The organism is Rhodococcus sp. 05-2255-3B1 (assembly GCF_002258545.1).
GTDB lineage: Bacteria > Actinomycetota > Actinomycetes > Mycobacteriales > Mycobacteriaceae > Rhodococcoides.
Genome location: NZ_NOZC01000014.1, coordinates 1 through 55461, shown reverse-complemented (window position 1 = coordinate 55461; position 55461 = coordinate 1). Strand labels below are relative to the sequence as shown.

Here is a 55461-nt window from a genome sequence, read left to right as displayed (position 1 = left end):
CCCTGGCGAGGGTCGTCCTCTTTTCCGGGGTAGGTCGAAAACTGGTACAGCAGTACCGGTATTCATCCACAGGCCCGAATCTATCCACATTTCCCCAAGTCGCGCGCATCTCGAGCAGATTCTCACGCACGCTTGGCGCATGGAATCGGACTCGCGGCAGCGGACCACGCACCCGGCAGTAACGATGTCGATCGAACTTCGCGGACTGCGCGAGGACGTCTACCGAATCGCCGCGGCCGCGGATTGTGTTGTGGAAGAGCAGAACTTACTGGTCGGTATCGGCTCGACACGTTCGATGTGGGACCGTTGCGGAATTATTCTGGTCGACTTCGCGTCCGCAGAGACGGCACTGTCGACGGGATTTCCGAGACGCGCGGGCGTCATTCTGGTCACGGCCGCACCCCCGACGCTCGACGATTGGCGAATCGCCACATCGCTCGGTGCCGAGCATGTGATCGCCCTGCCGTGGGACGAGGACGCTCTCGTGCGGATACTCGGCGAACCCGCGTCGGCACCATCCGGAGACGGCGGCGTGATCGCTGTGGTCGGCGCTCGCGGTGGCGCGGGCGCATCCACTTTCGCGGCCGCACTCGGACTGTGCAGCAGCCGTTCGGGTCGACGTGCCCTCATGGTCGAGGGCGACCGGTACGGCAGCGGCCTGGACCTGCTGCTCGGTTGGGAGAACGCTCCAGGTCTGCGGTGGTCCGGCTTGGTCGTCGAGGGCGGCCGAGTCTCCGCCGACGCTCTGCACGGGGCCCTGCCCTCCCGCTCCGGAATGTCGGTGCTGGCACTGGGCCGAGGCGACGACCGAGGTGTCGGACTCTCTGCCGTCGCAGTGGCGGCTGTACTCGATGCAGGACGCGCAGCGGACGATCTCGTGGTGTGCGACGCCCCGCGTCATCCCAGCGACGTCTCCGACGCTCTGTATGCCGCGGCGGACCTCGTCACGCTGGTACTTCCGGCCGAACTGCGAGCCGTGACGTCGGCCGAGGCGGTGGCCGCGCACGTGGTGGATCGAAATGCCAATGTCGGACTGGTCGTTCGTGGGCCGGCTCCGGGTGGGCTGAGGGCCGACGACATCGCCGTCGCCCTCGGGCTTCCGCTGTTGACGTCGATGCGTGCCGAGCCTGCACTGGCCGAGCGCCTCGAACGAGGAGGTCTGGTGCTGGGCCGTCGTTCGCCGCTGGCCGCAGCAGCCGACGCCGTGCTCGATACGTTCGCGCACAAGCCCGGTGGGCAGCGGAGGGCGGCATGAGCGCCGTCGTCACCGCGGATCTGCTCGACCGCGTCCGCGATCGTTTGGCTGCGTCGGCCGACGCTCCGGTTCCCGCCACCGTCGCCGCAGCCATTCGAGCGGAAGCAGGCGGGGTCATCGGCGACACCGATATGCTTGCGGCGCTGAGGGTTCTGCAAACCGAGCTGACCGGCGCGGGGCCGTTGGAGCCGCTGCTGTCCGAACCGGGAGTGACCGACGTACTGGTCACTGCACCGGATCAAGTGTGGATCGATCGTGGGCGCGGACTCGAGCGCACCGGAGTTCGTTTCGTCGACGAGGCTGCCGTTCGCAGGCTCGCGCAACGGCTTGCCCTCTCGGCCGGCCGTCGTCTCGACGACGCGCAGCCCTGGGTCGACGGCCGACTGCCCGGCGTCGGGCAGGGAGCGTTCGGCGTCCGCTTGCACGCTGTGCTGGCACCGGTGGCGAGCGGAGGAACGTGCGTGTCGCTCCGGGTGCTGCGACCCGCGACGCAGGGACTCTCCGCTCTCCGTGCATCGGGAGCCGTGACCGAGGACGGGTACGAGCTGCTGCGTCGAATCGTGTTCGGTCGCTTGGCTTTTCTGGTCGTCGGCGGTACCGGGGCAGGGAAGACGACCCTTCTTGCTGCGCTGCTGGGCGAAGTGGATCCGTCCGAACGGATCGTCTGTGTCGAGGACGCGGCCGAGCTGGCACCGGCCCATCCGCACGTTGTTCGTCTCGTGGCCCGCGCACCCAACGTCGAAGGCGTCGGCGAGGTGTCGGTGCGGCAGCTGGTGCGTCAGGCCTTGCGAATGCGACCCGATCGTCTCGTGGTCGGTGAGGTGCGCGGGGCCGAGGTGATCGACCTGATGACGGCGCTCAACACAGGTCACGACGGCGGAGCCGGAACCATCCACGCGAACTCCCCGGCGGAGGTGCCCGCCCGGCTCGAAGCCCTTGCCGCACTGGGCGGAATGGGTCGAGACGCGCTGCACAGCCAACTTGCCGCGGCGGTTCAGGTGGTGTTGCACGTCCACCGCAGCGCCGACGGTACCCGACGACTACGTGAGATCGGAGTGGTCGACGTCGATCCCACCGGGCGTGTGCACATCGCTCCGGCCTGGTCGGTGGCTGCCGACGCGACGCCGGGTCGGGGTCGACTCCTCGAACTGCTCGATCGCCGCTGCGGTGACAACCGATGACGGCCGCGCTCGTGGCCCTTGCTGCAGCAGTCATACTGTGGCCGAGCAGTTTTCGTCGGTTGCCGCGGGAGGCGCGAACGGCGTCGAGCGCGCCGCGATGGCTGATGCCGACCGGCTGCGCTCTCGTCGTGGCAGGGACGGTGTGGTGGTTCGGCGGTTTCTGGGCCGTGAGCGCGGCGGCGGTGGCGGGTGGCACCGGATGGCGGCGTTATCGTCGGAGACTCGAACGCGATCGGCGGGCCGAGGAATTGAACTGGCTCGCAACCGGAGTCGAGGTGGTCATCGGCGAGCTCCGCGTCGGATCCCATCCCGCCACGGCCAGCGCGGTTGCGGCGGAGGAATGCGGCGGCATCGCGTCGACGGCACTGCGCGGCGCGGCGGCGCGGGCCCGGCTGGGCGGCAGGGCTGCCGACGGCATCGCTGCGTCCGATTCGTTGCTGGACGCGGAGCTGGCCCGATTGGCCGCAGCGTGGCGGGTGGCGGATGAGTACGGACTCGCGCTCGCCGAACTGCTCGATGCCACCCGTGAGGACATGCTGGGGCGTAGACGGTTTCGCGAACGAACGGACGCAGCGCTCGCCGGAGCCCGCGCCACCGCGCTGGTCCTGGCCGGTCTACCGATCCTCGGAGTCGCGCTCGGTCAGCTGATGGGAGCCAATCCACTGCAGATCCTGCTCGGCGGCGGGCTCGGCGGAATGCTGCTGCTCATCGGCACGGCCCTGGGCTGCGCGGGACTGCTGTGGACCGACGCGATCACCGGCAAGGTGACGACCTGATGTGGGCGACGGTGCTCTGTCTGGCATCGGCACTGATCACGCTGCCCACGGTCGCGAGCGGATTGCACAGGCTGGCACCCGACGGTCGTGCGAATGCCGACGCCGACGATGCGCCGGCCCCCGACCCGCTCGCGGTGGCCACGACCTTCGATCTGCTCGCAGCGTGCCTACGTTCGGGCCTTCCCGTGGCGACTGCCGCTGCGGCAGCGGCACATTCCGCTCCGATCTCGTTCGGTGTCGCGCTGCGCAAGGCCGCCGATCTGCTCGAACTCGGAGCCGACGCCACCACAGCGTGGGACGCCGTCGCGCAGGATCCGGAGACCGAGGCTCTGGCGAGGATGGCACGGCGATCTGCCCGAGCCGGGTCGTCCATGGCGTCGGCGATGACGGAACTCGCTGCGACCCAACGAACCCGGGCCGAAGACGCATCGGCTGCTGCCGCCGAGCGTGCCGGTGTGCTGATCAGCGGGCCGTTGGGGCTGTGCTTTCTGCCTGCCTTCATCTGCCTCGGCATCATCCCCGTGGTGATCGGACTGGCGGGCAACGTACTGGGCGGCGGTCTGCTGTGACCGCCGCGCACTCGAGTGTCCGATGCGGAGATGCTGCATCGGAGAACAGGGAGGGGAATCGAGATGATCGAGAATGCACTGCAGGAGTTGAAGACTCGAATCATGCTGTTCGGCGTGGAGGACGACGGCATGTCGACCGCGGAATACGCCATCGGCACCATCGCGGCCGCGGCGTTCGGGGCGGTGCTGTACACGGTGGTGACCGGCAACAGCATCGTGACGGCGTTGACGGGGATCATCGATCGAGCGTTGAACACTGCCGTCTGATCTTGGGCGATGATGACGGGGCCGTGACGGTGGAGGCGGCGTTCGCAATCGCGTCCATCGTCGCGGTGATCGTGGTGTGTATCGGGGCGATCGTGTCGGTGACGATGCACATCGGGTGCGTCGATGCCGCCAGAGAAGCTGCTCGGTTGGCGGCCAGAGGTGATGGTGCGCAGGCTGTCTCGGTGGGGCAACGGGTCGGGCCGGACGGTGCTCGGGTGACGGTGACCGAGGACGGTGAGTTCTTCGTCGCGCGGGTGGAGGTGGAGAGTCCGCTGCCGGGGTTGACATTGTCGGCTGAGGCGGTTGCCGCTGCGGAACCGGTTGCAGCGGAATGAGGCCCGCTTTCGGGAGGGTGCTACAAGACGACGAGGGCGGGGCGACGGTGTTGGCGGCGCTGGCGATGTCGGCGTTGATCGCCGTCGTTGTGATGGTGATTCATGTGGGCTCGGCGGTGGGTGCTCGTCATCAGGCGCAGTCGGCGGCCGATCTCGCTGCGCTGGCGGGTGCGGGGGCACTGGATCGTGGGGTGGCCGATGCGTGCGAGACGGCGCGGGGGTTGGCGGTGCGCATGGGTACCCAGTTGCGGGAGTGCACGATCGACGAGTGGGACGTGATCGTCACGGTGGGCCAACCGGTGTTCCTCGGTCGCTTCGGAATGTCCGACGCCATCGCCTCGGCGCGGGCGGGTCCGGGGTGACCGGACGTCCGCCGGGGACCCGTCCGGATCCGCCCTGGTTCGCAAACGCGCGCGCGTTTGTCAGGCGCGCCCGCCTTGGTTCGCAAACGCGCGCGCGTTTGTCAGGCGCGCCCGCCTTGGTTCGCAAACGCGCGCGCGTTTGTCAGGTGCGGGCGGAATCGCCCCGTTCGAGCCGGCTATTTCGCGCGCGCTCAGCGAATGCGCGCGAATTTGCGCCGAACCGGGACCTCCAACCCGGCCCCGACGGGCCCCACGGGCCTCGACGGTCCGACTTCAGCGGTCAGTGTGGAGTAACGGTGCGGGCCCCGGACTGCAGTGGGGCCAATCGAGTCAGTTGAGTGACGTGCTCCGGGGTGAGCTCGGCGATCGAATTGACCTGCAGCAGTTGCATGGTGCGCACGATGTCCTCGCGCAGGATCTCGATCATGCGGTCGACGCCCGCGCGACCTCCGGCCATCAGGCCGTACAGGTACGCCCGGCCGACGAGTGTGAACGACGCCCCCATCGCGATGGAGGCGACGATATCGGCACCGTGCATGATGCCCGTGTCGACGGCGACCTCGAAGTCGGAGCCGACTTCGCGCACGACCTGCGGCAGCAGGTGGAAGGGGACAGGAGCGCGATCGAGTTGTCGGCCTCCGTGGTTCGACAGGATGATGCCGTCGACTCCCAGTTCGGCGAGACGGGCCGAATCGGCCACCGACTGAACACCTTTGACGACCAGCTTGCCGGGCCAGATCTCCCGGATGACGTCGAGATCCTCGAACGAGATGGACGGATCCATCGCCGAATTGAGCAGCTCGCCGACCGTGCCGCCAGTGGAAGACAGTGACGCGAACTCGAGCTTGGCCGTGGTGAGGAAGTCCCACCACCACCATGGACGCGGAATGGCGTTGGCGATCGTCGACGCGGTCAACTGCGGCGGGATGGAGAACCCGTTGCGCTTGTCGCGCAGGCGAGCTCCTGCAACCGGTGTGTCGACCGTGAACAGCAGTGTGTCGAAGCCTGCCTTCGCGGCGCGTTCGACCAGCCCGAACGAGATGTCGCGGTCGCGCATGACGTAGAGCTGGAACCAGTTGCGCCCATTCGGGTTGGTGGCCTTGACGTCCTCGATCGACGTGGTGCCCAGGGTCGAGAGGCAGAACGGAATTCCAGCCGCTCCGGCTGCGGCAGACCCGGCGTACTCACCCTCGGTCTGCATCAGGCGGGTGAATCCCGTCGGCGCGATGCCGAACGGGAGCGCGGACGGCCCACCGAACACTGTCGTCGAGGTGTCGACGTGGGAGACGTCCCGCAGGATCGAGGGATGGAATTCGACGTCGCGGAAGGCCTGACGAGCTCGCGAGAGTGAGATCTCGGCGTCGGCGGCACCGTCGGTGTAGTCGAACGCCGCGCGCGGGGTGCGTCGACGGGCGATGGTGCGGAGATCGTCGATGGTGAGTGCCGCGCTCAGGCGTCGGCGGCGCAGGTTCAGATCAGGCTTCTTGAACGAGAGGACCTCGCGCAGGTCAGTAGCTTTGGGAATCTGCCGGGTGATGGGCATGTCATGGTCTCGATTCTGTGGGCGGATCTCCTCCCACCACACCACCCGAGGTCCCGGCAGCGACGCGCAGGGTGGTGCCCCGTCAGCTCCGCATCAGAGTGCGGAGCGCCGTGGCCATCGCGGGTTCGGTGTATCCACCGGTCCTGGCCACGAATGTGGTTCGACAGGTGATCACTTCGATTCCCGACCCGTCGGTGAGGGTGTTGCTGGTGACCATCACGTCGCTGCCCGAGGATTGTCGAAACGATTCCAGACACAGGTCGGAGTTGATCCGGTCGCCCACCTGCAACGGTCGTCGGAGCACGATCTGCTGATCGGTGTGCAGCACGTCGCTCACGGAGTAGCCGATCAGCAGGTGCTCGAACAGTTCGGGCAACAGCCGCGTGCCGATGACGCTGACGAACGTGACGGGGGCGATCAACGAGTCGTAGCCGAGAATGGCTGCGGCACGTTCGAGGTGATGCGATGGATGGTCGTCCTGGACGGACCGGGCGAACTCTCGAATCTGTTCACGCCCGATCTCGTAGTCCTGCGGCGGGAGATAGTGACAACCCACCTTTTCCACGATGGCCGGAACAGCCGCTGCATACCGGCCCGTCACGCGATCGGTCACAGGCATGTCGGACCTCCACAAGTCCTCCGGCTTTGTCGAGTCATCGACATTGGAACAGACTCAGAACTGACAGGTCGTCAGAGTTGCGCATATTTGCGAACGATCACAGTGGAGTCGGCGGTGTGCTGGAGATTCGCCAGGGCGCGCCCCGCCGCAGGTTCGCAAACGCGCGCGCTCTTGCCAGGTGCGCGCAGATCTGCCCCGATCCGGCAACAATTTTGCTCGCGTTCAGCGAATGCGCGCGCGTTTGCGGCCGAACTGGGGCGGCCGGCTCACCCCTCCCGAGTGATGGCCGACAACACCGCCGTCAACACTCGAACAGCTCCGTCTTTGTCCAGTGGATCGTTGCCGTTTCCGCATTTGGGTGATTGCACACACGAGGGACATCCGGTCTGACATTCGCACGAGACGATGGCGTCTTTCGTGGCGGTGAGCCAGTCTGCGATGGCGACGTGTCCTCGGTCGGCGAAGCCTGCTCCGCCGTCGTATCCGTCGTAGACGAACACCGTCGGCAGGCCGGTGTCGGGGTGCAGTGCCGTCGACACTCCGCCGATGTCCCAGCGATCGCAGGTCGCCACCAGTGGCAGCAATCCGATCGCGGCGTGTTCTGCGGCGTGCAGTGATCCGGGGAATCGTTCGTACGGAACTCCGCTGTGCTCGAGCAACTCCGGAGTGATGGTGTACATGACGGCTCGGGTGTCGAGAGTCTGTGCGGGCATGTCGAGTTCGATTGAATCGAGTACCTCGCCGGAGAGCAGGCGTCGCAGATATCCGACGACTTGATGTGTGACGTTCACCTGAACCAACGCGACGCGTACCTCGCCGTAGTCGACGGATTCGTGCACCGCGGTGATCGAGATGTCGGTGATCTCGCGCGCCGAGGTGTTCCATTCGGGCTGCTCGGTGTGCACCAGTGCGAGACCGGCATCGAGATCGAGTTCGTCGACGACGAAGGACTCGCCCTGGTGGATGTGGACGGCACCGGGGTGGGCGGTGGCGGGCGCTCTTCCCCCGTCGACTGTGCCGAGCATGCGGCCCGACTCGCCGTCGACGATGGCCACCTGCACCCCGGTGCCGCCGCGAATGTTGACCGCGCCGTGCGGCGAGAGTTGCTGTCCCTCGGGGGTGATGAACCACCCGTGCGGACGCTTGCGCACGTAGCCCTTCAGCTCGAGTTCCTCTAGCACCGATTCCGCGTTCAGCTCCTCGGCCTCGACGAGGGTGATCGGTAGTTCGACTGCAGCGCAGAGCAATTGCGGAGCCAGGATGTACGGGTTGGTGGGATCGGTGACGGTGGCCTCGACAGGCTTGTCCAGCAGGGCCGCCGGGTGATGCACCAGATACGTGTCGAGGGGATCGTCACGCGCCACCAGTACCAGCAACGAGCCTTCCCCGCGTCGTCCGGCTCGGCCGCCCTGCTGCCAGAACGACGCGACGGTGCCGGGAAAGCCGGCGACGATCACCGCGTCCAAACCGGCGATGTCCACGCCCAGTTCGAGCGCATTGGTGGTGGCCACGCCGAGCAGGGTGCCGTCGGACAGATCGGATTCGAGCTTGCGCCGGTCCTCGGCCAAATACCCTGCGCGATAGGCGGCGACGCGTCGTACCAACTGCGGATCGACGTCGGCGAGAATTCGCTGGGTACCCAGGGCGGTCACTTCGGCTCCGCGTCTGGACCGCACGAATGCCAGGGTTCGCGCGCCCTCCACCAACAGGTCGGCCATGATGCGCGACGCCTCGGCCCCGGCCGACTTGCGAACCGGCGCACCGTTCTCGCCGGTGATCTCCTCGAGCAGCGGCGGTTCCCACAATGCGACGGTGCGTGCTCCGTGCGGGGATCCGTCCTCGGTGATCTCCTCGCACGGCGCTCCGATGAGGCGACTGGCTGCTCGCCCCGGTTCGGACGTCGTCGCACTGGCCAGAACGAATACCGGCGATGCGCCGTACCGTGCGCACAGGCGTCGTAGCCGGCGTAGCACCAACGCGACGTTGGATCCGAAAACGCCTCGGTAGTAATGGCATTCGTCCACCACCACGTAGCGCAGATTGCGAAGGAACCGCGACCATCGCTCGTGCGAGCCGAGGATGCCGAGATGCAACATGTCGGGATTGGTGAAGATCCACCGCGCATTGGCGCGTGCCCACTGGCGAATCTCGATCGGCGTGTCACCGTCGTACGCGCTGGGGAACACTTCGGCGAGTTCGTCTGAGCACGAACGTAACTCGTCGGTGATCGAGATAGTGGTGCGTAGCTGGTCGGCACCGAGGGCCTTGGTGGGAGCCAGGTACAGCGCGGTCGCCCGGGCATCGGCGGACAGCGTCGTCAGAATCGGGAGTTGATATGCCAGCGATTTGCCCGACGCCGTGCTGGTCGAGAGCACCACGTGACTGCCTTCGGCCGCGAGAGTCGCCGCACGTGCCTGATGCGTCCACGGTTGTGTGATCCCACGAGAGGTGATCACCTGCACCACTTCCGGGCCGACCCACGACGGCCAGGAGGCGAACTGCGAGGCCCGTGCCGGCAGCTCCGCGACGTGGGTCAGCGGGCTCTTGTTCGCGGGCGAGCCCGCCAGCACCCGATCCAGCAACCGCTGCCCGTAAGTCTCTACATCCGCACCGCCCAGCGGATGCTTGTCGCTCACTGCCGGTCTCCATGCATTCGTTCGATCTACTGGCCACCCGTTCGAGCTCGACGCGACCTGGGGTCCTCATGCTATCGCGGACGCGAAACGGGCCGCTCGAGCCCTGGTGAGAGTGGTATTTCGCCCGTCCGGCGGTGTGTGCTCCCCCGACGCGGGCAATTTGTTCGAAAAGGGTCGGTTTTCGACTGTTGCGAACGCGGAGTTCATGGTTCACTTGACGCGGTCGCAGCTTCTGTGTTCGTTCTACGCTTCGCAGGATCTTATGTTGCGGGCGCGGTACTGGGAGAGCTCGTCCATCAGGGGGAATCCTGAGGGGGATTCGTACAAGTGCAGCGGTCGGAACCGGCCCGATGGATCGAAAGTGCGCTCCATCGAATCCGGTGTTAGAAAGAGAAGGAAAAGCATGGCACAGGGAACTGTGAAGTGGTTCAACGCCGAAAAGGGCTTTGGATTCATCGCACCAGAAGACGGCTCCGCTGACGTTTTCGTTCACTACTCCGAGATCCAGGGCAGCGGCTTCCGCACCCTCGAGGAGAACCAGCGCGTCGAGTTCGAGGTCGGACAGGGCACCAAGGGTCCTCAGGCCACGGGCGTTCGCGCAGTCTGATTCTCTTCTCTTCGGAGTCGAGATACTCATCCCCCTTTCCCATCGGCCTACTACAGGCGATGGGAAAGGGGGATGTTTCGTTCGGGCGAACCACCGGGGAGCGTCGAAAGCCGTGAGCGCGGACGCCGATGTCCTAATGTCCATGCTGTGAACCAGCTGTCCTTCTTCTCTGCCGAGTCGTTACCGCCCGCGGTGACCGATCTCAGCGGGCTGCTGGCTGCCACCGGGCATGTCGTCACCTCCTCGGGTTCGGCCCGTATCTCCGTCGTGGTCGACGCGCAGTGGCGCGCGGATGCCATCGCCGAACTCATCGAGCAATGCGGTCTGACGCCGGAGCTCGGTCGGTCGGAAGAGGACAGACCACTGGTGCGTACCGCGTCGGTGCCCGAACTGTCTGCACTGGCGTCTCTGTGGACCAAGGGCGCTGTCAAGGCCGTCCCGCCCGGTTGGGTACCGGGTTCCCGTGAACTGCGCGCCTGGGTGCTCGCATCGGGTCGTCCCGAGGCCGAGGGGGAGCGCTACGTGCTCGGCCTCGATCCCCATGCGCCGGAGACGCACGCCGTCCTGGCTCAGTCACTGATGCGCGCGGGTATCGCGCCGACGCTCATCGGCACGCGCGGATCCAATCCTGGCCTCCGAATCACCGGTCGACGTCGGCTGTTGCGACTGACCGAGAACGTCGGCGAGGCTCCACAGAACGTGGACGCACGTACCAATTGGCCCCACGCCGAGTAGAACGATCTGTGACTGATCTGCGAGTATTTGGCCGACGTATGTCAGTCTGTTAGTAGTGGGACAGGCAAATCTGCCTGTGAAAACGCACTAGGGAAGGTTCGGCAGCAAGGTGGCAGCACGTAACAACGGCACGGGGGACAGCTCCGCCGAGCCACGTCGTCTGGTCATCGTCGAGTCTCCGACCAAGGCAAAGAAGATCGCCCCGTACCTCGGGAGCAACTACGTCGTCGAGGCCTCCGTCGGCCACATTCGCGACCTTCCCCGCGGTGCCGCGGACGTTCCCGCCAAGTACAAGGGTGAGCCCTGGGCGCGTCTCGGCGTGGACGTCGACCACGACTTCGAGGCCCTCTACGTCGTCTCGCCGGAGAAGAAAGGCAAGGTCGCCGAGCTCAAGAGCCTGCTCAAGGACGCCGACGAGCTCTATCTCGCCACTGACCCCGACCGCGAGGGTGAGGCCATCGCCTGGCATCTCCTCGAGACCCTGAACCCCAAGATCCCCGTTCGACGCATGGTGTTCCACGAGATCACCAAGCCGGCCATCCTCGCCGCAGCGGCCGATACCCGCGACCTGGACCAAGACCTGGTCGACGCCCAGGAGACGCGTCGTATCCTCGACCGTCTCTACGGCTACGAGGTCAGCCCGGTGCTGTGGAAGAAGGTCATGCCGAAGCTCTCGGCAGGCCGAGTGCAGTCCGTCGCCACCCGCATCGTCGTCCAGCGTGAGCGCGAGCGAATGGCTTTCCGCAGCGCCGAGTACTGGGACATCTCCGCCACGCTCGACGCCGGAGCCGAGGCAACGCCGCGCAGTTTCGGTGCCCGTCTGGTCAATGTCGACGGCAATCGTGTCGCCGCCGGTCGCGACTTCGGGGCCGACGGCAAGCTCAAGTCCGACGCAGTGACCGTCCTCGACGAACCCCGTGCCCGACGCCTCGCCGAGGCTCTCGAGGGCGTCGATCTGACGGTCGCGTCCGCCGAGGACAAGCCCTACACCCGCAAGCCGTACCCGCCGTTCATGACGTCGACGCTGCAGCAGGAAGCCGCCCGCAAGTTGCGCTTCAGCTCCGAGCGCACCATGCGGGTCGCGCAGCGGCTGTACGAGAACGGCTACATCACCTACATGCGTACCGACTCGACGACGCTGTCGGCGTCGGCGATCTCGGCGGCACGCACACAGGCGACCGAGCTCTACGGGCCGGAGTACGTCCATCCCTCGCCGCGGCAGTACACCCGCAAGGTCAAGAACGCGCAGGAGGCCCACGAGGCCATCCGCCCGTCCGGTGACGTCTTCCAGACGCCCGGTCAGTTGCACTCGGCCCTGCAGACCGACGAATTCCGACTCTACGAGTTGATCTGGCAGCGCACGGTCGCGTCGCAGATGGCCGATGTTCGCGGCACCACGCTGACACTGCGCATCACCGGAACGGCCGGAACCGGCGAGGAGTGCACGTTCTCCGCATCCGGTCGCACCATCACGTTCGCCGGCTTCCTCAAGGCCTACGTGGAGAGCGTCGACGATCAGGCAGGCGGACAGTCCGACGACGCCGAATCCCGTTTGCCTGCCCTGGTTCAGGGCCAGGCCGTCACCGCCACCCAGCTCGATCCCGACGGCCACACCACCAACCCGCCCGCACGATTCACCGAGGCGTCACTCATCAAGACGCTAGAGGAACTGGGCATCGGTCGGCCGTCGACGTATTCGTCGATCATCAAGACCATCCTCGACCGCGGGTACGTCTACAAGCGCGGCAGTGCACTGGTGCCGTCGTGGGTGGCGTTCTCGGTGGTTGCCCTGCTGGAGGCGCACTTCGGGCGTCTGGTGGACTTCGACTTCACCGCAGGGATGGAGGACGACCTCGACGCCATCGCGGGAGGCCGTGAGCGACGCGGTAATTGGCTGCAGAGCTTCTACTTCGGCGGCGACACCGGTGCCGAGGGTTCGGTGGCCCGCTCCGGTGGTCTGAAGAAGATGGTGGGCCAGAATCTCGAAGAGATCGATGCGCGCACCATCAACTCCATTCGCTTGTTCGACGACTCCGAGGGTCGCGAAATCCATGTGCGCGTAGGTCGTTACGGCCCGTACCTCGAGCGCATGGTGCGCAACGACGACGATCCCGACGGCGATCCGATCAGCCAGCGCGCCAACCTGCCCGACGATCTTCCGCCGGACGAGTTGACGATCGACTTCGCCGAAAAGCTGTTCGCCACACCGCAAGAGGGCCGCAAGCTCGGTGTCGATCCGCTGACCGGTCACGACATCGTCGCCAAGGAAGGTCGTTTCGGGCCCTACGTCACCGAGATCCTGCCCGAGCCGGAGCCCGAACCGACGCCCCCCGAGCCCGACATCGTCCCGGTGCCGTCCGGCAACGACAGTGATGGCGGCGGCGGGGTCAAGACCGCGGTGAAGAAGGCCGCGGCCAAGAAAGCGCCGGCCAAGAAGGCGGCTGCGAAGAAGGCGACCGGCCCCAAGCCGCGCACCGGTTCTCTGCTCAAGTCCATGGATCTGGCGACCATCACGCTCGACGATGCACTCAAGCTGCTGTCGCTGCCGCGTGTCGTCGGAGTCGATCCGGAGTCCAAGGAAGAGATCCTCGCGCAGAACGGTCGCTACGGCCCGTATCTGAAGAAGGGCACCGACTCTCGCTCGCTCGCCGACGAGGATCAGATGTTCACCGTCACGCTGGAAGAGGCGCTCAAGATCTACGCCGAGCCCAAGCGTCGCGGTCGTCAGGGTGAAGCCAAGCCGCCGCTACGCGAGATGGGCGTCGACCCGATCAGTGAGAAGCCGATGGTGATCAAGGACGGTCGCTTCGGGCCGTACGTCACCGACGGTGAGACAAACGCCAGCCTGCGCAAGGACGATGACGTGGAGTCGATCACCGACGATCGCGCGTCGGAGTTGTTGGCGGACAGGCGCGCTCGCGGACCGGTGAAGAAGAAGGCACCGGCGAAGAAGGCGGCGGCCAAGAAGGCACCGGCGAAGAAGGCCGCTGCGAAGAAGGCTCCGGCCAAGAAAGCTGCTGCGAAGAAGACGGCCACCAAGACCACTGCTGCGAAGAAGGCACCGGTCAAGAAGGCTCCGGCCAAGAAGACCGACAGCGAATAGCTCGCGAGCTCGAAGTTGTGGATGGATTCGGCAACGATTACGTCCATAACTTCGAGTTCGGCGCTGCTCGGGAACAGTGCGGCGGGGGGTAGTCGGTCCCAACCACTAGGGTTGCGTGCATGGCGGGTGTGTTCGATCGATTGGTCGGTCAGGAAGATGTCGAGGCCGATCTGACGGCGGCAGCGGTGGCGGCTCGCACCGGTGTCGACTCGTCGGCGATGACGCATTCCTGGCTGTTCACCGGCCCGCCCGGGTCCGGTCGTTCCATCGCGGCCCTGTGCTTCGCCGCGGCATTGCAATGCACGACCGAGGGCGTTCCGGGGTGCGGACACTGTCAGGCCTGCTCGACGACGATGGCCGGAACCCACGGCGATGTGCGACGCGTCGTGCCCGAGGGCTTGAGCATCAGCACCAAGGAGATGCGAGACATCGTCTCCATCGCCTCGCGTCGGCCGAGCACAGGTCTGTGGCAGGTGGTCGTCGTGGAGGACGCCGACCGCCTCACCGAAGGTGCCGGAAACGTGTTGCTGAAGGTGGTCGAGGAGCCGCCGGCGCGGACGGTGTTCCTGCTGTGTGCGCCGTCGGTCGATCCGCAGGACATCTCGGTGACCTTGCGCTCGCGCTGCCGGCACGTCTCGCTGGTCACGCCCACGGTGCCGGCGATCGCGCAGGTGCTGCAGACGCGCGACAAGCTCGACGCCGAGACGGCGGAGTGGGCCGCATCGATCAGCGGCGGCCACGTGGGCAGAGCGCGTCGACTCGCCACCGACGAGGACGCGCGGGCGCGTCGCAAACGTGCGCTGGCTCTGGCGTCGGCTGCGGCTCGGCCCAATCAGGCCTACCTCGCGGCCGAGGAGTTGGTGAGGGCTGCCGAGGACGAGGCCAAGGAGATGAGTGCCTCGCGCGACGAGGCCGAAACCGAGGAGCTGCGGACGGCCCTGGGTGCGGGCGGTACCGGTAAGGGCGCGGCGGGCGCGTTGCGCGGCTCGGCCGGGGTGCTCAAGGATCTGGAGAAGCGGCAGAAGTCGCGTGCCACCCGAACCGGTCGCGATTCACTCGATCGCGCGCTGATGGATCTGGTGGGCCTGTATCGAGATGCGCTCGCTCGCTCGTACGGATCGACCGCGACCGCGACGCACCCCGACATGGCCGAGCAGGTCGAACGCATGGCAAAAGCCGTCCCACCCGAGGCGCTGCTGAAGAGCATCGAAGCGATCCTAGAATGCCGAGAGTCGTTGGCGGTCAACGCGAAACCCAAGTTCGCCATCTACGCGATGGTCGCGACGCTGGGCGACGTGCTGCGTTAGTCCTGCGCTTTTTTCCGCGCCCGCGAAGCCCGAAGATTGGCGACGTTGCCGCAGGTCTTCACGTCGTGCCAGACGCCGCTGTTGTTGCGGGAGCGGTCGTAGAAGGCGGATCCGCACGCCTCGTTCTTGCAACGCTTGAGTCGACGCCACGTGTCGGCCTGTTGGGCGAGAAGCACTTCCGACCAGATCTGCGACGCGATCCAGTCGGACCCGGTGCCGGTGGGGGAGAGTCGGACGGTGCCGTCGGTACCCGGAACGAGCTCGACTCGCACTGCCGGCTGCGCAGCCATATCGCCTGCAATGGCCGCTTCCACATCGGATCTCAGTATCCGTAGAGCGGCTGCGTCTGCGTCCGACAACGTTTTCCCCCAGGTGGACGACGCTCTCTCGCCGTCTGCGATGAGGTCGGGCAGGTCGTAGGCATCGATGGCCCGCGTGTTGAGCAGATCCTGAACCACCTGCAAGCCGTCGGGTGCCGGCGCGAGTCGGAAGCGCTCTGTCGGAGACAGTGACATAACTGAACTGTATTTGACTATGTCGCATCGGTCAACTATGAATGACAGAATCAAAAGTATTTTACCTCTGTCTCGAAGGGTGACGACCATGGTGTCGATTCAAGGAGCAACAGTGTTGGTGACCGGCGGTCAGCGCGGTCTGGGCAAGGCGACGGTCGACGCGTTGCTCGAGCGTGGAGCAGCGAAGGTCTACGCGACAGCCAGAAATCCGCGCGAGGACACCGATCCTCGGGTGGTGCCGGTTGCTCTCGATGTCGCTGATGCCGATTCCGTTGCAGCGCTTCGGGATATCGCGTCCGACGTGTCGATCGTCTTCAACAATGCCGGTGCGCCGGGTACTACTCCGCTGCTGACGACGTCGATCGACGACATTCACGCGGTGTTCGAGACCAACGTGTTCGGTGCCCTGCGAATCGCGCAGGAATTCGCCCCGATCCTGAAGGCCAACGGCGGCGGGGCCTTGGTCGACATTCATTCGGTGTTGTCGTGGCTCGGCGGTGCGGGTGCCTACGGTGCATCCAAAGCGGCGATCTGGTCGGCCACCAACTCGCTGAGGCTCGAGCTCGCACCGCAGGGAACCCTCGTCGTCGGGGTGCATCTCGGATACACCGACACCGACATGATCGCTGATCTCGACGTCCCGAAGAACGACCCACGCGACGTGGTGCGCCAGGTGCTCGACGCCGTCGAGGCCGGCGAGACCGAAGTGCTCGCCGACGACGTGACCAGGCACGTCAAGTCGATCCTGAGCGGGCCGGCGGAAGGACTCGGCCTTGCAGGCTGATCGCACGAGGAGGCGATTTTCGTTTCGACGTGATGCTCCGTTAGACTCATCAACGCCGAAAGGCACGCCGCCTTAGCTCAGTCGGTAGAGCATTTCACTCGTAATGAAAAGGTCAAGAGTTCGATTCTCTTAGGCGGCTCCACCAACAGGCCCCTGACACGCATCAGCGTGTCGGGGGCCTTTGTGGTTGTTCGATTCAGTGCCGGATCGACCCCTTCGCCCCGTCGGTCCTGCAAGATCAGTTCATGCATACCGACAGCGCCCGCGGTGACCTGATGACAGCGATCGTCACCACCGGCACCGGGGGATACGACAAGCTCGTCGTGTCAGAGGTGCCGAGACCCGTGCCGGGTCCGAGTGAGGTGCTCGTTCGCGTGTTGGCGGCGGGGATGAACAACACCGAGATCAACACACGCGTGGGCTGGTACCCCGACGGCGGATGGAACGACGCGACGCCGTTTCCGTTGATTCAGGGCACCGACTGCTGCGGGGTCGTGTGCGCGAGTCCCGGTATCGACGAGTCCATCGTCGGTCGCCGGGTCCTGGTTCGATCGTGCATGCGCGTCGACGGTTTTTCGTCGGGCGAGACGCGCTGGTTGGGTTCGGACATGGACGGCGCGTTCGCCCAGTTCGTCGTCGTTCCGGCGAGCGAGGTTTTCGTGGTCGATTGCGGGTGGACCGACGCGGAGCTGGCGACGATCCCGTGTGCGTACGGCACGGCGGAGAACATGATCGCTCGCGCGGGAGTCCGCCCGGAGTCGACGGTGCTGATCACCGGCGCGTCGGGTGGAGTAGGTTCTGCCGCAGTGCAACTCGCCGTTCGGCGCGGCGCGCGCGTGATCGGCGTCGCGAGCCGCGCCAAACACGACCAGCTCCGCGAACTCGGCGTGGACGAGGTCCACGGGCGCGATGAGGACCTGGCGGCCGCCCTCGGCAAGCACAGCGTCGATGTGGTGATCGACAACGTCGCAGGCGACGGTTTCGGTCCGTTGCTCGACCTCCTCGTTCGCGGGGGAACCTACGTGTCCTCGGGTGCGATCGCGGGACCCGTCGTCGAGCTGGACCTACGCACGATGTACCTGAACGATCTGACGCTCCTCGGGTGCACGGCGTGGGACGAGGATGTATTTCCGAACCTCGTGTCGTACATCGAGGCCGGTGAGATTCGTCCGTTGCTGGCCGAATCGTTTCCCCTCGAGCAGATCGCTGCGGCGCAGCAGCGCTTCCTGGAGAAGAACCACGTGGGAAAGTTCGTGCTCGTTCCGCCGGTCATCGGCGACCGGCTCGAATCGTAGTGAGAGGGGACGACATCGACGGGAGCCATCTCGAGCAGACTGTTGTACAACGAATCCCCGGTGCGTTCAGAATCCGGGGAACAGCCGTACCAGATCGTCGCGGGCCGTCGGGCCGCTGATGTCCATGTCGTCCTCGGGACGGAGGCGGCCGTAGACGAGCCGGGTCATGACGTCGGACGTGGCGGTGACAGTGCTCGGTGCACTGCGATCCGTTCCGGTTTCGATGTGGACCTCGTCGTCGACAACCAGGAGATCGCGGTGGTCGCTGTGCAACAGGAGGATCTGCCGCGCGGCGAGTCGTTGCCGGACGGCACCGTCGTGAAAGCGAGGGGCAATCATGTCGATCCGCTGCCACACGAGGTCGAGTTGGCCGACCGTCGCCGACGGGTCGAATGTCACCGCGACATCCCAACCGTGCAGAGCGTGCTCCGAGAGCCGGTAGCCCAGGTACGTGCTCAGGTCCAACGGGCCGGCGAAGTAGGGAACCCGTAGCGATTTCTCCTGCTCGACGGTGATGCCTGCGAGCAGTTCGAGGTGGGCGGCGTCCGCTCGCTGCCACTGCAGCCGTTGCTCGGCAGGGCCCAGGTCGTTCCAGCGGTCCCAGATCGGGGTGAGTTCGTCTCGTTGCGGGCCGCGCTGGTCACCGGCCAGCCCGCGGCGTACCAGGTCGGTGCAGATCTCGGCGGCACTGCCGAGATGCGAGAGAACCTGCGCGACAGTCCAGTCCCCATCACGAGACGCCAGCGAAAGATCTTCCGTGCTCAGCCCGGCGACCAGGTGTCGTAGATCGTTCGAGGCGGTCTGGAGGGCGTGTAGCCAGTCTCGTGAGGGGCGCGTCGTGTGGTCGAATTGGGGCATTGTTCTCCTCGGTCGGTGATGGCGGGTGCAGAACTCGGGTAGGCCTGATACGTCAGACCTGGTACGGCATGTCGGCGGCGGTGAGGCCCTCGAGTGCCATACCGAACGGCACGTCCTGCACGATTCGCTTGCGGAGGTTCCGGTTCAGGGTCTGCTTCTGCAGGGTTCGATAGAGTGCCGGCTTGGCGGCAAGGCCGCGCGCAATCTCGAGGCCCCGTGTGAGCGCCTTGTCGTGGGCCAGCACCTCACTGACGACGCCCCACTGCAGTGCGGTCTTCGCGTCGATCGACTCGCCGGTCCACAGCAGCCACTTGGCGCGAGCGGTCCCGACGATCTCCTCCCACACCACCTGCACGCCATCGCCGCCGGTGATGCCGAAGGCCGGGTGGGGCGAGTCGCCGTAGGTGGCCTGTTCGGAAGCGATGTGGATATCGGTCAGCAGCAGGTACTCGGAGTGGATGGTCGCCGGGCCATTGGCGACACCGATCACCGGCAGTGGAAGCTCGACCAGGCGCTGGAGAACCTTCGCACCCTCGACGCGGGTCTTCTCCCAAGCGGCCGGTTTGAAGATCTCCCCGAGGCTCGGGCCGTCGATGTCTTTCACGAAGTGGTCGCCGGTGCCGGTCAGCACCATCGCCCTGTTGTCGCCGTCCAGCGCGATCTGCTCGAGCAGCGCCGGAAAGTCTTCGTGGGTTCGGCCGGTGAAGGTCAGTGCCTCGCCGCCTGTGTGGAGGCGCACGAGCAGCACGCCATCCTCGTCGCGAGTGATGGCGAAGTTGTCGTACTCGGTGAAGTAAGCCGGGGTGGTCATGGAGCGCCTTTCGTCTCTAACTGAACAGGTCTGTTCGCATAGCTGAGTGAACAGGTCGGTTCAGATATTGTCAAGCGCTAACTGAACAGATCTGTTCAGGGCGGGTAGGCTTGCGCTATGACCACCGTCAAGACTCGCCGCCGGCCGGGACTCGAGCGCGTCCTCGCGACCGCCGATCGGCTCTTCTACGAGCGCGGGATCCATGCAACGGGGGTCGATCTGATCGCCGACGAGGCCGGTGTCTCGAAGACCACCATGTACACCTACTTCCGAACCAAGGACGACCTGGTCGCGGCATACCTACAGGGCCGCAGCGACCGCTGGCAGCGGCACGTCGCCGAGCAGCTCGCAGTGCGCGGGGGAAGCTCGACCGACAAGGCTCTGTCGGTCTTCGATCTACTCGGCGAATGGTTCGGGACGGACGATTTTCGAGGCTGTCCGTTCATCAACGCCGAGGCGGAGTCGGCACCGGATGCGCCGGGGCATCAAGTGAATCTGGGGCATCGCGGATGGGTGCGGGATCTGTTCGCAGAACTTCTGCGGCCACTCGGTGTCACAAGCTCGGACGAAATGCTGATCCTCCAGCTGTCGACCCTGTACGACGGCGCTATGGCCAGTGCCTACGCCGAACCCGGGCCGTCCTGGGCGCATGCTGCGCGGGAAGCAGCCCGCGGCCTCATCGATCGCTTCGAAACCGAGCAACCGCCAGTTCGGTGAGTCGAGATCTCGGTCGCGCCGGCGAGGGACATCGGACCCGCGGGCACACTGGATGAAGTGTTCGCCTCCCTCGCCCCCGCGCGCCGTCGTCTCGTATTCGTCGTACTCGCTCTCGTCCTGGTCGGAATTCTCGCGGCCGTTGCGGCCTTCGTCGCATCACGCTCCACGAGCGACCCCGTCGCGAGCGTCGACCAGTCCGTTCCCGGCCCGGTGCTGCTGGTCCCCGGGTTCGGCGGGTCCACCGATGCGTTGGATGTGCTTGCGGCGGAACTACGAGAGAACGGCCGCGACGCGACCGTCGTGGCCCTGCCCGACGGCGGCGTCGGCGACCTGACCGTGCAGGCGCAGACCCTGCGCGACGCCGTCGACGCAGCCCTTACTCGGACGGCGGCGACGTCGGTCGACGTCGTCGGGTATTCCGCGGGCGGGGTGGTGGCCCGGATCTGGGCTTCCGATCTGGGCGGCGTCGAGCAGGCTCGACGCATCGTGACCCTCGGCTCCCCACATCACGGCACCCAGGTGGCCGCTCTGGCGTCCCAGGTCCTGCCCGACCAATGCCCGACGGCCTGTCAGCAGCTCGTCCCCGACAGTTCCGTGCTCACCGCACTGAACTCCGGCGACGAGACACCGGAGGGGCCGCAGTGGGTGTCGGTGTGGACCGAACTGGACCAGGTGGTGACCCCGCCGTCCTCGGCCCGACTCGACGGCGCGATCGACATCCCCGTGCAGAGCGTGTGTGCGGACTCCACCGTCGATCACGGGAACCTGCCCCGCGATCCTCTCGTCGGCGCAATCGTGTCCGCCCAGTTGGACGGCGATTCCACCACCCAGCTCGGCGCAGCCGATTGCAGCCGTCTCAGCTCGTGATGTCCTTGGTCGTGAAGTTCGCCCACGCCGCACCCAGAAGCACGACGACGTAGACGCCCTGCAACCCGACCCCGCGCACCAGGTCCCGCGTGGGCACCGGGTCGCGGAAGAGGTCTACGAAGGCCAACCAGTATCGCGTCGGGAGGTACGGCGCGATGGCGTCGGCGGCGTCCAGTGTCAGCAGCAGCGAGCTGGCGATCAGGAACGCCAGTGCGCCGAGCGTCGCGGCGAGCGGGGAGTCGGTCAGGGTCGAGAGGAACAGGCCCATGGCCGCCACTCCGAGCATCGAGAGCGTCACGTAGAGCACGGCGATGACGGTGCGCACGGCGACCTGTTGATCGGTCAGCACCGTGCCGGACACGCTGGCGACGCCCCCAACGGTCGAGACGTCGAACAGCGTCGTGCCGACGAAGTACGCGACAGCAGCCACGATGACCACGGCCAGCAGCACGAAGGCGGCCACCGAAATCAGCTTCGCCACCAGTAGCTTGGTGCGTCCCACCGGGCGCGCGAGCAGGTAGCGCAGGGTGCCGGCCTGGGCCTCCCCGGCAACGGCATCGCCTGCGATGACCGATACAGCGACAGGAAGAAACAACGGAAGCACGATGGCGAGCGCGGCGAGCGGGAAGAGCTGACCGTTGGTGAGCACCGCCGACAGGAAGGCGGGGCCTTCGCCGGGCCGCGGACCGACGTCGGTGAGGGCCAACAGACCCGCGACGACGGTGGGCAGCAGATTGAGCAGGAGAATGACGACCCACGTGCGGGGTCGGCTCAGCATTGCGCGCAGCTCGACGCCGATCATGCGGTCACCTCCATCTCGGTGGAGCGGACGGGACCGTCGACGCGGTCGGCACTGGCACCGGTGACGGCCAGCACGGACTGCTCCAGACTCATCTGCTGCGGGCTCAGCTCGCTCACCCGGACGCCGCCTTCGACGAGCAGCCGATTGAGCAGGGCCGAGTCCGGGTGTTCGATCACGAGCTGCTGCCCTTCACGGTGGAACACGGTGGCGTTCTGGATTCCGGAGAGCACGGTGACGGCCTCGGCCGGGTCCGGGGTGGTCACGAGCACCCGACCGGTCGGCTGCTGGAACGCGGAGAGCTGATCCTGCAGAACGAGGCGACCTCGATCGAGAACTCCCACGCGGTCGCACAATTGCTCCACCTCGGCCAGCAGGTGGCTCGAGAGGAACACGGTGGTGCCCTTCGCATGCAGGCCCAGGAGCAACTCCCGAATCTCGAGGATTCCCTGTGGGTCGAGACCGTTGGTCGGCTCGTCGAGGATCAGCAGCTCGGGGGTGCGCATCAGTGCCGCAGCCAATCCGAGACGCTGCCGCATTCCGAGCGAGTACTGCTTGACCGGCCTCCGTCCCACCCCGCCGAGTCCCACCTGTTCGAGGGCCTCGCCGACGCGGGCGGTCCTGGTGCGCCGGGAACCTCCCGGCCCGGCTGCGTCGAGCAAGGTGAGATTCCGTCGTCCGGAGAGGTTGGGGTAGGCGGCGGGGTTCTCGATCAGCGCCCCCACCCGCGGCAGCACGCTCCTGCGTCGCCGCGGCATCTCCTCGCCGAGCACCTGCATCTGCCCGGAGGTCGCCAGGACGAGCCCGAGCAGCATCCGCACGGTCGTCGTCTTACCGGAGCCGTTGGCACCGACGAAGCCGTAGATGTCGCCGGCGCGCACGTCGAGGTCGACGCCGTCGACTGCCCGCACCGATCCGTAACTCTTGGTCAGGCCGGTCGTGCGGATCATGTGGCTGCTCCTTCGAGCTGCTGGGCGGCGGTGGCCAGGGTTTGCGCGGTGACGGTGCCGGAGAGCAGGTAGCGACGCCGGTCGGCGCTGGGCTCGGTGATCAGGACGTTGAGGGGGCCGATCGTCAGTGCGACGCTGCTACCGGTGACGACCGCCCCCGGCGCGGCCCGTAGCTGATCGACGAGCCCCCGTGCGGCGCGGCGCGGTAGCGGAGCGGCGATCAACTCCGTCACGCCGCGGCCGTAGATTCCCACCGCACCCTGGACTCCGCGGTCCCTCAGATCTAGTCCCGACAGTGTCGAAGGGAGACCTGCAGAGTCGATCCCGTCGGCGAACGAGGCGATGTCGAGACCGTCCTGCTGCTGCACATCGGTACCCGGCGGCGGGACGAATCGGACGGTGTCCGCGTCCGGGGTCGCGGAGGAGAAGTCGAGGAACGCGGTGCTGACGATGGGGCGAGTGACCCCGTCGCCCAACACGTCGACCTGTAGTGGAAGCCCGCTGTCGGGGTCGGCCCACACGTCGACCTCGGTGATCGTGCTCTGCGATTCGCTGGGGATCAGTCGCAGGCCGGGGGCGTCGCGGCCGGCAATCCGACGGGCGGGCAGCCGGGTGACCTCATCGGCGGTCGCCTCGCTGAGCAACCGCTGCCCGAGCTCCGGGGGTAGCAGGTCGGCTTGTCGAGGCAGGCGCAGACTCGGCTCGGGGACGGGGGTCACCACGGCCGTGTTCTGTTCGTAGTCCCAGCTCCACAGCCGAGCCGGGCTCCGGTAGAGACCGCGCTCACCGGCGAGGCGCACGGTGTCGACGCGCCAGCTGTCCGGGGCGCGATACCAAGCGCGCAGAGTCGTGGTGTCGCCCAACAGATCCGGAAGTCCGCCGAGACCGTCGGTGACGGGGAGGGTGACACCGCCGACGGCCTGGGCGTAGCCCGAGTACGGGGTCGCGGTCGAGGACTGGACGCGGGAGAGCAGTTCGGCCGCACTGATGTCCGACGCGTCGACGGGCCAGCGCTCGATCACCGCGGGCGTGGTGACGAGCACGGCGATGCCGAGCACCACCGCCAGCCACCGCCACTTCTTGTGCACCTCATCGACCGTACGGACGTACCCGTTGTGCTGCATGTGGGTAGTACAAAGCCCGCGTCAGTCGACGAGCACGAAATTCGCGAGACCGTAACTCACACCGTTGATCTGGAGCTCGATCGAGTGCGGGCCGGGGTAGTACTTCCGTGTGGTCAACGCTCGAAAGGAGTGTTGCCGCGCAACGTCGACGCCCTCACCGGGCGCGATCGTTTTCGTCGTCAGCTTGAACGTCTTACCCGTCACTCCACCGTTGGCCTTGGTGTGGTGGACGATGTAGTCGATCGCGACCTTGGCCGGTTCGGTGCCGACATTGTGGATCGACGCATCGAAGCGCACGCTGCCGCCGATCCGTAGCTCCGCGACATCGAGGGTGGGGCCTGTCACCTCCAAGTCGGCGGGCGCGAACCCCAGCAGGGCGAGTGCGTCGGTGTCGCCGTTCTTGATCACCGTCCGAAGTGCGTGTCGTACGAGCCGGTCGGTGTGCGCGTCCGGGTCGTCGAGCCACCGCGCCGCGGTCCGAACGACCAAGTCCGGGACGTCCCGGCTGAAGTCGTTGAGGTGGTTGGCGACCGACCAGCCGAACGTAGTCACTGTCGTCCCGGTAGAGCTCGTCGAGGATCGCTACCGTGACGCCGGGCCGCGCGAGAATCTCGGGGACACGCACCGACCACGGCAGATACGGGCGTGTGCCTTCCGATGCCAGACGCCGCACGTGCTCGTCCGATGATCGAGTCCATTCCGCCGCGATGGCGAGAGCCCGATCCAGATCGGCTCGTAGGAACGTGCGGATGGCGAACTCGGAGCTGAGTCTGCCGGTGAGTTCGGCCAGCAGCGACATTCCGTCGTCGAACGCGGCCGAGGTCTGCTCCTCGACGGCCTTCGTCGCCACGGCGCTCGTGACCGGCCAGATCGACCAGCCCTGAAAATCCGGATCCTCGGCGGCCCGTCGGATGGTCCGAGCGAACTCTGCGTAATCGCCGGGCAATCCCACGAGAAGCGCGTCGCGCAGTAGATCGGCGCGCGCCCGCAGCGCGAGCGGTCCCAACTGATCGACCGATCCCGTCAGCAAGGACAGATCTGCACTCGGTGCGGCGTTGCGAATGGTCCGAAGCAGCGTGCGAGCAGCGTCCGGGCCGATGAGTTCGTCGGCGAAGGGCATGAGAGCTTCTTACCGGAGATCCATGAGCCGCGAAAATTCTTGGAGCTGAATTGGAGGGGCCTTGCGTCGATGGTCGGGCTGTACAGTCCGACGCTATGTCCGGGGTATCGAGGTTTCGAGACAAAGCCTGGCCGTGGTCGGTGCTGTTCTGGTGCACGGTTCCATTCTCTTTGTACGCAGCACTGTTTGCGCTCACCGACGAGTGGTGGTGGACGGCTGTCGTGACTGCTGTGGCCGTCGTTGCCCTCGGTGCATGGGCGGTGCGCTATCCCGAAATATCGATGGGCCGGACACGGCAGATCTGGCGGTGGACGTCCGCCGTCGTACTCGCCGTCTGCGCTCTCGGCCTGTTCGTCATTGCAGGCAGAGAAGTGTTGGGAGACAAAAGCAGTCGCGTCGGTGACTCTTCCGATCCACGGAGGGTCGCGTGCGGGTCGGTGTTGAATCCGAGACCGAACGACATGCTCACCGCTGACTTTCCGGAGGACTTTCCCGTCGAGGCGCGTGAGCAACTGGGTCCGATATCGACGGACAGCTTGGCGACGCGGTGTTACGAGCGACTCGATACATCGTCCAATTTCGGAATCGCGACCGCCTTGGGTGCGGCGCAGCTTGCCGTGCGCGCGATGGTGCATCTCAGGCGGCGGAAGTATCAGGACCGAGCTGCAGTTGACGGGAAGGATCGACAGTCCCCGGACGTTGACCAGAGGTAATGGACAACGTTCTCTCTGCCCCCACTCGACTGTGGACGCCCTCGCGTGTCCTGGTCACCCGGTCTGCGTCCGAGCTTCCCCATACCGCGGAGATCATCCGTCGATGCGAAGCAGCCGGAGTGACCGAGATCGATGTGTTGCAGGGGGACCGTCTGACCGGCCTGCGCGGTGAGTCCGAGCGGGAGACCTATGCGCGTGCCAAGACGACGATGGCGGTGGTGGTGGCACCACCGAGTGTGCTGAAGCCACAACCGATTCCGCCGAGTGCAGATTGGCGTATCGATCTGGCGAAGGGGTGCCCGGCGCACTGTCAGTACTGCTATCTGGCGGGCTCGTTGTCCGGGCCTCCGATCACCAGGGTGTTCGCCAACATCGACGACGTCCTGGCCGGTATCGGCACCCATGCCGGCCGCGGCACCATCACCTCGGGGACCGAGGAGCGTGGACACGAGGGCACCACCTTCGAACTGTCCTGCTACACCGATCCTCTGGGGATCGAGCACGTGACGGGATCACTCGCCGAGGCCGTACGCAGGGTGGGTGCAGGAACCTACGGCGACGACGTGTCGCTGCGTTTCACCACCAAGTTCGACGACGTCACCGAGTTGGTGACGCTCGATCACGGGCGACGAACCCGAGTTCGACTGTCGGTCAACGCCGATGACATCGCCCACCGATTCGAGGGTGGAACCGCGAGGATGCCCGCTCGGATCGACGCGCTGAGACGGTTGGCTCTCGCCGGATATCGAGTGGGGCTGACGATCGCTCCGATCATGCCGATACCGCAGTGGCGCGAACAATACGGTCGACTGCTCTCGAACGTCGCCGACGCGGTGCGCGATGTCCCTGATCTCGACCTGACTGCCGAGATCATCACCCATCGATTCACGCCGGCCAGCAAGGACGTGCTGTTGAGTTGGTACCCGGGGACCAAGCTCGAGATGGACGAAAGTGCCCGCACAGCAAAGAGAAACAAGTTCGGCGGCGTGAAGTACGTCTACCCCAAGGATACGATGACCGAGATGCGCACATGGTTCGTCGAAGAACTGGGGTCCGTGCTCCCCGACGCGAAGCTTCTCTATTGGACGTGACGAAGCCCGGCCTCCACCGGTGTGCGGTGGAGGCCGGGCTGCGAAAGAGGATGATTTACTTCATCTTTCCGAACGTGGCGTCGATGTCGGCCATCTCCATCTCGGCGGTCTGCTGAATCAGCTCCATGAGGTCGGTGTCCAGTCCGGGGCGAACTACTCCAGCCGTTCCGGTGAGATTTCCATCGGAACGCCTTCGGGTGCCTGCTCGCGCACGATCCGGTACGAAATGGTCGATCGCGCAGCCTTGTTGGCGGTCATCTCGTACATGCGGCACTTCTGCAGGCGACCGGTCGACTCGAGCATGAGGTCGTACATCAGGTCGAGGACCAGGTTGCCGGAGTTGTAACGTAGCTACCGCTCCACGGGTTGCCGACGGAATCGACCGGCAGTGCCCCCTCTGCCTGCACTCGAACCCTGGGCCCCCTCTGCATGGCCGTCGTGCAGGCGATCTATTCCTTGCCCAGCGCCCGGTGACAAATCGGGCTCGTCGAGGTCAGTACCCACGACCCCATCGGATTTCAGGAGTGACATGGCAATTCTGACGTACAACATGCACGTTTCTCTCGACGGCTTCATCGAGAATTCCGCAGGCAGTCTCGACTTCTCCGTGCCCGACGAGGAGTCCCATCGATTCTCGAACCGGCAGACGGAGGCCACTACTGCCTTTCTGTTCGGGCGTCGACTGTACGAGGCCATGGAGGACTACTGGACGGACCCGCTACGGGCGGAGGGTGACGACGTCGAGGCGGAGTTCGCGCGACTGTATGTGGACACCCCGCGGATCGTCTTCTCCGACACTCTCGATTCGGTGGCCGACGGGTGCCGGTTGGTGCGCAGTGCCGACGCTGTCGCCGAGGTCAAGCGACTGAAACGCGAGACCGAGGGGACATTGGCCGTGGGCGGTGCCGCATTGGCGGAGTCGCTGGTCGACGAGATCGATCAGTTCGAGGTCATCCTTCTGCCGACCATCCTGGGCGGTGGCAAACCGTACTTTCCGGTCGGTCACCATCTCGACCTGACACTCGCGGAGCAGAAGGTGTTCGCCGAGTCGGGGTGGCTGTATCTGCGTTACAGCGTGTCTCGCTGACATCTCGCAGGTACGGGCCGGATTGAGATACCCTCGCGGCACGACACCGGCGGGTGGTTCGTCCGCTTTGGTCGGTCCGGCCCACACCCAGCAGTTCAGACCCCGCGGAGGTCATCGATGCCGCACATGCCGCACCCCCACTCCGACGCGGACCCGGACGCGACCGCCAGAGAGGCCGTCGTATGAGCGGTTGGCTCTGGGTCGTGATCCTGAACGCGATCACTGCGTCGGCGTATCTCGGGATCGTGCTGTTCATCGTTCGTGGGCTGCGTCGCACCGCCCAGCTTCGGAAGAATCGATTGGCGCTGGCAACCGCCGCCATCTTCACCACCTGCGCGGCTCACCATGTGTTGCATGCGGTTCACCTGCTCGCGGGGGCCGGGCACAGCGAACATGCAGGCGGCGGAACGATCGCGATCATGCGGGAGTCCATGGGCGGCGATCTGGATGTCGCAGTGACCCTGTCGACCGCGTTGGCGGGTGTTGTGTATCTCGGAATGCGCCGCTCCTACGGTCCACTGCTTCGCTCGCCGGCGATGTTCGACGATGCCAGTGAGGCTCGGTACCGTCAGCTCGCCGCGAATCTGCCCCACACGACGGTGTTCATCGTCGACCGTGACCTTCGATTCGTCCTGGTCGAAGGTGCCGATCTGGTCGCGGAGGGCTACGACCCGCGCCGGATGGAAGGGAAGTTGCTCGAGGACACGGTGCCAACGGAGGTCTTCGCGCACGTCGCTCCGTACTACCGGGCAGCTGTCGCAGGGGAGGAATCCTCCTTCGATTCCGTCAGCGCCGGGACCGGAAGAGTCTTCCAGGTTCGAGCCCGGCCGCTGCGCGACGAGGCCGATGCCATCGTCGGTGCCATGGTGCTGTCGGAGGACGTGACGGCCGAGCGTGAGGCGCGGGCGGAGCTGGATCGTGCGCGAGCATTCCGGGACGCCGTGTTGACCGCGTCGCCGGATATCGCGACGGTCGTCGACGTCGACACGGGGCACCTGACGTGGGCGTCGCGCAGCCTCCGCTCGTTGATCGGTACCACGACCGCCGGTGATCCGGAGGGGCGGCCCGACGGAGATTCGACGGTCGACGGTGCCGAGGATTCGTCCGACATCGAGGTGCTTGTGGAGGACCTCGACATCGTTGCGGCGGCCGACCGGGCCGCTGCATCGTTGGCAGACGGGGAAAGCCTCACGACTCAGTACCGAGTGCGTGGCCTCGGCGGTGAGACCCGGTGGTTGTCGCGTCGAACCACGCCCTTTCGCCGGGGGCCGTCGGGTGAGGTGCTGCAGGTGCTTTCGGTCCTCCGAGAGGTGACCGACGTCGTCGAGGCCGAGCGTGCTCTCGAACGTGCGGCGCTGCAGGATCCGTTGACGGGACTGCCCAATCGCATGCTGCTGTTGGACCGGATCGGCTCTGCGATCGATCGGGGCGCGCGCACCGGCATCGCGGCGGTGGTGCTGTTCTGCGACCTGGACGGTTTCAAGAGCGTGAACGACAGCGGCGGACATGCTGCTGGCGACGCGGTGCTGGTCGAGGTGGCACGGCGTCTGCGCGCGATACTGAGAAGCGACGACTTCATCGCCAGGGTGGGCGGTGACGAATTCGTCCTGGTCCTCGACGCCCAGATGGACGACCCGGCCTCGGACGCGGACGGACTCGCAGGCAGCGTGGCCGCGCGGATCAAGGCCGCGCTGGCCTCGGCCATCGAGTTCGAGGGACGGCAGTACGAGGTGTCGGCGAGCATCGGAATGGTGCTTGCCCGCAGGGGTGCCACAGCTCAGGATGTGCTTCGGGACGCGGATTCCGCGATGTACCGGGCCAAGCAGAGCGGCAAGGATCGGATCGAATTGTTCGACGATTCGGAGGGAACTGTCGCGTCCGCCGAACAGGCGATCGCGGGCACAGCACAATGAACGCATGACTCCAGCAGACCCCGGCAACTGGTGGACACTGCCCTCTCATCGATCGTGGCTCGACACCGAGTCGTCTCGACTTCTGGATTTCGGAACCACACTCGACCAACCCGCCGGAGGCGCGGCGTGGCTGGACGATCGCGGTAACCCCGACCTCGACCATCCGGCGCATACGTACATCACCGCTCGGATGGCGCATGTGCACTTTCTCGGGTCCGTGCAGGGCCGACCGGGTTCCCGCAGGAGAGCCGATCGCGTCTTCGACGGACTGTCGACCACGTTGCGGGACAGCACGAACGGCGGCTGGTTCGAGTCCAGTGCCGACGCGGCCTCGCCCGATGCAGTGAAATCGGCGTACACGCATGCCTTCGTAGTGCTCGCCGCGTCGGCTGCCGCCGCGGTGGGTCACGCACGTGGCCGGGAACTTCTCGACGAGGCACTCGATATCGTCGACTCTCGGTTCTGGGACGAACGGTACGGAATGTGTTCGGACACCTGGACTGTCGACTGGTCCGAGCTCGATCCGTATCGCGGCATCAACGCCAACATGCACATGGTCGAGGCGCTGCTGGCCGCCGCCGACGCCGGTGCGCCCGAGCTCTGGCGCGAACGTGCACTGCGTATCTGCGACAACGTATGTCGATGGTCCGCGGCCAACGAGTGGCGCGTCCCGGAGCACTTCACGGCAGAGTGGATCCCGCAGCTCGAGTACAACCGCGACGACGTAGCGAACCAGTTCAAGCCCTACGGTGCCACCGTCGGCCACGGCTTCGAGTGGGCGCGACTCCTCGTGCAGGCAAGTCTCGTTGCGGGCGGGCGGGACTACGTCGACGCGGCCGAGTCCCTCTACGACCGGGCTGCCGTCGACGGCTGGCAGCCCGGGCCCACCCCCGGGTTCGTCTACACCACGGACTGGACAGGGCAGCCGGTTGTCACGGGTCGACTGCACTGGGTGTTGTGCGAGGCGATCGGAGCAGCCGCGACTCTCGGACGCGTTACGGGAGAAGAACGGTACGGCACCGACTATCGAACGTGGTGGGACGTTGCGGCCGACTACTTCGTCGACCGCGTCGACGGCTCCTGGCATCACGAACTCGACTCCCACAACGTTCCAGCGGCAACGGTGTGGAGCGGAAAACCCGATCTCTACCACGCCGTCCAAGCGACGTGGATCAGCCGACATGCGCCGAACACGAGCATGTTGGCTGCGCTGCAGCCCGATTCGGACTGACGAGTGCCACAGGCAGCGCAGACGCACAGATGTCAGTGCACCTCCGCCACCAATCGGTTGCTCACCGACCCGAGGTTGTCGATTTCCACACTCACGTGATCGCCCGGCTTCAGTAACAGCTGAGGCTTGCGGCGGTAGCCCACTCCGCCGGGCGTGCCGGTGAGAATGACATCACCGGGCTCGAGGGTGGTGAACGTGGAGATTGTTGCGATCAGGTTCGGCACCGTGAACAGCAACTGCGACAGATCCGATTCCTGTACCTTCTCGCCGTTGACGATCGTACGGATGCCGCAACTCGCGAGGTCGACCCCTTCGGGGCAGACGACGTACGGGCCGAGGGGAGTGCTTGCGTCCCAAGCCTTTCCCTGCATCCACTGATGCGTCTTGTACTGGTAATCACGCATCGTGATGTCGTTGGCGACGGTGTAACCCAGAACGTGATCGAGTGCGTTCTCCTCGGTGATGCGGCGGCCCGCGCGTCCGATGATCACGGCCATCTCGCCCTCGTAGTCCACCTCGGAACTCTCCGGTGGGACGGCGATGTCGTCGTAGGCCCCGATCAGGCTGGAGGCGAACTTGGGAAACATCACCGGGTACGTGGGGAACTCGCGTCCTGTTTCGGCAATGTGGTCGCGGTAGTTCAGTCCGACGCAGATCACTCGGGCGGGGTCGGTGACAGCCGGGAGGACGCGCACGTCGCCGATCGGTAGACGCTCCCCGGTCAGGCGATCTGCCCCGGCAAGTGCCTCGAGCGAACTGGTTCGCCCGAGTGCGTCGATTCCCTGCAGCGGGATCAGCGAATCCCCGTCGACCTCGCCGACTCCGCGAATACCGTTGTGCTCGTAGCTGATGTAAGCCATAGCTCAGATCTCGCTTTCGCTCGTCTTGCGCCAGCTCGCCAGCTGTCCGCCCCACAGATTCACCGACGCGGGTACCGGACGCCACTGCCGCGTCACGTACGTGGCTCGGTCGTCGTGGAACTTCTCCATCTCGGCCGAGAGCTCGATGTGGTTGCCCGCGGGATCGTCGAAGAAGACGAACAAGTTGTTGCCGGGGCCATGGCGTCCCGGGCCCCAGACGACGTCGACACCGATCTCGGTGAGGCGATCGCACCAGGACTTGAAGTCCTCCCACTCGGCGAGGTCGTAGGAGTAATGGTCGAGATCGCCGGGCACACCGTTCTCGACGACGGCCAGAGTGTGGTGATCGCGGTCGCTGCGCAGCCACGCGAACTTGCCGTCCTCGAGCTGATCGGAGATGCGGAATCCGACGGTGTCGACGAAGAACGAGACCATCTGCGCCACGTTGTCGGTGCCGAGAGTGGTGTGCTGGAACTTGATCGGGCGTCGTCCCGGATCGGCAGCGTTCTCACCCTGGCGCGCGACCGGTCCGTGGAAATGCACCGTGGTGCGGTCGGGGTCGGTCACCGAGATGCCCGACGGTGCGCCGACGGCATGGTCGAGGACGGACGGATCCAGATCCGTGAAGTCGTGGCCGGCGTCCTTCAATCGTGCGGTGATCCCGGCGATACCGTCGGCATCACGAACCTCGAAGCCGTAGTGAGACAGTGCCTTCGGACCCTCGGTGAGGTCCAGAACGTGGTGTCCGAGGCCCCAGCCGAGGCGCAGGCCGCCGCCTGCGAGCTCCTCCTGCACGGTCAGGCCGACGGTGCGGCCGTAGAAGCCGGCGGTGGCGGCGACGTCGGGAACGGTGAAGCCGAGGTGCGAGACGGCGGTCCGGCGCAGTGTGCCCACGGCTCCACCTTCCTGCAGTCTGTTCCGGGTGGGAGTGGTCATGTCAGTGATCCGCCTTTCGGGGCGTCGATGGGGTGGGAACGGGGGCGTCGGTGTAGACGGTGATACGCACCCGGTCGCCGCGGGTGGGCGGTTCCAAGTGGCCGAGGAACACGCTGTGGTTCAACCAGTTCCATCCTGGATCGGCCACCTCGAAGCGAGGGTTGGTGGAGCAGTACCAGCGGTCGATGTCGGCACCACCGCCGGTGAAGATGCGCTCCATGGTGGCATCGTCCTGGGTGCCCCAGCCCTCGTTGGTGACCATGATGGTCACGTCGTCGTCGGTGACGATCGTGTAGCGAGCCCACAGGTGGGTGACGCCGTCGGTGCGCACCAGGTTCCAGTCCGCACCGTCGGGCAGGATCGTCCCGGATCCGGCCGGTCCCTGGAATCGGCCGCCGGTGATCGGGATGACCCGACGCATTCCGTGTGGGGTCGACCCGATCACCACCGGGGGAGCCAGCTCGACGTCGAGGGTGAGACGTGATGGAGAGTGGGCGTGGACATGTCACTCACCGGCGGGCAGCAGTCGCCCGGCCGTAGGTGATGCTGCCGCGTCGATCGGGGCAGCATCGAGTCCCCTGGGGGCTCCGCCGGGAATGACGAGGGCGATGAGCGCAGCCAGGACGGTGGCTCCGGCACAGACGTAGATGCCGATGTCGAGGCCGGTCTCGAGCGCCGTCCTGGCAAGTGGTGCAACCAGATCCGAGATCGGACCGAGGTCGGCGTTGGCCACCGCCAACGGCCCGCCCTGCTCTGCGACGCCGGATGCCACGCCCACCGCCTCGGGAGGGAGAGAACCGTCGGACAGGGTGGAGGTCAGGGTGGCTCCGGCAACTCCGAACGCCACGGCGCTGACGATCGCGGGCCCGAGGCTCTGCCCGGTCTCGCGAACGAGACTGGTTACCGCGCTGGCCATTCCGGCTTAATCGATGGCGACGGCTCCGACGGCGACGGCCGTCAGTGCGGTGAACATGGTGATGAAGCCGGTTCCGAGCAACAGGATCGGGCCGGTCATCGCGAGCAGCGAGGTGGAGTCGCCGGGTAGCTGAGCCATCCATATCTGACCGACGGCCAATGCCGACAGTCCGGTGACCAACAGGGTGCGGGCCGCGACGCGCATCAACAGGCGCGGGAGCAGTGGCGTGAGGAGCAGCGGTACGGCTTGGATGAGAGCGAACGGCAGTGCAGCCTGCAGCGGGCTGACGTGCAGGATCGCTTCGAGCTTCACGCTGAGCGCGTAGGCGGTTCCGATGAAGCCGAACATCGCGAGCAAACCGATCAGCGCAGTCGCCGTGAAGGCAGGCGTACGGAACAGCGCGAGATTCAGCATCGGGGTGCGCGCTCGCTGCTCGCTGATGACGAACGCGACGCCTGCGGCGACCGCGAGAACGAAGGCACCCACGATGACGGGGCTCGAATAGCCGTCCACGGAGCCCTGGATCACCGCATACAGTAGGGCGAGCAAGGCGACGGCGATGGTGATCTGGCCCGGCCAGTCGAGTCCGCGTCCGGCGGGATGACGTGAGTCGACGATCACCGCGGCGCTGACCACGGCGGTGACGAGACCCAGAACGGCGGGAATGGCGAACGACCAGCCCCAGCTGAAGTGTTCGGCCGCGAAGCCGCTGATCAGCGGAGCGATCATGGCACCGAACGCCAGGCTGACTGCCCAGAGAGACAGAGCGCGGGCTCGCTCCTGACGATCGGGGGTTGCCGAGACCAGCATGGCCAGTGACGTGGGAAAGATTGCGGCGGCACCGAGTCCGGCGATGGCCTGCCCGGCGATCAGTTGTGTCAGGGTTCCCGACGTTCCGGCGACGACGTCGCCGACGAAGACGAGCACGCCGCCCCAGACGAGCAGCCTCTTGCGGCCGAACATGTCGCCCAGTACGCCGAAATTCAGCTCGAGTATGGCGGTGGGGAGGATGAACGCGGCCGGGATCCAGGCCAGCGCCGCTGCGCTCGCTCCGAGGTCGCGTTGGATCACGCCGAGAATGGGCGCTGCGAGTGAGACGCCCATCTGGGCGACGCCGATCGCGAGGCAACAGGCGATGAGCGTGCCGCGATCCAGTTTCTGGTGGGTGGGGTTCATGGGTTCCTCATCCTGAGGGAATGTCCTGTAAAGCAGGACTACTGTTGTCTAATACAGGACAGTGTTCATGGCCTGGATCACAGCTGTCAAGGGCGAAGATCCGTTTGATGACACTGCAGTCCTGACAATCAGAACTAGGATGGAGACATGGCTCCCGAGACGAGTGGATACCGAGAACGCAACAGCACGGCCGACCGCGCGCTGATCATCCTGGGAATGTTCACCGAGGATCGCCTGCAGATCAGCGCCAACGATGTCGCCGAGGCCCTCGGCAGTGCGCGCTCCACGGCGTACCGATATCTGCAGACGTTGGTCGGCGCATCGTTTCTCGAGGAAGCTCCCAATGGCGGCTTTCGGTTGGGTGTCGCAGTACTCGAACTTGCTCGATTAGCCAGGCGCGGTTACGGATTGACGACGATCGCCCAACCCGTGATGCGTGAATTGGCCGACGAGGTAGGGGAAACCGTGTTGCTCACCAGGCTCGTCGACGACACGGCTGTGTGCATCGAGCGGTGCGAGGGGGCCAAGCAGCTGGTGCGCCTGAGCTACGAGCGTGGGAGTCGGCTGCCCATCAATGCCGGTGCGTCGGCGTTGACGCTCCTGGCCTGGCTGCCGGAGAAGGAGATCCGCTCGATTCTGGGTCGGCATGTGCTGCAACGCTTCACCGATCGGACGTTGACCGACGTCGATCGCCTCGTCGATCGCCTCGAGCGCATCCGCACCACCGGCTACGGCGTCACCGTCGCGGAGGTGGACCCGGATGCGATGGGAATCGCCGCACCCATCTTCGACGAGTCCGGTTCGGTGGCAGCGGCATTGAGCATCGTCGCGATCAGACGTCGTGTTCCGGAGGATCGGACCGACGTGCTCGTCACCGCAGTGCGGGCAGCGGCGGAGACTCTGTCGACGAGGCTCGCCGTCGTCAGCTCGTAGTGTGTCCTATTTTGTGGGACACCATTCCTATTTAACGTGATGCGCGCTACCTTGGTGGTGTGGACACGAGATTCGACACCCTCTACGACGTAGCGATCTGCGGTGCCGGTCCGGTCGGGATGACCGCGGGCCTGCTGCTCGCTGCACGAGGGCTCCGCGTCATCGTTCTCGAGCGTCGTTCGACGACGAGCGACGAACCCAAAGCGATCAGCATCGACGACGAGGCACTGCGCACCTATCAGCAGGCCGGCGTCATCGACCGAATTCTGCCGATCGTCGTGCCGGGCACCGGAACTCGCTACTACGGCCTCGACGACGAACCGCTCTTCCACGGTGGCGCGGAGAGCGCCTACCGACTGGGCTTCCCGTTCAAGAACCCGTTCGCGCAACCGGATCTCGAACGCGTGCTGGCAGCGGCTCTGCATACGGCACACCATGTCACCGTACGGTTCGACACCGAGGTCACCTCGATCGTGCAGGATGCGGACGCCGTGGCCATCGAAGCGGGTGGACGCACGGTGCGCGCCCGCTACCTCCTCGGCAGCGACGGCGGACGATCCACGGTTCGAAACCTGCTGAAGATCGGCATGACCGGACGCAGCCATCCGGAATTGTGGTTGGTGGTGGACACGCTCGGCGACCCTCACATCGAGCGTTACGGAATGCACCATGCCGATCCGAGCAGGCCGCACGTGGTGGTACCCGGACTCGACGGTCGCTGTCGATACGAATTCCGCCTGTTCGACGGCGAGGGCACGGCCACCGACTCGCCACCGTTCGAGCTCATCGAAAGACTCGTCTCGCGCTACCGCCCGATCACACCCGCTCAGGTCGAACGAGCCGTCAACTATCGCTTCCACGGTCTCGTGGCCGACCGATGGCAGCTCGGGCGCTGCTTCCTGCTCGGCGACGCCGCACACATGATGCCCCCGTTCGCCGGTCAGGGTCTGAACTCCGGCATTCGTGACGCCGCGAACCTGGCGTGGAAGTTGGCCGGGGTGCTCGACGGCTGTCTGCACGAAAGAGTCTTGGCCACATACGGATCCGAGCGTGGCCCGCACGCCGCCGCGGTGGTTCGCGCGTCCGAGCGGTTGGGCCGCGTGGTGATGACGACCAATCCTCGTGTCGCGGCCAGGCGCGACGAGTTGGTCCGAGCCGCATTGGCCACCGAGAACGGGCGACGCTGGTTCGAGACCATGGCCTACCGCCCGCCGTACCGATTCTCCGACGGACTCGTACTCCCCGGCGACGACACCGGGAGTGCGATCGGGCAACCCCTGGCCTTCGACTCGGCGACCCGAACCATCCGCCCGCTCGACGAGATTCTCGGAACCGGTTGGGCGCTGATGGGAATCGACGTGCGCGACGCGGGGGACTGGTCCCGTGCCCGCGGTATCGCGCGCGGCCTGCACGCCGTCGAGGCCGCAGTGCCCACCGATCGCACGGCACCGAGAATCGACGACGTCAACGTACTGCTCGACGTCGACGGTCGATTGGACGACGAGATGCGCACGTACACCGGCAGATTCGTCCTCGTCCGGCCCGACCGATTCGTCGCGGCCGCGTGGCTTCCGCACGAGGGTGACGACGTTCGAGCCGCGGTGGCGTCGTGGACCGGATCTTCCCCGAGCCCTTCCGAACTGTCCTGTCTCGAGACGAAAGGCGTCAGCTATGCGTGACCTACCCACCCCGCTCCCGACGACACTGGTCCGACGGACCGCGCCTGCGACTGCGCGCCACGAGGCGGATGTCGACTGGAACACGTCCAACAAGTTCCTGAACGGTCCGTTCGCGCCGTGGCACGAGGAGACCGAGGCATTCGACCTCGAGGTCATCGGGAAACTGCCCGACGACCTGGCCGGCGCCCTGTTCCGGGTAGCCGACAACCCCCGCTTCGAGCCGCTCGACACCGACCGCTACCACTGGTGGGAAGGCGACGGCGGAGTCGCCGGCACCTATATCCGCGACGGGAAGGCGTCGTTCCGGATGAAGTGGGTGCACACCGACACCATGAAGATCGAGGTCGAGGCCGGTGAAGCGTTGTACAGCGGTTTCGTCAACGGCTCGGGCAAGGCCAAGCGGGATCTGCCCGTTGGCGCACCGCCGTCCAAGAGCGTCGCCAATACCAACGTCGGCCTGTTCGCCGACCACCTGCTGGTGTACTACGAAGGCGGACTGCCGCATTCGATGCACCCCGAAAGCTTGGACACGCAGGGCACGTACGATTTCGGTGGCGCACTGGATATCCTGTGCACAGCGCACTACAAGATCGAACCGTCGACGGGCAACATGCTCTTCTACTCTGCCATCGGGCCGAATCTGACGTGGTACGAGGCCGATACCAGCGGCACCGTCGTCGATACCGTCACTTTCGAGATGGGCTGTCCGGCAATGGTGCACGATTACATCGTGAGCGAACACCTCGCGATCTTCCTGATCTCGCCCAACCAGTTCCGCCTCGACCGCATCATGGCGGGGCGGCCCGGGGTGCTCTGGGACGAATCGGCTACACCGAACGGCAGCAGGTTCGCCGTCCTCGACCGTCGAACCCACGAAGTCACGTGGTACGACACCGGCCTGATGCTGGCCCCGACGCACTTCTTCAACGCCCACGAAACTGCCACCGGAATCGTGGTGGACCTGCACGTCATTGCACGTCTGGGCAATCCGGCCGACGACTCGGACGAGCCGATCGACTCGCACTCCTGGTTTCCACCCGCGATGGCCTGGCGGTTCGTGCTCGATACCGCAACCAGGACGACCACCCAGCACATGCACAGCGGGGTGGCGGGCGAGTTCCCGAAGATCAACGACGCGTGGCTGGGCCAGGAGAATCGCTTCGGCTACTTCGCCACCACCCGAAGCCTGTCGCCGCTGACCCTGACGGATGGGCTTGCGCGCCATGACTTCTCGACCGGACAGACGATCGTGCTCGAAGGGCCGGACGGTTTGACCAGCCCCAGTGAACCGGTCTTCGTTCAGCGTCGAGGCGCGAGCATCGAGAACGACGGCTACCTGCTGACCCTGTGGTGGAATCCGGCGTCCGGCCTGTCCGAACTATTGGTGCACGAGGCCGACTCGTTCACCCGCGAACCACTCGCACGCGTCAAGCTCCCCGTCCGAGTGCCGTTCGCATTCCACGGATCCTGGGCCGAGGCCGAGGTGCTCGACGCAGCGATCGCAGCCCAACCTCGACGAACGAAGAACACCGAGTAGGAAAGAGCAGGACTGACATGGCGAACACACAGGCGTGGACGGCAAAGATCTTCGACGGCGGATGGGTGGACGGCGGTGGTGGAACCCTCGACGTGACCGCGCCGTCCGACGGGTCGGTCGTGGCCACCGTCGGTGCCGCCGACGTCGCCGACCTCGATCGAGCAGTCGCGAAAGCTGCACGTGTGCAGAAGGAATGGGCCGCCAAGCCGTACACCGAGCGAGCGTCGGTCATGACGAGGGCCGCGGAGCTTCTCGCGGACGATCCCGAGCGTCTGACGCGGTGGTTGGTTCCCGAATCGGGATCGAGTCACGGCAAGGCGGGGGCCGAGATCGGACTGGTTCTCGCCGAGCTGACCGAGGCCGCCGCTCTCGCGTCGCAGCCCTACGGGCAGGTGCTGCGGAGCGCGAAATCGCGTTTCTCGGTGGGCCGTTACGTTCCGATGGGCGTCGTCGGCGTGATCAGTCCGTTCAACTTCCCCTCGGTACTGTCCATGCGGTCGGTCGCACCTGCTCTGGCCGTCGGCAATGCCGTCGTTCTCAAACCCGATCCTCGAACGCCGATTTCGGGTGGTCTGATCCTCGCCGAGATCTTCGCCGAAGCAGGCCTGCCGGACGGTCTGTTGCACGTACTGCCCTCGGGTGTCGATGTGGGAGCCGCTCTCGTCTCGCACCCCGATGTCCCGTGCATCTCGTTCACCGGGTCCACGGCAGCCGGCCGGCGAATCGCGGAAGCTGCAGCGCCACTACTGAAGAAGGTCCACCTCGAACTCGGCGGGAACAACGCGTTCCTCGTGCTGCCCGACGCAGACATCGAGGCCGCCGCATCGGCGGGCGCATGGGGATCGTTCCTGCACCAGGGGCAGATCTGCATGGCGTCGGGCCGGCACCTCGTTCCCGAGCATCTCGCCGAGCAGTACACCGCGGAGCTTGCGAAGATCGCTGCACGCATCACCGTCGGAGACCCGACCGACCCGTCGAATGCGTTGGGGCCCATCATCGACGAGAACCAACTGAAGCGAGTCGACGGCATCGTGCAGTCCACGGTGACGGCCGGTGCCGAACTGGCTGCAGGCGGAACGTTCGACGGTCTCCACTATCGGCCGACCGTGCTCGGCAACGTGCCGAAGGATTCGCCGGCGTTCACCGAGGAGATCTTCGGCCCAGTCGCACCCATCACCACGTACCGCACCGTGGACGAGGCGATCGAGATCATCAATTCATCGGAATACGGCCTGTCCGTTGCGATCGTCACCGCGAATCCGTTCGCGGCGTACGAGTTGGCGGACCGAATCCGTTCCGGCGCAGTGCACATCAACGATCAGACGGTCGACGACGAGGCGGTCGCTCCGTTCGGTGGCGTGAAGGCCTCGGGTTCGGGTGGGCACTTCGGCACCACCGTCAACCTCGACACCTTCTGTGACCTGCAGTGGGTCACGATGCAGTCGGACATCCAGAGATATCCGTTCTGAGCCCCACAGCCGTTTCGAACCTGCAGCGGCCCCGCATCCAGTGCTCTACTCGCGGTGTGGGGTCCGCTCGCCGGTGTTGGGGTCGACGTCGAACAGTTCGTCGGTGTGGTCCGGCGCGTAGACGAACTGCGTGGACTCGCTGGATCGACGACGAGCGCCCTCGCGTACGGCCAGATATCCGCCGGCGAACAGCGCGATTATCGCGATGCCCGCAACGATGGCCCAACCCTCGAAGCCGCCGGCCAATGCGGCGATCAGGCCGCCGATTGAGGCAATTCCGGCAAAGATCAGTACGACGGCCAACATGTTGACGACAGCTCTGGACATGCTTGATACGGGAGGCCTTTTCTCGACCATGGGAGTAATTCCTTTCGATCAGTTCGATCGTGGAATACCCGAAAGCCGATCGACTAAGCCCCGCGGTCCTACTGGGCCTTGCGCGCTCGATACGCAGCAACCGCCGCGCGGTTGCCGCACGTGGTGCTGCAGAACCGACGCGACCGGTTGCGTGAGAGGTCGAGCACCAGCCCGTTGCAGTCCGGATCGGCGCAGACGTCGAAGCGCGAGAGCTCGTCTGCCCGGATGACGTCGATCATGGCCATCGCGGTCTCGACCACGATGCGGGTCACGAGGGGACTGTCGTCGGCGACGGCATGGACGTGCCAGTCGAGATCTCCGTGACGAACCAGTCGGGGCAGGGCCGAGGACTCGGCCAGCAATCGGTTGACCTCGACCACCGCGTCGTCGCGGCTGCTGGTCAGCAGTGCGCGCAGGGTCGGCCGCAGTGCCCGCACCGCTTCTAGCTCGGCGTCGTCGCCGTCGAACCGGCCGGAGTACCCCTGTTCGGTGAAGAACTCGGCGAGCTGCTCCCGCGTGGTCAGCGTGTCCGGGTCCTCGGCCGAATTGACCAAGGCCACGGCGGACAGCAACGACAATTCCGCGTCATGAGCAAAAAGCATGTTGACACCTTACCAAGTCACTCCCTACTGTCACATGTCATGACGGCTTACACTCATGACGCGCAGGTAGATCTCGCGGCCACCCACGACGCTGCGGCGCGGTCGCGTCGACTCTCGGGACTCGGTTTCGCGCTGCTCTCGGCGGCGTCCTTCGGCCTCTCCGGGTCGCTCGCGACGGGACTGCTCGACGCCGGCTGGACGGCCGGGGCTGCGGTGACCGCGCGAATCCTGCTGGCGGCGGCCGTCCTGCTGATTCCGTCGATTCTCGCGTTGCGTGGGCGATGGAGCCTGCTGGCGAAGAACTGGAAGCTGCTGCTCGCCTACGGAGCTTTTGCGGTGGCAGGCTGCCAGCTCGCGTTCTTCAACGCCGTCGGACGGATGGAGGTGGGGGTGGCGCTGCTGATCGAGTTCACCTCGCCTGTGGCCGTCATCGGCTGGATGTGGTTCCGTCACCAACAGCGACCGGGTCGGCTGACCGTGGTGGGCGCACTGCTGGCCGCGATGGGTCTGGTGCTCGTGCTCGACCTGATCTCCGGTGCCGACGTCGACACCGTCGGTGTGCTGTGGGCGCTGGGCTCGATGGCCGGTGCGGCCGTCTACTGGGTGCTGTCGGCGGACGAGAGCAACGGACTCCCGCCGATCGTGCTCGCCGGGGCCGGCCTGCTCACCGGTGGTCTCATCCTGTTGGTCGCAGGGCTGATCGGTATCGTACCGTTCGCCGCCCCGCTCACCGATGTCACCTTCGTCGATGCGGTTGTGCCGTGGTGGGTCCCGATCATCGGCCTCGGCGTCGTGACGGCCGCACTGGCCTACGTCCTCGGGATCGCCGCGGGCCGACGCCTCGGGTCACGGTTGGCGTCGTTCATGGGATTGATGGAAGTCGTTGCCGCACTTGTGTTCGCGTGGTTGCTGCTCGGTCAGGCTCCGGCACCGATCCAATTGGCCGGTGGCGCACTGGTTCTGCTCGGCGTGGTCGTCGTCAAGTCCGGCGAGCGAGCCACGGCGGAGGAGCCGGTGGAGCCGCTGCAGAGCAGGCCGTGACCTGACGCTCAACCGTCGACGCGGCCGAAGACCACTGCGGCCAGGATGGTGTGGGCGCTGGCGATCACCGAATCCAACGGTTCGCGCTCGGGAGAGAGCAGCCATTGTTGGGCGATGGTGAGGACCGCGCCCACCAGGCCCATGGCCAGTGTTCGACGGTTCGGCCCGGCGAGCCCGTGGCCGGAACCGACCGCCTCGGCCACCTGGAGCACGGTCTCCGAGAACGAGGTCGTGGTCTTGCGGTAGAGCGCATCGACGGTGGACGAGACCCCGAGAATCTCGACGAAGGCGATGCGCGCAGATTTCGGATTCTCGGCGACGAAGGTGAAGAAGCCGGTGAGAGCGGCTCGAAGCACCTGCTCGGTGGAGTCGGCCTCGGCGGCGGCACCGGCCAGGATGTTCTCGCGCATGGCGTCGGTGGCGCGGGCGTAGGTCGCCATCAGCAGGTCCTCGCTGTTGGTGAAGGACTCGTAGAAGTAGCGCTTGGTCAGGCCCGCCTCGCTGCACACCTTCTCCACGGTTGCGGTCCGGTAGCCGGTGGTGCCGAAGACTTCGACGGCTGCGTCGAGCAGGCGAATCCGACGCTCCTGCTGCCGCTGCCGAGGATCGGCACCTCGGTAGGTGCGGCCGACTTCACTGTGAGGGATGGTCACAGACAGATCTTGACACCGCTCGGTATCAGATGCAAAGTGTTCGCAGACAAGCATTCCGATGGAGGGGGAGCACATGGCGGCGTCGACGCTACGGAACAAGGTCGTTCTGATCACCGGGGCGGCACGGGGGATCGGTGCCGCGACCGCGCGGGCGCTCGCCGGCCGAGGTGCCCAGCTGATCCTCGTCGATGTCGACGAAGCCCCGCTCCGTGAGGTCGCGGCCCAGTTGAAGGCAACCGCGTTCGTCGCCGACGTCCGGAACCTCGACGACATGCAGCGGGCCGTCGACGGCGGAATCGAGGCGTACGGCGGCATCGACCTGGTGCTCGCGAACGCCGGAATCGCCAGCTACGGATCGATCATGCAGGTCGATCCCGCCACGTTCCAACGTGTCATGGACATCAACGTGATGGGCGTGTTCAACACCGTCCGCGCTGCGCTGCCGTCGCTCATCGAACGCAACGGCTACATCCTCGTCGTCTCCTCGCTCGCGGCGTTCACCCCGTGCCCCGGCCTGGCCGCGTACAACGCCAGTAAGGCTGCAGCAGAACACTTTGCGAATGCGCTCCGGCTCGAGGTCAACTACCGAGGCGTCGACGTCGGCTCGGCACACATGGCCTGGATCGATACGCCGATGGTGCAGGACGCCAAGTCCGACCTCACCGCATTCCAGGATCTGCTCGCGGTGCTCCCGGGCCCGCTGGGCAAGACGATGACCGTCGACCAGTGCGTCGACGCCTTCGTCGACGGCCTGGCCAAGCGCAAGCGTCGCGTCTACGTGCCGCGGTGGGTGGGAGCAGCGTCGTGGTTCAAAGCCGTCATCACCTCGCGGGTCGGCGATCGCAGCATGCTCGAACACGTGCCGACGATCCTGCCGAAGATGGACGAGGAAGTGGCCCGCCTCGGCAGGTCCGAGAGCGCTCGCAACAAGACCAGCTGATCGAAAGACATCGAAGGAATCGTTGACATGACTGCCGTACTGCCCACTCCCGAGGTCGACGTCCTCATCATCGGTGCCGGCCTGTCCGGGATCGGTGCCGCGCGCCACCTCGGGCACGATCTGCCCGGCAAGACCTACGCAATTCTCGAGAGCCGCGGTGCTATCGGGGGAACGTGGGATCTGTTCCGCTACCCCGGGATTCGCTCCGACTCCGACATGTACACCCTCGGATACAGCTTCAAGCCGTGGATGGGGGAGAAATCCATCGCCGACGGCACCGATATCCGCAACTACATCGTCGAGACCGCGCGAGAAGCAGGCGTCGAGAAGCACATCCGGTTCCATCACAAGGTCGTCGCTCTCGAATGGTCGTCCGAGCAGCAGTTCTGGACGGTGACCGCGCATCGAAGCGATACGAACGAGACGGTCACGGTCACCGCGTCGTTCGTGTTCTCCTGCAGCGGCTACTACGACTACGACAAGGGCTTCAGTCCCGAGTTCGCCGGACAGGACAAGTTCGGCGGCCAGGTGATCCACCCGCAGCACTGGCCCGAGGATCTGGACTGGTCGGGCAAGAAGATCGTCGTGATCGGCAGTGGTGCCACGGCAATCACGTTAGCCCCCAATCTGGCTCGTGATGCCGAGCACGTCACGTTGCTGCAGCGCTCGCCCAGCTACGTCCTCTCGCTTCCGTCGCAGGATCCGATTGCGCTGACCCTTCGCAAGCGCCTGCCGAAGAAATTGGCGTACAGCGCCACTCGGCTCAAGAACGTATCCATGGCGATGCTGATCTACACCCTGAGCCAGAAGTACCCGGAGTTCATGAAGAAGCGGATCCGGACGATGCAGGAAGGGTGGCTGCCGAAGGGATACGACCTCGACACCCACTTCACCCCGTCCTACAACCCGTGGGATCAGCGGCTGTGCCTGGTGCCCGACAACGATCTGTTTCGCTCGATTCGCAAAGACGAGGTCTCGATCGTCACCGACCACATCGACACGTTCACCGAGACCGGACTGAAGCTGAAGTCCGGCCAGCACCTCGATGCCGATATCGTCGTCACCGCAACGGGATTGAATCTGTCTGCATTGGGCGGCGCGACGTTCCGCGTCGACGGCAAGGACGTCGACCTGCCCAGCACCATGGCCTACAAGGGCATGATGCTCACCGGTATCCCGAACTTCGCCTTCGTCGTCGGATACACCAACGCCTCGTGGACGCTCAAAGCCGACATGGTCTCGAACTACGTGATGCGACTGCTCGCGCACATGGACGAGAAGGGATACAGCACCGTCGAACTCGAGCGCGACCCGTCCATCGACGAAGAACCGTTCCTCGACTTCGCCGCGGGCTACGTTCTGCGGGCGGTGGACAACTTCCCCAGGCAGGGCAGCGAGACCCCGTGGAAGCTGCGCATGAACTACTTCCGCGACCTTCCGGTACTGCGCTACGGCAAGGTGGTGGACAAGGCCATGAAGTTCGGCCGTCCGCGCGCGAAGGTCTCGATCGGATCCTGACGGGAATTGTTTCGGGTCGAGTGTGTTGGTTCTCGATATGAAAATTGGAATCATCGGAAGTGGACTGATCGGCGGCACCCTCGTTCGGCGTTGGGCGGCGCTCGGTCACGAGATCAGATTCTCGAATTCACGTGACCCGGAAACGCTGGCGGACCTGGCAGCGGAGACCGGAGCGACGGCCGTCTGGGCCGCGGAGGCCGCGCAGGACGCAGACCTGGTGCTGCTGAGCATTCCGCAGAAGAACGTTCCCGATCTCGCTCCGGGAATTGCTTCCGCCCGCAAGCCCGGGGCCCCGATCATCGAGACCAACAACTACTACCCGCAGCAGCGGGACGGGTTGATCGAGGACATCGAGGGTGGGACGCCCGAAAGCGTGTGGGTCTCTCAGCAACTCGGCGAGCCGGTCATCAAGGCGTTCAACGGAATCTGGTACAAGCACCTGCTCGAGAAGGGTGTGCCCGCTGGGACCAGAGGTCGAATCGCACTACCGATCGCAGGCGACGACGACGATTCGAAGAAGCTGGTCTTCTCGGTCATCGACGAGCTCGGATTCGACCCCGTCGACGGCGGAACCCTCGCCCAGTCGTGGCGTCAGCAGCCGGGAACGCCGTCGTACGGCAAGGACTTCGGAATCGACGCTCTCGTCGAGGCGCTGGGTCAGGCGACCGACGAACGCAGTGCGGAGTGGAAGGCCTGAACGAGGTTCTCGCGCTACCGGACGCGACCCTCGCGGAGTGTGCGCTCCGCGAGGTCGCGTAGCGGGCCGGTCAGGCTGGAATCGCCCACCCGGCACGAGTGCTCACCCACCGACACACTCCACACGAAGGTGTCGCGGGCGTTGGACTCGGCCGGATCGGCGGCCTGCTGATCGGCGATGTACGGCTGCGCGGCCTCGACCAACGACTGCCATTCCGGCTCGTCGGTCTCGACGACGCCGCGCTTGGACATCCCGGCGACACCACCGGTTCGCAGTACCTCGATGCGCAGGCTCATCTGCTCTCGATCACACCCGATCGTCGCTCGGCTTCGGTAGGGACTCGAGCCCTGTTGTCTTCACCCCCACGGTAGACCAACCCGTGGCCACGGCCTCGGCAACGTCGGAACCGGCTCCGAATCGCTTGGTTGCTGCGGCGAGGGTCGCGGCCGAGAACCCGGCGAAATCGACTGTCGGGGACAGTCCGCCGACGGTCATCGTGTCGAACCACACCTGCCCGATGCGGTCCCAGGCCGGACCGCCGAGCGTGGTGGCCGCAACGGCGAACGCACGGTTCGGGATACCCGAATTGATGTGCACGCCACCGTCGTCCTCGGTGGTGACGACGAAATCGTCCATGCTGGCCGGCTGCGGATCCTTGCCGAGCACGTCGTCGTCGTAGGCGGTTCCGGGCTCGAGCAGCGAGCGCAACGCCTTACCTTGCACTGCAGGCAGGAACAGGCCTTCGCCGATCAGCCACGAGGCGTCCTCGGCGTTCTGCCCGGCCGTGTACTGCTCGACCAATGCGCCGAACACATCGGAGATCGACTCGTTCAGCGCGCCGGCTTGGTCCTTGTACTCGAGCGGGGTGGTGTACTGCGTGAACCCGTGCGCGAGTTCGTGTGCGATGACGCCGAGCGAGACGGTGAATCGAGCGAACACCTCACCGTCACCGTCGCCGAACACCATGCGCGAGCCGTCCCAGAACGCGTTGTCGTAGTCCTGGCCGTAGTGCACGGTCGCGTCGAGGGGCAGGCCGCTTCCGTCGAGACTCGAGTAGCCGTAGACCTCGTCGAAGAACGCGTATGTGGCACCGAGGCCGTCGTACGCCTCGTCGGTCGCGGCATCGCCCGTGGGATCCTCGCCCTCGGCACGTACCTGCCGGCCGGGTAGATCACGAGTGGACTGCGCGTCGGAGATCGTGCGCTCGAGCGTGCCGCCGGTGCGCGGGGCGATGGCGGTGCGAGCCTGCACCACCTCGCGGCCTGCGCGCATCTCACGATCGGCGAGCAGAGTGGCGCGAGCACCCGGCCCCTGCAGCCGCTCGAGCAGAAACGGTGGAACTACAGAATGAAACGTCATACGCGGTGACCCCCTAGGTCCGTGGCATGTGCGGTGATGGTTCCCAGTGTGCACGAGCTCACCGACACATCTCGGTGAGCTCGAACGAAACAGGTCAGCCGCGCATCGCAGACAGGTCGATTCCCTCCACCTCGCTGGGCGGACGGATCGCCGTCAACGTCGCCCAGTTGCGGGCCAACAGCGACGCGTCGGAATCGTCGTCCTCGGCTCGGATCTCGTCGAAACGAACGGTGACGAAATCCTCCCCGCGATCGCCTATTTCGGCCTGGACCGCGCCGTAGCGGGCCAGAGATGCGGGCACGATTCCCGCCAACTCCGCGAGCGGAACGTCCGGGACGTTGACGTTGACGACGGCATCGGACGGGCCGTGGGACATCATCCACGTCACCGCGATGCGGGCCACGTGCTCGGCCGTCGCCCAATGGGTAGGCTCCGTGGCGATCGACGACAGCGCCATTGCCGGGACCCGATGCGTCAGTGCCGTCAACGCGGCTCCGACCGTGCCCGAATGCAGTACGGCGGCACCGGTGTTCGGTCCGTGATTGATTCCGGAGAGCACCAGATCCGGGGGGTCGCCGAACGCCCCGCGGGTGGCCACGAACGCGATGAGAGCGGGTGACGCCTGCACCGCGTATGCCGGGACGTCGGGAAGACCGGCAATGGCGACGGATCCGATACCGAGGTGATCGTCGACGCCCATGCCCGTCAAGGACGCGCTGGCCCCGCTGCGCTCCTCGTGCGGCGCGGCGACGACGACGTCGAGACCGGCTTCCACTGCCACGCGTGCGAGCAGGGCGATGCCCTCACTGGATACGCCGTCGTCGTTGGTGATCAGGGCTCTCATTTCTTGCCTGCCTTCTCGTACGGACGAACCTCCACCGCTTCGGTGAGGCCGAGAACCAGGTCGCGTCGCCCGCTACCGAGGCCACGGCGCGTGACGTTGGCCGTGCCCGCTCCACCGCCGAGTCGCAACGCCTCGGGGACCGACAGTCCCTGAGCCAGCCCCGCGGCGATGCCTGCACTCATCGAATCGCCTGCTCCGTGGTGATCGACCATGCGCAGCCCCGGCGTGACGATCTCGAGCACGTCGCCGTCGACCAGCGCCAGGGCCGGATCTCCGGCCCGCGAGATCACGACGATCTCCGCGCCGTCGTCGTGCATCTGCCGCATCGAATCGATCAGGTGCGCCGGGTCCTCGGACTCGGCCCGGCCGTCGGCGATGAGGTCCTCGTGGCTGACCTTGAGCACCGTCAGGCCGCCGGCGAGCGCGGCGATCATGGTCGGTCCGGAGAGGTCGGCCACCACCGTCTTGCCCAGGGCGGTGAGGTCCGCGCACAGCCGCTCGTACACCTCGGGCGGAACGATGTCGTCTTCGTGCGGTCCGCCCAGAATGGCGACGTCGCTGCGGGCACCGGCGGCGAGGGCGGCGCTGAACAGGTCGTCGAGGGCGTGCCGGGCCAGCGGCGGCGGGTCGACAGTGGCCAGGATCTCGCGCTCACCGCTGCGGCGATCGTGAACGTACGAGCCGCTCTCCTGGCCGATGTCGACCGAGACGACGGTGATGCCCTCCCGCTCGACGATGTCGCGAAGAATGCCCCCGATCTCGCCGCCGAACACTCCCGTCAGTGTCACGTCGAGGCCGAGCACCGTGGCCATCCGGGCGATCCAATGGCCTTGGCCGCCTGCGTGCACGTGCAGTTCGGTGTTGCCGTTGGGGGCTCGGTCGAGGGTCACCGTCAACAGTGGGGATGGGGCGAAGACGAGAGCACTGAGTTCGCGAGGGGAGGGAGACATCGAGGGCGAATGCCCGATATGTCAGGTCCGAAACGGCAAGCACGTCAGAAGCGACGACGCAGGCGCATTCCGATCGGGCGGCCGTCGGGGTCGACGAACAGCCGGTACGCGAACGCAGCGAGTCGCTGCTGCCAGACCGGCGGCACGGAGATCTCGTGTCGGCGCAGCCTGCCGGTCGGGCGCGGGCCCGAGGACGGGTTGCGGTGCCATTCGTCGAGTGCCGTCGCACAGGCCGAGATCGCATCGAAGAACTGCTGTGGATCCACCAGGTCGGCGTCGTCACCATCGGCCCGGCCGAGGTGTTCGCGAATGAGCTCCAGGCGCAGGTTGCGGGCATGGGTACGGGCACCGTCGCCCAGGCCTGCGGGGTCGAGGGGCTCGCGGGTGTCGCGTTCTTCGTCGACGATGGCCGCCGTCAGCTCCGAATCATGGGTCCACGAACGACGATTGAAGTTGTCCGAGCCCACCGCGGTCCACACGTCGTCGATGATGCAGACCTTCGAGTGCACGTACACAGGTATTCCGCGGTCGTTCTCGATGTCGAGAACCAGTACGCGATCACCGCCGGCAGCGCGGATGACCTCGAGCGCGGCCGAGTGCCCCAGCAGCGCAGAGGGAATGGTGAGTGCGCTGTCGTCGTCGAGGTGCTTGGGAACCACCACCACCAGCTTCAGGTTCGGCTTGCGACGCAACGCAACCGCGAACACGCGGGCGACATCGACCGACCACAGGTACTGATCCTCGATGTAGATCAATTCGGTGGCGCGGTCGAGTGCCTTGGCGTACGCCCGGGCTGCACTGCGCTCGCCCTTGGTCGCGAACGGGTAGGCGGGACGCCGCCTGGGGTAGGTGCGCAACAGCTGCACCGAGCACGTGCCCCGAGGTTCCGGAGCCGGTGCCGCAGGCGGCAGTTCCGACGGCTCACGCGTCACGCCTCGGATCATGTCGGGTATCGCGTGCCAGGGCAGTCGGGACAGGGCTGCGGGATCCTCCCACCGCTCGCGAAAGACGTCCTCGACGTCCCGCACCGCCGGGCCCTCGAGCTGCACCTGCACGTCGTGCCAGGCCGGGATCTCCCCGTACTCGGGCGGGAAGGGGCGTGAGATCGGATCACCGAAATGATCGGCGTCGTCGCGTCGGGCACGGGCCAGGTCGATCCCGCCGACGAACGCGATGTCGGGCAGATCTTTCCTGCCGTACCGCACGACCACGAACTTCTGGTGGTGGCTTCCGGTCACCAGCACGCGCTGGTCGAGGATCACCTCACCACCGGCCTCCTCGAGGCGAAGGGCGAGCTTGCGATTCTTCGGTCCGGTGAAACCGAGCGTCTCGATGTGCGAGCGCCACACCATGCCTTTGACGACACCACCGCGGTGCGCGACGTCGGCGAGTGCATCCTCGACGGTCACGCCGTCGTCGGTGAGCATCTGCTCCGGGTCGCCGCGCCAATCGGTGAAGAGCACCAGATCGTCGCGCTCGGTCTTCTCGAGCGCCTTCGCCAACGCCGCGAAGTACGTCTTGCCGTGCACGAGATTCTGGACGCGGTTGCCCTCCGTCCAGGCCGTGATTCGAGTGTCGTCGTTGCCGCGTTCGGTGGCAGTGAGGAACCACGGATGAGCGGGGTCGAAGTGCCGCTCCGGAGAGATCAAGGCTGAGGAGGATCGGCCGAGGCTTTCGGAGACACGGTCGACGACGCGCCGGATGCGCTGCACTATCACGACCGCATCATTTCATCCGGTTTGAAGCACCGAGAGGGCGGGCACCCGAGCGTCATGACTCAGGTACCCAACGTCACGCTCAGAAACGGCAAGCAGATCCCGCAGCTCGGTTTCGGCGTGTTCCAGATCGATCCCGACGAGACGGCGAAGGCTGTCGAAACGGCACTAGAAATCGGCTACCGCCATATCGACACGGCCGAGATGTACGGCAACGAGAAGCAGGTCGGCGAAGGTATTCGCAATTCCGGCCTCGACCGCGAGTCGGTCTTCGTCACCAGCAAGCTCAACAACGGCTTCCACAAGCCCGACGACGCGCGAACGGCATTCGACAAGACCCTCAGCGACCTCGGAACCGACTACGTGGACCTCTTTCTGATCCACTGGCCGCTCCCGACTCGCTACGACGGCGACTTCGTCTCCACCTGGAAGACGTTGGAGGAGTTCGTCGCCGACGGGCGCGCCCACAACATCGGCGTATCCAACTTCCAGCCCGCCCACCTCGACCGGTTGGCGGAGGAGACCGAGACTGTCCCCGCGGTGAACCAGATCGAGGTGCACCCGTACTTCGTCAACAACGACGTGTGGGCCTACGGCCGTGAGCACGCCATCCCCACCGAGGCGTGGTCGCCGATCGCTCAGGGCAACGTTCTCGACGACCCCGAACTGAAGCGAATCGCCGACGCGACAGGCAAATCCGTCGCTCAGGTGGTGCTGCGCTGGCACATTCAGCGGGGCAACATCATCTTCCCGAAGTCGGTGACGCCGGAGCGTGTCAAGGCCAACTTCGAGATCTTCGACTTCGAGCTCAGCTCCGCCGACGTCGACGCCATCACGGCCCTGGACAAGGGCGAACAGGGTCGTAACGGCCCGAACCCGGACACCTTCGACATGATTCCGGACTAGATACCTCGAACTGTGGGCTCGAACGTTGTCGATACGTTCGAGCCCACAGTGGTATCACGACATCTGTGTCACGGGATCGTGAGTGCGGATCCCGTTGCGGCGGTGACCTCTTCGGAAGTGACACCGGGTGCGAGCTCGGCCAGTGCGAGGGTACCGTCGCCGACGACGTCGATGACGGCGAGGTTGGTGATGATGCGATTCACGACGCCCTGTCCGGTCAACGGCAGAGTGCAGGCGTCGAGGATCTTCGGGTTCCCGTCGCGGTCGGTGTGTTCCATGACGACGATGACGCGCCGGGCACCGTGCACGAGGTCCATCGCACCGCCCATGCCCTTGACCATCTTGCCGGGCACCATCCAGTTGGCGAGGTCGCCGGTGCGTGAGACCTGCATACCGCCCAACACGGCGGTGTCGATGTGGCCGCCGCGAATCATGCCGAAGCTCAACGACGAATCGAAGTACGCGGCACCGGGATTGACGGTGACCGTCTCCTTGCCCGCGTTGATGAGATTGGCGTCGACCTCGTCCTCGGTGGGGTACGGCCCGGTGCCGAGGATGCCGTTCTCCGAATGCAGGGTGACCTTGACCGCGTCGGTGAGGTACCCCGGGATCAACGTCGGCAGTCCGATGCCGAGATTGACGTACTCCCCGTCGACCATTTCCGCTGCGGCGCGTTCGGCCATCTGGTCGCGTGTCCACCCTGTACTCATGCTCGAACTCCTGAACTGACGGTGCGCTTTTCGATGCGCCTGTCCTGTGGCCCGGTGTGCACGACACGTTGGACGAACACTCCGGGAAGATGTACGTGGGCCGGATCGATCTCGCCCGGCTCGACGAGATTCTCGACCTGCGCGATGGTGATCTTGCCTGCCATCGCGGCGAGGGGGTTGAAGTTCATCGCCGTCTTGTCGAATACGAGATTTCCTGCGGTGTCACCGATCTCGGCGTGCACCAGTGCGAAGTCGGCATTGATGGACTCCTCGAGAACGTAGCGCTTGTCGCCGAACACCCGAGTCTCCTTGGGCGGCGACGCGATCGAGACGGATCCGTCGGCGGCGTAGCGCCACGGCATTCCGCCGTCGGCGATGGGGCTGCCCACTCCGGCCGGAGTGAAGAACGCGGGAACACCGTTGCCGCCGGCGCGAAGTCGCTCGGCGAGCGTGCCCTGCGGGGTGAGCTCGACCTCCAGTTCGCCGGCGAGGTACTGGCGGGCGAACTCCTTGTTCTCACCGACATACGACGCGGTGACACGGCGAATGCGTCCGGCTGCCAGCAGGATTCCGAGCCCGTAGCCGTCGACGCCGCAGTTGTTGGAGAACACTTCGAGCTCGGTGGCGTCGGTGTTCGCGATGGCCTCGATGAGGGCGTCGGGGATGCCGCACAATCCGAAGCCACCGACCGCGATGGTCGCTCCTCGGCCGATGTCCGCGACCGCCTCGGCGGCGGACGCGTAGGTCTTTCCAGTCACTTGCAGCTCCTGATGTGTTCGTTGAGCAAACGTTGCACCCAGTGAACCTGAGCTGTGCATTTGGATGCGGAGAATGCTGGCTTTTGCTCGTTCGGTGAACAGATGCGGGCTCGGCGTCCACTGAGTGGACGTAGTATGGGCGGGTGACCTCAGCGGAAGCCAACGCAAGTGTGATCGGCAAGATCTGTTCGTTGCTGCGCGCGGCGGGAAGCGAGGATCCGTCGGGTGCCTCGACCACCGCGCTCGCTCGGGCGACCGGTATCGCGCGACCGACTGCACATCGCCTCTTGGCGTCTCTGGCCGACCAAGGGTTCATCGACCGCGACGCCGCCACCGGCCACTGGTCACTGGGCCCGGAGATCTACCTGCTCGGGTCGATGGCGGCATTGCGCTACGACATCACCGACCAGGCTCGAAAGATAGTGCAGGCGTTGGCTGCCGAGAGCGGAGAGAGTGCGTTCCTGTCGGTCCGGCGCGGAGCGGAGACCGTGTGCCTGCTTCGAGTGGAGGGGAGCTTTCCGCTGCGTTCGCACGTGTTGTACGAGGGCATTCGGCTTCCGCTCGGGGTGGCGTCCGCAGGTCTGGCCATTCTCGCTCACCTTCCCGATCGGGAGGTGGACGAGTACCTGGGTGGAGTCGACTTGGTTCCCGAGTGGGGAGAGACGCACTCGGACAACGCGATTCGACATCGCGTGGGACTCACCAGGACAACAGGCTTCGCCGTGAACCCTGGATTGCTGGTGGAGGGCAGCTGGGGTCTCGGTGCTGCCGTGTTCGACCGTGCCGGAGGTCCTGCGTGGGCGCTGAGCCTGACGGGTGTCGAGACGCGATTCCGTGATGATCGACGACGTGAGCTGGGCAAGCTGCTGCTCGACGCCGCCCATCGACTCACCGTGCAACTGGGGGAGCGTCCCAGCCCCGGCTAACTGTCCATCTCTTCGAGAATGTCCGCGGCGTCCTGACTGCCTGCGGTGGCCAACCTCTGCAACTCCTCGCGGTCGCCGCGTTCACCGGCGAGCTCGACGAGGATGTCGACGGCATCGCTGCTGCCCGCATCGGCGAGAGAGCGGAGTTCGTCGAGGTCGTTTCGAGAACCTGCGAGTTCGACCAACTGGTCGAGGGCGTCGTGATCGCCCTCGTGTGCCCGAGCTCGCAACTCGGCCATCTCGGACGCCGTGGAATCAGGCTCGCTCATGGGGTGGAGTGTAGAACGACGCGGCGAACAATGGCAGGTCAGTCGCCTGCTGTTCGGCTCCAGCAATCTTGTCGGTGGCCCGGGTTACTGTTTTTCTTGTTCGAACAGGCGTTCTTGTTTCGGCTCACCGGGGGGTGGAAGATGGGTGCTGTACCGATCGTGTCACTGGAGGCGTTGACCGCTGCCGCGCGTGCGGAGAATCGGCAGGCGGCCCGCAAGATCACCGCCTGTTACGAGGTTCATCGGAGCTGGATCACCCACGACATCAAGTTCAAGCATTACAGCCGGTACGGGCGCACCGAAATGGCGGCCGCGTTGGGGTGCTCGGCGACGGTCGCCGAATCGTATATCTCGGTCGGCGTCGCCTTGCACACGCGATTGCCCCTGTTACGGAAAGCATTCGAGGGCGGGGAGATCGACCTTCCGCGGGTGCGGACGGTGTGCCGGATCCTCGACAACCTCTCCGACGACATCGTCACCTCCGTCGAAGCCGAGGTCGTCGAAGCAGCCCACCGGTTGTCGCCGGGTCCGCTCGAGAAG

58 protein-coding genes, 1 tRNA gene and 1 pseudogene are annotated in these 55461 nt (G+C 65.8%); 33 read left to right on the top strand and 27 right to left on the bottom strand.

Going from position 1 to position 55461, the window contains the following annotated elements; all coding sequences use genetic code 11:
- Nucleotides 1–139: 139 nt before the first annotated feature.
- The 7 genes from ssd (at nt 140) to CH249_RS08725 (ending at nt 4745) form a co-directional block, all read left to right on the top strand.
- Nucleotides 140–1255, top strand: a complete 1116-nt coding sequence (gene ssd, locus CH249_RS08755; RefSeq protein WP_094683013.1) for a septum site-determining protein Ssd — start codon at nt 140–142, stop codon at nt 1253–1255.
- Entirely contained in the window at nt 1252–2436 is a 1185-nt protein-coding gene (locus CH249_RS08750) for a TadA family conjugal transfer-associated ATPase (RefSeq protein ID WP_094628727.1), read from the top strand. The genes ssd and CH249_RS08750 overlap by 4 nt, the downstream gene beginning before the upstream one ends.
- Nucleotides 2433–3212 (top strand): type II secretion system F family protein, encoded by a 780-nt coding sequence (locus CH249_RS08745; protein ID WP_094683012.1) that lies wholly within the window; start codon nt 2433–2435, stop codon nt 3210–3212. The genes CH249_RS08750 and CH249_RS08745 overlap by 4 nt, the downstream gene beginning before the upstream one ends.
- Nucleotides 3209–3781, top strand: coding sequence for a type II secretion system F family protein (locus CH249_RS08740; RefSeq protein ID WP_179273254.1), 573 nt, complete (start codon nt 3209–3211; stop codon nt 3779–3781). The genes CH249_RS08745 and CH249_RS08740 overlap by 4 nt, the downstream gene beginning before the upstream one ends.
- 63 nt (nt 3782–3844) lie before the next feature.
- Nucleotides 3845–4048 carry a DUF4244 domain-containing protein gene (locus CH249_RS08735; protein WP_032395244.1) on the top strand — a complete coding sequence of 68 codons (204 nt, stop codon included), beginning with the start codon at nt 3845–3847 and terminating at the stop codon, nt 4046–4048.
- A gap of 2 nt (nt 4049–4050) precedes the next feature.
- A complete protein-coding gene (locus CH249_RS08730) occupies nt 4051–4383 on the top strand; it encodes a TadE family type IV pilus minor pilin (RefSeq protein WP_230596755.1) in 333 nt (110 codons plus the stop codon).
- Nucleotides 4380–4745: an Rv3654c family TadE-like protein gene (locus tag CH249_RS08725; protein ID WP_094683010.1), complete on the top strand. Its 366-nt coding sequence runs from the start codon at nt 4380–4382 to the stop codon at nt 4743–4745. The genes CH249_RS08730 and CH249_RS08725 overlap by 4 nt, the downstream gene beginning before the upstream one ends.
- A gap of 280 nt (nt 4746–5025) precedes the next feature.
- On the opposite strand, the gene CH249_RS08720 is transcribed toward CH249_RS08725, so the two are convergent.
- From CH249_RS08720 to CH249_RS08710, 3 genes are all read right to left on the bottom strand, one after another.
- Nucleotides 5026–6288 carry an alpha-hydroxy acid oxidase gene (locus CH249_RS08720; protein ID WP_094646669.1) on the bottom strand — a complete coding sequence of 421 codons (1263 nt, stop codon included), beginning with the start codon at nt 6286–6288 and terminating at the stop codon, nt 5026–5028.
- Nucleotides 6289–6370: 82 nt separating this feature from the next.
- Entirely contained in the window at nt 6371–6907 is a 537-nt protein-coding gene (locus CH249_RS08715) for a MaoC family dehydratase N-terminal domain-containing protein (protein ID WP_094646670.1), read from the bottom strand.
- Between the two features lie 266 nt (nt 6908–7173).
- Nucleotides 7174–9543: a DEAD/DEAH box helicase gene (locus CH249_RS08710; protein ID WP_179273246.1), complete on the bottom strand. Its 2370-nt coding sequence runs from the start codon at nt 9541–9543 to the stop codon at nt 7174–7176.
- A gap of 403 nt (nt 9544–9946) precedes the next feature.
- Here CH249_RS08710 and CH249_RS08705 point away from each other — a divergent pair, with 403 nt between their 5' ends.
- The 4 genes from CH249_RS08705 (at nt 9947) to CH249_RS08690 (ending at nt 15295) form a co-directional block, all read left to right on the top strand.
- The gene (locus CH249_RS08705; protein ID WP_005248460.1) at nt 9947–10150 is read left to right on the top strand and encodes a cold-shock protein; all 204 of its coding nucleotides are present in this window, start codon (nt 9947–9949) and stop codon (nt 10148–10150) included.
- 147 nt (nt 10151–10297) lie between these two features.
- Nucleotides 10298–10885: a hypothetical protein gene (locus CH249_RS08700; protein WP_032395242.1), complete on the top strand. Its 588-nt coding sequence runs from the start codon at nt 10298–10300 to the stop codon at nt 10883–10885.
- Between the two features lie 109 nt (nt 10886–10994).
- Nucleotides 10995–13988, top strand: a complete 2994-nt coding sequence (topA, locus tag CH249_RS08695; RefSeq protein ID WP_032395241.1) for a type I DNA topoisomerase — start codon at nt 10995–10997, stop codon at nt 13986–13988.
- A gap of 119 nt (nt 13989–14107) precedes the next feature.
- On the top strand, nt 14108–15295 hold the full coding sequence (locus tag CH249_RS08690; RefSeq protein ID WP_094683009.1) for a DNA polymerase III subunit delta': 1188 nt from the start codon (nt 14108–14110) through the stop codon (nt 15293–15295).
- Here the strand turns inward: CH249_RS08690 and CH249_RS08685 are convergent.
- Nucleotides 15292–15810 (bottom strand): CGNR zinc finger domain-containing protein, encoded by a 519-nt coding sequence (locus CH249_RS08685; protein ID WP_094683008.1) that lies wholly within the window; start codon nt 15808–15810, stop codon nt 15292–15294. The genes CH249_RS08690 and CH249_RS08685 overlap by 4 nt on opposite strands.
- An 88-nt stretch (nt 15811–15898) precedes the next feature.
- On the opposite strand from CH249_RS08685, the gene CH249_RS08680 reads away from it, so the two are divergent.
- The 3 genes from CH249_RS08680 to CH249_RS08670 all read left to right on the top strand — a co-directional run bounded on the left by CH249_RS08680 (nt 15899) and on the right by CH249_RS08670 (nt 17889).
- Entirely contained in the window at nt 15899–16594 is a 696-nt protein-coding gene (locus CH249_RS08680; protein ID WP_094683026.1) for an SDR family oxidoreductase, read from the top strand.
- A gap of 66 nt (nt 16595–16660) precedes the next feature.
- Nucleotides 16661–16736: transfer RNA gene (locus CH249_RS08675), tRNA-Thr, on the top strand.
- Nucleotides 16737–16839: 103 nt separating this feature from the next.
- Nucleotides 16840–17889: a zinc-binding dehydrogenase gene (locus CH249_RS08670; RefSeq protein ID WP_256988216.1), complete on the top strand. Its 1050-nt coding sequence runs from the start codon at nt 16840–16842 to the stop codon at nt 17887–17889.
- A gap of 66 nt (nt 17890–17955) precedes the next feature.
- Here CH249_RS08670 and CH249_RS08665 read toward each other — a convergent pair whose 3' ends face one another.
- On the bottom strand, nt 17956–18747 hold the full coding sequence (locus CH249_RS08665) for a maleylpyruvate isomerase N-terminal domain-containing protein (protein WP_094683087.1): 792 nt from the start codon (nt 18745–18747) through the stop codon (nt 17956–17958).
- A 52-nt stretch (nt 18748–18799) separates the two neighbouring features.
- Nucleotides 18800–19558 carry an enoyl-CoA hydratase/isomerase family protein gene (locus tag CH249_RS08660; RefSeq protein WP_032395235.1) on the bottom strand — a complete coding sequence of 253 codons (759 nt, stop codon included), beginning with the start codon at nt 19556–19558 and terminating at the stop codon, nt 18800–18802.
- A gap of 117 nt (nt 19559–19675) precedes the next feature.
- Between CH249_RS08660 and CH249_RS08655 the strand changes: the two genes are divergently transcribed.
- The gene (locus CH249_RS08655) at nt 19676–20275 is read left to right on the top strand and encodes a TetR/AcrR family transcriptional regulator (protein ID WP_094683086.1); all 600 of its coding nucleotides are present in this window, start codon (nt 19676–19678) and stop codon (nt 20273–20275) included.
- A gap of 57 nt (nt 20276–20332) precedes the next feature.
- Nucleotides 20333–21142 carry an alpha/beta fold hydrolase gene (locus CH249_RS08650; protein ID WP_094683085.1) on the top strand — a complete coding sequence of 270 codons (810 nt, stop codon included), beginning with the start codon at nt 20333–20335 and terminating at the stop codon, nt 21140–21142.
- On the opposite strand, the gene CH249_RS08645 is transcribed toward CH249_RS08650, so the two are convergent.
- From CH249_RS08645 to CH249_RS28325, 4 genes are read right to left on the bottom strand one after another with little or no spacing between them, the layout of a single operon-like run.
- Nucleotides 21132–21944: an ABC transporter permease gene (locus CH249_RS08645; protein ID WP_032395233.1), complete on the bottom strand. Its 813-nt coding sequence runs from the start codon at nt 21942–21944 to the stop codon at nt 21132–21134. The two genes, CH249_RS08650 and CH249_RS08645, sit on opposite strands and share 11 nt — an antisense overlap.
- On the bottom strand, nt 21941–22891 hold the full coding sequence (locus tag CH249_RS08640) for an ABC transporter ATP-binding protein (RefSeq protein ID WP_094683084.1): 951 nt from the start codon (nt 22889–22891) through the stop codon (nt 21941–21943). Before CH249_RS08640 ends, CH249_RS08645 begins: the two co-directional genes overlap by 4 nt.
- A complete protein-coding gene (locus CH249_RS08635) occupies nt 22888–24015 on the bottom strand; it encodes a hypothetical protein (protein ID WP_094683083.1) in 1128 nt (375 codons plus the stop codon). The genes CH249_RS08640 and CH249_RS08635 overlap by 4 nt, the downstream gene beginning before the upstream one ends.
- Before the next feature lie 21 nt (nt 24016–24036).
- Entirely contained in the window at nt 24037–24567 is a 531-nt protein-coding gene (locus tag CH249_RS28325; RefSeq protein ID WP_256988215.1) for a hypothetical protein, read from the bottom strand.
- Between the two features lie 197 nt (nt 24568–24764).
- On the opposite strand from CH249_RS28325, the gene CH249_RS28320 reads away from it, so the two are divergent.
- The 3 genes from CH249_RS28320 (at nt 24765) to CH249_RS08620 (ending at nt 26939) form a co-directional block, all read left to right on the top strand.
- A complete protein-coding gene (locus CH249_RS28320) occupies nt 24765–24899 on the top strand; it encodes a hypothetical protein (protein ID WP_256988214.1) in 135 nt (44 codons plus the stop codon).
- Between the two features lie 331 nt (nt 24900–25230).
- Nucleotides 25231–25848 (top strand): hypothetical protein, encoded by a 618-nt coding sequence (locus CH249_RS08625; protein WP_094646678.1) that lies wholly within the window; start codon nt 25231–25233, stop codon nt 25846–25848.
- Nucleotides 25848–26939 carry a spore photoproduct lyase family protein gene (locus CH249_RS08620; RefSeq protein ID WP_094646679.1) on the top strand — a complete coding sequence of 364 codons (1092 nt, stop codon included), beginning with the start codon at nt 25848–25850 and terminating at the stop codon, nt 26937–26939. Before CH249_RS08625 ends, CH249_RS08620 begins: the two co-directional genes overlap by 1 nt.
- 153 nt (nt 26940–27092) lie before the next feature.
- On the opposite strand, the gene CH249_RS28315 is transcribed toward CH249_RS08620, so the two are convergent.
- The gene (locus CH249_RS28315) at nt 27093–27242 is read right to left on the bottom strand and encodes a manganese catalase family protein (RefSeq protein WP_256981139.1); all 150 of its coding nucleotides are present in this window, start codon (nt 27240–27242) and stop codon (nt 27093–27095) included.
- A 226-nt stretch (nt 27243–27468) separates the two neighbouring features.
- On the opposite strand from CH249_RS28315, the gene CH249_RS08610 reads away from it, so the two are divergent.
- From CH249_RS08610 to CH249_RS08600, 3 genes are all read left to right on the top strand, one after another.
- Nucleotides 27469–28026, top strand: coding sequence for a dihydrofolate reductase family protein (locus CH249_RS08610; RefSeq protein ID WP_045198477.1), 558 nt, complete (start codon nt 27469–27471; stop codon nt 28024–28026).
- A 182-nt stretch (nt 28027–28208) separates the two neighbouring features.
- Nucleotides 28209–29939, top strand: coding sequence for a diguanylate cyclase domain-containing protein (locus CH249_RS08605; protein ID WP_094646680.1), 1731 nt, complete (start codon nt 28209–28211; stop codon nt 29937–29939).
- 4 nt (nt 29940–29943) lie between these two features.
- Entirely contained in the window at nt 29944–31170 is a 1227-nt protein-coding gene (locus tag CH249_RS08600; RefSeq protein ID WP_094683082.1) for an AGE family epimerase/isomerase, read from the top strand.
- A 32-nt stretch (nt 31171–31202) separates the two neighbouring features.
- Here the strand turns inward: CH249_RS08600 and CH249_RS08595 are convergent, their stop codons facing one another.
- The 5 genes and pseudogenes from CH249_RS08595 to CH249_RS08580 all read right to left on the bottom strand — a co-directional run bounded on the left by CH249_RS08595 (nt 31203) and on the right by CH249_RS08580 (nt 35058).
- Nucleotides 31203–32030, bottom strand: a complete 828-nt coding sequence (locus CH249_RS08595; protein WP_094683081.1) for a fumarylacetoacetate hydrolase family protein — start codon at nt 32028–32030, stop codon at nt 31203–31205.
- 3 nt (nt 32031–32033) lie between these two features.
- The gene (locus CH249_RS08590; RefSeq protein ID WP_094683080.1) at nt 32034–32966 is read right to left on the bottom strand and encodes a VOC family protein; all 933 of its coding nucleotides are present in this window, start codon (nt 32964–32966) and stop codon (nt 32034–32036) included.
- 1 nt (nt 32967) lies between these two features.
- A pseudogene (locus CH249_RS08585) lies at nt 32968–33432 on the bottom strand (DUF3237 domain-containing protein); the annotation flags it as partial.
- Nucleotides 33433–33471: 39 nt separating this feature from the next.
- Nucleotides 33472–33882, bottom strand: coding sequence for a hypothetical protein (locus CH249_RS28190; RefSeq protein ID WP_218828405.1), 411 nt, complete (start codon nt 33880–33882; stop codon nt 33472–33474).
- A gap of 6 nt (nt 33883–33888) precedes the next feature.
- Nucleotides 33889–35058 carry an MFS transporter gene (locus tag CH249_RS08580; protein WP_218828404.1) on the bottom strand — a complete coding sequence of 390 codons (1170 nt, stop codon included), beginning with the start codon at nt 35056–35058 and terminating at the stop codon, nt 33889–33891.
- Between the two features lie 147 nt (nt 35059–35205).
- Here CH249_RS08580 and CH249_RS08575 point away from each other — a divergent pair, with 147 nt between their 5' ends.
- Genes CH249_RS08575 through CH249_RS08560 form a run of 4 tightly spaced genes read left to right on the top strand, consistent with a single transcriptional unit; the run spans nt 35206 to nt 40676 of the window.
- On the top strand, nt 35206–35991 hold the full coding sequence (locus tag CH249_RS08575; protein ID WP_045198486.1) for an IclR family transcriptional regulator: 786 nt from the start codon (nt 35206–35208) through the stop codon (nt 35989–35991).
- Between the two features lie 59 nt (nt 35992–36050).
- The gene (locus CH249_RS08570; RefSeq protein ID WP_256988213.1) at nt 36051–37670 is read left to right on the top strand and encodes an FAD-dependent monooxygenase; all 1620 of its coding nucleotides are present in this window, start codon (nt 36051–36053) and stop codon (nt 37668–37670) included.
- Entirely contained in the window at nt 37663–39207 is a 1545-nt protein-coding gene (locus CH249_RS08565) for a carotenoid oxygenase family protein (protein WP_094646685.1), read from the top strand. Before CH249_RS08570 ends, CH249_RS08565 begins: the two co-directional genes overlap by 8 nt.
- Before the next feature lie 17 nt (nt 39208–39224).
- On the top strand, nt 39225–40676 hold the full coding sequence (locus tag CH249_RS08560; RefSeq protein WP_094683078.1) for an aldehyde dehydrogenase family protein: 1452 nt from the start codon (nt 39225–39227) through the stop codon (nt 40674–40676).
- A gap of 45 nt (nt 40677–40721) precedes the next feature.
- On the opposite strand, the gene CH249_RS08555 is transcribed toward CH249_RS08560, so the two are convergent.
- Together CH249_RS08555 and CH249_RS08550 are read right to left on the bottom strand one after the other, a co-directional pair.
- A complete protein-coding gene (locus CH249_RS08555; protein ID WP_094646687.1) occupies nt 40722–41003 on the bottom strand; it encodes a hypothetical protein in 282 nt (93 codons plus the stop codon).
- A gap of 98 nt (nt 41004–41101) precedes the next feature.
- A complete protein-coding gene (locus tag CH249_RS08550) occupies nt 41102–41635 on the bottom strand; it encodes a CGNR zinc finger domain-containing protein (RefSeq protein WP_094646688.1) in 534 nt (177 codons plus the stop codon).
- Nucleotides 41636–41674: 39 nt separating this feature from the next.
- Here CH249_RS08550 and CH249_RS08545 point away from each other — a divergent pair, with 39 nt between their 5' ends.
- A complete protein-coding gene (locus CH249_RS08545; RefSeq protein ID WP_045198491.1) occupies nt 41675–42676 on the top strand; it encodes a DMT family transporter in 1002 nt (333 codons plus the stop codon).
- Nucleotides 42677–42684: 8 nt separating this feature from the next.
- Here CH249_RS08545 and CH249_RS08540 read toward each other — a convergent pair whose 3' ends face one another.
- Nucleotides 42685–43329, bottom strand: a complete 645-nt coding sequence (locus tag CH249_RS08540; RefSeq protein ID WP_032395220.1) for a TetR/AcrR family transcriptional regulator — start codon at nt 43327–43329, stop codon at nt 42685–42687.
- A 73-nt stretch (nt 43330–43402) separates the two neighbouring features.
- Here CH249_RS08540 and CH249_RS08535 point away from each other — a divergent pair, with 73 nt between their 5' ends.
- From CH249_RS08535 to CH249_RS08525, 3 genes are read left to right on the top strand one after another with little or no spacing between them, the layout of a single operon-like run.
- Nucleotides 43403–44269, top strand: a complete 867-nt coding sequence (locus CH249_RS08535) for an SDR family oxidoreductase (protein WP_045198492.1) — start codon at nt 43403–43405, stop codon at nt 44267–44269.
- A gap of 27 nt (nt 44270–44296) precedes the next feature.
- The gene (locus CH249_RS08530) at nt 44297–45787 is read left to right on the top strand and encodes an NAD(P)/FAD-dependent oxidoreductase (RefSeq protein WP_094628674.1); all 1491 of its coding nucleotides are present in this window, start codon (nt 44297–44299) and stop codon (nt 45785–45787) included.
- A gap of 37 nt (nt 45788–45824) precedes the next feature.
- On the top strand, nt 45825–46484 hold the full coding sequence (locus CH249_RS08525; RefSeq protein WP_094646737.1) for an NADPH-dependent F420 reductase: 660 nt from the start codon (nt 45825–45827) through the stop codon (nt 46482–46484).
- Nucleotides 46485–46498: 14 nt separating this feature from the next.
- On the opposite strand, the gene CH249_RS08520 is transcribed toward CH249_RS08525, so the two are convergent.
- The 5 genes from CH249_RS08520 to CH249_RS08500 form a co-directional block, all read right to left on the bottom strand.
- Nucleotides 46499–46780, bottom strand: coding sequence for a protealysin inhibitor emfourin (locus CH249_RS08520; protein ID WP_052049464.1), 282 nt, complete (start codon nt 46778–46780; stop codon nt 46499–46501).
- 10 nt (nt 46781–46790) lie between these two features.
- On the bottom strand, nt 46791–47843 hold the full coding sequence (locus CH249_RS08515) for a M4 family metallopeptidase (RefSeq protein ID WP_032395217.1): 1053 nt from the start codon (nt 47841–47843) through the stop codon (nt 46791–46793).
- A 94-nt stretch (nt 47844–47937) separates the two neighbouring features.
- A complete protein-coding gene (gene surE, locus CH249_RS08510; RefSeq protein WP_032395216.1) occupies nt 47938–48687 on the bottom strand; it encodes a 5'/3'-nucleotidase SurE in 750 nt (249 codons plus the stop codon).
- Nucleotides 48684–49637, bottom strand: a complete 954-nt coding sequence (locus tag CH249_RS08505; protein ID WP_094646689.1) for a 1-phosphofructokinase family hexose kinase — start codon at nt 49635–49637, stop codon at nt 48684–48686. The genes surE and CH249_RS08505 overlap by 4 nt, the downstream gene beginning before the upstream one ends.
- Nucleotides 49638–49681: 44 nt before the next feature.
- Nucleotides 49682–51355 carry a phospholipase D-like domain-containing protein gene (locus CH249_RS08500; protein WP_032395214.1) on the bottom strand — a complete coding sequence of 558 codons (1674 nt, stop codon included), beginning with the start codon at nt 51353–51355 and terminating at the stop codon, nt 49682–49684.
- A 54-nt stretch (nt 51356–51409) separates the two neighbouring features.
- Between CH249_RS08500 and CH249_RS08495 the strand changes: the two genes are divergently transcribed.
- Nucleotides 51410–52258 carry an aldo/keto reductase gene (locus tag CH249_RS08495; RefSeq protein WP_094646690.1) on the top strand — a complete coding sequence of 283 codons (849 nt, stop codon included), beginning with the start codon at nt 51410–51412 and terminating at the stop codon, nt 52256–52258.
- A 68-nt stretch (nt 52259–52326) separates the two neighbouring features.
- Here the strand turns inward: CH249_RS08495 and CH249_RS08490 are convergent, their stop codons facing one another.
- Nucleotides 52327–52968, bottom strand: a complete 642-nt coding sequence (locus CH249_RS08490; protein WP_094646691.1) for a 3-oxoacid CoA-transferase subunit B — start codon at nt 52966–52968, stop codon at nt 52327–52329.
- On the bottom strand, nt 52965–53726 hold the full coding sequence (locus CH249_RS08485; RefSeq protein WP_045198502.1) for a CoA transferase subunit A: 762 nt from the start codon (nt 53724–53726) through the stop codon (nt 52965–52967). Before CH249_RS08485 ends, CH249_RS08490 begins: the two co-directional genes overlap by 4 nt.
- 143 nt (nt 53727–53869) lie before the next feature.
- On the opposite strand from CH249_RS08485, the gene CH249_RS08480 reads away from it, so the two are divergent.
- Nucleotides 53870–54652 (top strand): IclR family transcriptional regulator, encoded by a 783-nt coding sequence (locus CH249_RS08480; RefSeq protein ID WP_179272853.1) that lies wholly within the window; start codon nt 53870–53872, stop codon nt 54650–54652.
- Here CH249_RS08480 and CH249_RS08475 read toward each other — a convergent pair.
- Nucleotides 54649–54921: a hypothetical protein gene (locus CH249_RS08475; RefSeq protein ID WP_179272852.1), complete on the bottom strand. Its 273-nt coding sequence runs from the start codon at nt 54919–54921 to the stop codon at nt 54649–54651. The two genes, CH249_RS08480 and CH249_RS08475, sit on opposite strands and share 4 nt — an antisense overlap.
- 141 nt (nt 54922–55062) lie before the next feature.
- Between CH249_RS08475 and CH249_RS08470 the strand changes: the two genes are divergently transcribed.
- Nucleotides 55063–55461 (top strand): DUF222 domain-containing protein (locus tag CH249_RS08470; protein ID WP_179273216.1); only part of this gene is annotated, 399 nt, incomplete at its 3' end.

Excerpts from the sequence above, each read along its gene's own strand:
- CH249_RS08580 (WP_218828404.1), bottom strand. The coding sequence starts at position 35,058 with ATGAACCCCACCCACCAGAAACTGGATCGCGGCACGCTCATCGCCTGT.
- CH249_RS08670 (WP_256988216.1), top strand. The coding sequence starts at position 16,840 with ATGCATACCGACAGCGCCCGCGGTGACCTGATGACAGCGATCGTCACC.
- CH249_RS08690 (WP_094683009.1), top strand. The coding sequence starts at position 14,108 with ATGGCGGGTGTGTTCGATCGATTGGTCGGTCAGGAAGATGTCGAGGCC.
- CH249_RS08545 (WP_045198491.1), top strand. The coding sequence starts at position 41,675 with ATGACGGCTTACACTCATGACGCGCAGGTAGATCTCGCGGCCACCCAC.
- CH249_RS08595 (WP_094683081.1), bottom strand. The coding sequence starts at position 32,030 with ATGGCTTACATCAGCTACGAGCACAACGGTATTCGCGGAGTCGGCGAG.
- CH249_RS08490 (WP_094646691.1), bottom strand. The coding sequence starts at position 52,968 with ATGAGTACAGGGTGGACACGCGACCAGATGGCCGAACGCGCCGCAGCG.
- CH249_RS08600 (WP_094683082.1), top strand. The coding sequence starts at position 29,944 with ATGACTCCAGCAGACCCCGGCAACTGGTGGACACTGCCCTCTCATCGA.
- CH249_RS08745 (WP_094683012.1), top strand. The coding sequence starts at position 2,433 with ATGACGGCCGCGCTCGTGGCCCTTGCTGCAGCAGTCATACTGTGGCCG.
- CH249_RS08565 (WP_094646685.1), top strand. The coding sequence starts at position 37,663 with ATGCGTGACCTACCCACCCCGCTCCCGACGACACTGGTCCGACGGACC.
- CH249_RS08620 (WP_094646679.1), top strand. The coding sequence starts at position 25,848 with ATGGACAACGTTCTCTCTGCCCCCACTCGACTGTGGACGCCCTCGCGT.
- CH249_RS28320 (WP_256988214.1), top strand. The coding sequence starts at position 24,765 with ATGGCGAACTCGGAGCTGAGTCTGCCGGTGAGTTCGGCCAGCAGCGAC.
- CH249_RS08665 (WP_094683087.1), bottom strand. The coding sequence starts at position 18,747 with ATGCCCCAATTCGACCACACGACGCGCCCCTCACGAGACTGGCTACAC.
- ssd (WP_094683013.1), top strand. The coding sequence starts at position 140 with ATGGAATCGGACTCGCGGCAGCGGACCACGCACCCGGCAGTAACGATG.
- CH249_RS08750 (WP_094628727.1), top strand. The coding sequence starts at position 1,252 with ATGAGCGCCGTCGTCACCGCGGATCTGCTCGACCGCGTCCGCGATCGT.
- CH249_RS08685 (WP_094683008.1), bottom strand. The coding sequence starts at position 15,810 with ATGTCACTGTCTCCGACAGAGCGCTTCCGACTCGCGCCGGCACCCGAC.
- CH249_RS28315 (WP_256981139.1), bottom strand. The coding sequence starts at position 27,242 with ATGCTCGAGTCGACCGGTCGCCTGCAGAAGTGCCGCATGTACGAGATG.
- CH249_RS08715 (WP_094646670.1), bottom strand. The coding sequence starts at position 6,907 with ATGCCTGTGACCGATCGCGTGACGGGCCGGTATGCAGCGGCTGTTCCG.
- CH249_RS08505 (WP_094646689.1), bottom strand. The coding sequence starts at position 49,637 with ATGTCTCCCTCCCCTCGCGAACTCAGTGCTCTCGTCTTCGCCCCATCC.
- CH249_RS08610 (WP_045198477.1), top strand. The coding sequence starts at position 27,469 with ATGGCAATTCTGACGTACAACATGCACGTTTCTCTCGACGGCTTCATC.
- CH249_RS08560 (WP_094683078.1), top strand. The coding sequence starts at position 39,225 with ATGGCGAACACACAGGCGTGGACGGCAAAGATCTTCGACGGCGGATGG.
- CH249_RS08475 (WP_179272852.1), bottom strand. The coding sequence starts at position 54,921 with ATGAGCGAGCCTGATTCCACGGCGTCCGAGATGGCCGAGTTGCGAGCT.
- CH249_RS08625 (WP_094646678.1), top strand. The coding sequence starts at position 25,231 with ATGTCCGGGGTATCGAGGTTTCGAGACAAAGCCTGGCCGTGGTCGGTG.
- CH249_RS08555 (WP_094646687.1), bottom strand. The coding sequence starts at position 41,003 with ATGTCCAGAGCTGTCGTCAACATGTTGGCCGTCGTACTGATCTTTGCC.
- CH249_RS08725 (WP_094683010.1), top strand. The coding sequence starts at position 4,380 with ATGAGGCCCGCTTTCGGGAGGGTGCTACAAGACGACGAGGGCGGGGCG.
- CH249_RS08550 (WP_094646688.1), bottom strand. The coding sequence starts at position 41,635 with ATGCTTTTTGCTCATGACGCGGAATTGTCGTTGCTGTCCGCCGTGGCC.
- CH249_RS08530 (WP_094628674.1), top strand. The coding sequence starts at position 44,297 with ATGACTGCCGTACTGCCCACTCCCGAGGTCGACGTCCTCATCATCGGT.
- CH249_RS08535 (WP_045198492.1), top strand. The coding sequence starts at position 43,403 with ATGGCGGCGTCGACGCTACGGAACAAGGTCGTTCTGATCACCGGGGCG.
- CH249_RS08575 (WP_045198486.1), top strand. The coding sequence starts at position 35,206 with ATGGCTCCCGAGACGAGTGGATACCGAGAACGCAACAGCACGGCCGAC.
- CH249_RS08655 (WP_094683086.1), top strand. The coding sequence starts at position 19,676 with ATGACCACCGTCAAGACTCGCCGCCGGCCGGGACTCGAGCGCGTCCTC.
- CH249_RS08635 (WP_094683083.1), bottom strand. The coding sequence starts at position 24,015 with ATGCAGCACAACGGGTACGTCCGTACGGTCGATGAGGTGCACAAGAAG.
- CH249_RS28190 (WP_218828405.1), bottom strand. The coding sequence starts at position 33,882 with ATGGCCAGCGCGGTAACCAGTCTCGTTCGCGAGACCGGGCAGAGCCTC.
- CH249_RS08525 (WP_094646737.1), top strand. The coding sequence starts at position 45,825 with ATGAAAATTGGAATCATCGGAAGTGGACTGATCGGCGGCACCCTCGTT.
- CH249_RS08590 (WP_094683080.1), bottom strand. The coding sequence starts at position 32,966 with ATGACCACTCCCACCCGGAACAGACTGCAGGAAGGTGGAGCCGTGGGC.
- CH249_RS08605 (WP_094646680.1), top strand. The coding sequence starts at position 28,209 with ATGAGCGGTTGGCTCTGGGTCGTGATCCTGAACGCGATCACTGCGTCG.
- CH249_RS08680 (WP_094683026.1), top strand. The coding sequence starts at position 15,899 with ATGGTGTCGATTCAAGGAGCAACAGTGTTGGTGACCGGCGGTCAGCGC.
- CH249_RS08515 (WP_032395217.1), bottom strand. The coding sequence starts at position 47,843 with ATGACGTTTCATTCTGTAGTTCCACCGTTTCTGCTCGAGCGGCTGCAG.
- CH249_RS08645 (WP_032395233.1), bottom strand. The coding sequence starts at position 21,944 with ATGATCGGCGTCGAGCTGCGCGCAATGCTGAGCCGACCCCGCACGTGG.
- CH249_RS08495 (WP_094646690.1), top strand. The coding sequence starts at position 51,410 with ATGACTCAGGTACCCAACGTCACGCTCAGAAACGGCAAGCAGATCCCG.
- CH249_RS08520 (WP_052049464.1), bottom strand. The coding sequence starts at position 46,780 with ATGAGCCTGCGCATCGAGGTACTGCGAACCGGTGGTGTCGCCGGGATG.
- surE (WP_032395216.1), bottom strand. The coding sequence starts at position 48,687 with ATGAGAGCCCTGATCACCAACGACGACGGCGTATCCAGTGAGGGCATC.
- CH249_RS08720 (WP_094646669.1), bottom strand. The coding sequence starts at position 6,288 with ATGCCCATCACCCGGCAGATTCCCAAAGCTACTGACCTGCGCGAGGTC.
- CH249_RS08735 (WP_032395244.1), top strand. The coding sequence starts at position 3,845 with ATGATCGAGAATGCACTGCAGGAGTTGAAGACTCGAATCATGCTGTTC.
- CH249_RS08660 (WP_032395235.1), bottom strand. The coding sequence starts at position 19,558 with ATGACCACCCCGGCTTACTTCACCGAGTACGACAACTTCGCCATCACT.
- CH249_RS08705 (WP_005248460.1), top strand. The coding sequence starts at position 9,947 with ATGGCACAGGGAACTGTGAAGTGGTTCAACGCCGAAAAGGGCTTTGGA.
- CH249_RS08640 (WP_094683084.1), bottom strand. The coding sequence starts at position 22,891 with ATGATCCGCACGACCGGCCTGACCAAGAGTTACGGATCGGTGCGGGCA.